This window comes from Azospirillum isscasi, from assembly GCF_030849505.1.
GTDB classification, from domain to species: Bacteria; Pseudomonadota; Alphaproteobacteria; order Azospirillales; family Azospirillaceae; genus Azospirillum; species Azospirillum isscasi.
In genome coordinates, this window is the sequence record NZ_JAUJFI010000025.1 from 1 (window position 1) to 45,110 (window position 45,110).

Consider the following 45,110-nt stretch of genomic DNA (forward strand, 5'->3'; position numbering starts at 1 on the left):
GCTCCGCCGTCGCGCCGGCCAGAAGCGCCGGACCGTCCACCCCCGCCACCAGCAGCAGGACCAGGGCGAGCAGCCCCGCAGCGGCGATCCAGCTCCGCGTCACGGCGGTGCGGCTGGTCCCGGCGAAGCGCTCGGCCAGCGCATCGGCGGCTTCCATGACGAAGGCGGGGCTGACGCAGCCCTCGTGATCCGTCGCGATGGCCGCGGCGTCGGGCTCCCGCCCGTCCAGCACCGCCTCGGCGACGGAGCGGGTCAGGCGGTAGGCCCCGGCCAGGGCGAAGGCGTCGGTGGGCGGCAGCGCCCGGATGCGCGCCAGAACCGGGGCCAGCACCGTGTCCAGAAAGGGCGGCAAGGGGGCGGCCTCGGCGTCCGGTCCCACGGTCTCGATCTCGAACGGCACGCCGTCGCATTCGCAGGACAGCGCCACCACCGTCAGCGTGCCGCTGCGCTGGTGGAAAAGCTGCGTGCCGGAATGGCGCACCGTGGCGGGCGTCGGGTCGGCGAGCGCCGCGAAACGGGCGAAGCCGGCCTTTTCCAGAGCCATCCGCACCGCCGCCGGGGCGTCCGGCGGAGCGGTCAGCCCATAGGACGGGTGGGCCGTCAGGCGGGGATGGTGGATGTGGGTGAACTGCCCGACCCCGCCGCAGGTCTCGCAGGCGACCACCCCGGCGCCCGCACAGGCCGGGCAGCGGTGCTGGCCGCGCCCGCCGCAGTCCTCGCACTCCGGCGCGTCGGCGGTGGCGGTGTGGGTGCATCGGACCTTGCCGCCGCGGCAGCCGTCGCCGCCGCAGGCGCGCACCCCGCCGCCGTCGCAGCCGGTGCAGACCTCGTGCAGGTAGTAGGGGCCGCGCAGTGACGGCAGGAGCGGCAAGGGCTCCTCCGCCGCGGAGATCGCCTCCGCCCGCTCGTCCAGCGGGCCGAGCAGCGTGGCGAAACGGTGGGCCGTCTCCAGCGAGGCCGCCTCGGCGTCGAGGTCGCGGGCCAGCGTCGCGTTCAATTCGGCGGCGTTGCGGCAGTAGATGGCGAAACGCACCATCTCCGCGCCCAGCCGGACCTCGACCTCCGTCGCCCAGTCGATGGTCAGGGTCAGATGGGCGCCGACCATCACGTCGCGCTGCCGGGCCTGGAGAAGCGTCACCCCCTCCGGCGCCGGGACGTTGCCGGACGCGGCGCGGCGCAGCCGCCGGAGCAGAGCGCTCTGGGGAGCGGACGGAGCGGAACCGGACCGGTCCGGACCCGGCTGGTCGGCGTTGGGCTGGTCGAGGTTGGGCCGTTCGACGTTGGGCCGTTCGACGTTGGGCCGTTCGACGTTGGGCCAGCCAACGTCGGTCCGGTCGAAATCGAGGCTTTCGAAATCGAGGCTGTCGGGCATGGGGCGTGCGTGTCCGCGAACAGGGGCGCCGGCACAGGAGAAAAGGCCGCGGACGCCGGAACGGAGGGTCAGGCGGCGACGTCCGGCGTGGGGCCGCTGGCAGGGGAGGCGCCGGCAGGGGGCGTGTCGGCGGAGGACGCCCCGTTGCCGGGCTCCCGCTCGCCGGGGTCCTCGCTTTCGGGCGTGTCGCCGGACTCCGGAGCCTCCGCAAGGCTGTCCGGGGCGGGCGCGTGGCGGACCCAGCGGCGGCCCTCCATGACGAAGCCATGGTCACGGAACCACAGCCGCTCCGCCTCGTCGGCGGCACGGAACAGGACCAGCGTCCAGGCTTCGGACTCCTGCGCGCCGTCGCCGCCCCCGTCGGGGGTCGCGTAGGGCTGGAGCGAATAGGGGAAGTCGTCGCGGGTCACTGCATACCCCCCGGATTGGAGCCGCCGGAGCCGGGTGGACGCGCCGAGGTGGCGGAAGGTTCGGCCCCGCCCCCCTCGATCGGCTCCAGATCGCTTTCGGCGGCGTATTTGATGAGGCGGCCATCGGCCAGACGGATGTCGTAAGTCGGCTCACCGGCAAGAGTCCGGGCGACGACGAGCGCGTCCTGGCCTGCATATCTCACCCGTGTTCCCAACCGCAGCATTCCGCCTCCGACCGTGCCTTGACCTCCGTCGCAGGCTAAGGATTCGACCGGTGGCGTGCTGTGTCAAAATCCGGACGCCAAAGGAGCAGGGCTGTGCTTGCGGGGTTCTCCCCTTGCGGGGCTTGGTGCGCGGAGCCTTTTGCGCTGTTGATGGTGCAAAAGGACAGGTGTGGTGCAGCGATGGAGGTGTTCATGCCCGCACAGCGCGACGACGGCAGCCGGAAACCGTCCGTCATCGATCTGGTGACGGATCCCGAGAAGTTCGACCAGTGGCAGCGCCAGAGGGAACGCGACGAAGCGTCGTTGGATCGGGGGCGGGATCGGGACACTGGCCGTGGGCGGAATGACGGCGGCGAACCGGAACGGGGCCGCCCGGATGACCCCGGCAGATGAGATTGAGAGGCCGGGATTGACGGGCCGGGATTGACAGGCTGGCTACTCGGCGGCCTCACGGTGCGGCGGCGCCTCAACCGGGATGCCCAGCGGAGCGCTGCAATGGAACTGCATCAGCCGGCGTTCGACCCGGATCAGATAGGCGCGCGCGTCCAACCCCACGGGGCCGCGGCTGTGTTCGCGGACGAGTCTGATCGCACGACAGGCGTAGCCGCAGTCCGGTGTGGCAAACTGGCACAAGGGAATCATCCGCCTAACGGTGTCGGTCCCAAAGTCTTACTCCTTTCGATAGAGCAAGTCGAGCTTCGGTTGCGACTCGAACTCAATGTCACAACGTGCCGTTCGGCTGGGACGACGGTCTGACGCGGAACGGTGGACATACGAGAGCACGCTCAACTGAACCCGGGGACCCTGCCGCCACCGTCGATGCAGGGGTCGGCGGAGTCAGTTCGATCCCGGATTGCCTTCGGTCCGCGCGCCGGGCTGGGCATTTTCCAGAACCGCCAGATACTCCAGAAGCCGTTCCAGCGTCGCGGTGGGCATCCCGACGGACGGAACGTCGTTGCGCTTGGCGGCCTTCAGCGCGGTGCGGAGCAGGGTGCGGTCGATGTCGGTCAAGCCGGCCATGATCTGTGCGTCGGTGTGGAGCAAAGGTGCACCACCTGTACCACCACGCCGTGCGTTCCCGCCATGCCCAATCATGGGCGGGCGCATCACTCCCTGTCGCATCCTGGTGACACGGCGCGCCATACTTTTGCCGCGCCGCCGAAGAGTATAGGTATCCCTTTTCCCGGTTCGCCGGGGCCGCCGCCATTCGCCAACAAGAGATTTCGAACGGTGATGCAGACTCCTTCCGCTTTCCGCCGCCGGATCGGCCAGCTGCTGATGGCCTGGATGCTTTGTGGCGCGCTCGCCTCGGGCGCCGCCGTTCCGTCCGCCCTGGCCCAGCCCGCCGCCCCGGCGACGGAAGCGGCGGCGGATTTCAAGACCCGTCTGCCGCAATGGCAGAACGCCCTGGAACGGGCCGCCAACCGCATCGCCGGGGGCGATCTGGCGAACACCGAATACGAGACGCTGCGCGCCGATCTGGCGAAGATCCAGCAGGAGGTTCGGGAGGCCGGCGCCGCCGCGGTCGCCGCCCGCGACACCGCGCAGCGCATGCTGGACGCGCTGGGTCCCCCGCCGGCCCAGGGCGCCCCGCCGGAGGAGGCGGGCATCGCGGCGGAGCGCAAGCGCCTGTCCCAGACCATCGCGGAGGTGGAGGGGCGGACCAAGCAGACCGAACTGATCGTCACCCGCGCCGACATCCTGCTGCGCACCGCCGCCGATCAGCGCATGACGCAGCTTACCGAGCAGATCGTCCGGCGCGGCCCGGTGCCGCTTCTGCCCGCCACCTGGGCCGCCCTGCCGGAGCAGATGTCCTATGTGCAGGAGCGCATCGGGCGGGCCTTCGGCATCGTGATGGGCGACGGGGAGTGGCGCGAGCGGCTGTACGGGCTGGGCGCGCTCGCCGCTCTCCTGTTCCTGGTCGCCTGGCCGGTGCGCCGGGTGCTGCTGCGCCGCTACGGCCACCGGGCGCTGGAGGAGCGGCCCAGCTACCGCCAGCGCGTGGTGGCGATGGCGGTGGAGGCGCTGGCCCGCTGCCTGGTGCCGGTGGTGCCGACGCTGGTGCTGTCGGGCGCCCTGGTGGGGCTGCTGCGCGACGCGGCGGACGCCGGGCCGCTGACCGCGCTGGTGGTCGGGGTGTCCGGCGGCCTGACGGCCTTCTTCCTGGTCACCGGAATCGCCCGCGCGACCCTGGCGCCCGACCATCCGTCCTGGCAGCTCGCCAACCTCGACCCGGACAGCGCGCGCCGTCTGGTCCGCCGCGTCCCGCTCGCCATGGTCGGGCTGGCGCTGGCCGGCACGGGCATCGTCCTGTCGGAGGGCATGTTCACCCCGCCGGAACTGCGCTCGATCACCGGCTTCGGCACGATGGCGCTGATCGCCGTGTCGCTGCTGTTCCTGTACCCCGACCATCTCTGGCTCGCCGCCCCGCCGCCCGAGGCCGAGGGGACCGACGGGTGCGGATGCCCGGACGGGGAGGCTGCCGGGCCCGACGTGACGCTGCCGCCGGCGGCTTCCGCCGTTCCAGAGGCGGAGGCAAAGGCGGAGGCGGAGGAGGCGCCGCCCGCCCGTCCGCGGGTCGTCGGGCTGCGGCTGCGCCTGCTGATCGGGGCGGTCGCGCTCGCCTCGCTGGCGGCGTCGGGGGCGGGCTATCTGGTGGGGGCGATCTACGCCTCGAAGCTGATGCTGACCACCCTGGTCATCGGCGGGGTCCTGCTGGTGGCGCGCGGCGTCCTGCGCGAGCTGCTGTGCGTCCTGCTGGAGCGCGGCAGCGGGCAGGTGGCGGAGGTGCGCGACATCGTGATCGCCACCGACCGGGGCCGGCGGATGCTGGGGCAGGCCGGGCGGACGCTGATCGACGGCCTGCTGCTGACCGTCGCGGCCTTCTTCCTGCTGCCGCTGACCGGCATGACCCTGTCGGAGATGAAGGGGCTGGCCGACGGCTTCCTCAGCGGCATCACGGTGGGCGGCGTGCGCATCGCGCCGGGCGACATCATGTCGGCGCTGATGGTGCTGGGCGTCGTGATCGCGGTGACCCGCTTCGTCCAGCGCCAGCTCGACGAGCGCATCCTTGGCCGCGTCAACATGGACGACGGCGTGCGCAACTCCATCCGCATGGGGGTGGGCTATCTCGGCACCACCATGGCGGTGCTGATGTCGGTCGGCACGCTGGGGCTCGACCTGTCCAGCCTCGCCATGATCGCGTCGGCCCTGTCGGTCGGTATCGGTTTCGGCCTGCAAAACGTCGTCAGCAACTTCATCTCCGGCCTGATCATGCTGGTGGAACGCCCGGTGAAGGTGGGCGACTGGGTGGTGGTGAACGGGCTGGAGGGCACGGTGCGCCGCATCAGCGTGCGCGCGACGGAGATCCAGACCTTCCAGCGCGCCTCCGTCATCATCCCGAACTCCGAGTTCATCTCCAAGGCGGTGGTGAACTGGACGCTGAAGGACAAGACCACCCGCATCGAGATCAAGGTCCGCATCGCCTACGACACCGACGCGCGGCAGGTCTACGCGCTGCTGCTGAAGATCGGCTACGGCCACGCCCAGGTGCTGCGCAACCCGGAGCCGATCGTGATGTTCCGCGACTTCGGGCCGAGCGGGCCGGAGTTCGAGCTGCGCTGCTTCGTCGCCAACACCGAGCACATCATCCCGGTGCGCAACGAGCTGCGCATGCGCATCCTGGAGCAGTTCCGCGAGCACGGCATCCGGATGCCGTTCGACCAGCAGACGGTCCACATGCCGAAGGTCGAAGCGATGCTGGAGGCGCTTCTGACCGAGCGGCGCGCCCAGGCCGGCGTGCCGGAGCTTCAGGTGGTGGCCGACGCCGGGAAGGTGGTGCCGCTGGCCGACACGCTGACCGACCGCGGGCCGCGCACCGCGACCTGAGGCGGCTCAAGGCTGCTGCGGTTCCGCCGGTTTGCGGCGCCGCAGCGGGGTGACCTTCGGCGCAGCCGCGGCGGGGTCGGGCAGGGGCTGCCAGCCGGCGATGGCGCGCACGCAGCGGAGCGCCTCCGGGTTGTTGGCGAAGACCGGGAACAGCCGGCGCAACTCCACCACGGCGGACCATTCCCCGCGCTCGTGGAACGCTTGGCGGATCGTTTCGGCTTCGCTCTCGCTGACGGTGAACATGGCGCCAGAGTGCCCCGCGGACCGGTGGCGCGCAAGACGGATCGGCGCCGGAAGGTCCCCTCTGCCGTGGCCCGTATGCCCTGTCAAGGAAAGTTGTTCACAGGCCGGCACATCCTTCGCTTGACTCCCGTTCCGGGCCGGGGCAGCCGCCTCGGCGGAATCGGAAAGGCGGGCGAAGGGTACAAAACCCTTGATTGGTACCGTTTTCCACCCTGCCTAAAAATCGGGCATTTCTGCCGGACCCCTTGAAGGGCCGCCTGTCCCATCGGTTACCCCTCGATTCGCCAACAGAGTTATCCACAGAATCTGGGGATATCCGAAATATCGGAACATCGGTCAGGCCGGGCGGCGGATCAGGCGCACGGCCCCGACGCCGAGCAGCGCGGTCAGCACGCCGCCGAACAGGAACAGGGCGGGCAGGCCGACCTGATCGGCGACCGCCCCGTAGACCACCGGCCCCAGCCCCTGCCCCAGGAAGAAGGAGGAGGCGAAGAGGGCGAGCGCCGACCCGCGGGCCGTCGCCGACAGCTCGGTCGCCTGGGTCTGCATGGTGTTGTGCAGCATGTAGAAGCCGAATCCGGCGACGAGGAACAGCGCCGCGACCACCGGCCAGGGCACCGGGGCGAGCATCGCCATATAGGCGCCCCCGGCCAGCAGGCCGCCGGCCCCCATCATCCCCCATTGGCCGAGCGTCCCCAGCAGGCGCCGCACGACGACGCTGTAGACAACCCCGCCAACCGCGAAGGCGGCCAGCGTCACGCCGGCCTCGAAGGCGCCCTCGGCCCCGTGGCGGGACAGCATGGGGGCGACGAAGGGGAAGACGCCGAAGATCAGCAGCCCTTCCGCCGCCACCGTCGCGAAGACCCAGACCGACACCGGGTTCGCCAGCACGGAGGTATAGCGCCGCCGCGCGTCGGCCAGCGACAGGGGGTGCCGCTCCTCCCGCTCGCCCTTCAGGAGCAGCGCGGCGGTCAGCGCGATCAGGCCGGTCACCAGCGCCGCCAGGGCGAAGACGGTGCGCCAGCCCGCCACCTCCGACAGGGCGCCGGCCACGGCGGAGCCGGACATCTGGCCCAGGATGACCGCCAGCAGGAAGCGGCTGATGGCGAACTGGCGCTCCGTGTAGACCACGCGGTCGCCGATCAGCGCCATGGCGGCCGGGATGATTCCCCCGGCGAAGGCTCCGGCCAGCATGCGGGCCGCCAGCACGCCGGTGTAGCCGGGCGCCACCGCCGACAGCGCCACCCCGATGGTCAGGATCACCAGCGACAGCCGGACCAGCCGCGTCTTGCCGATGGCGTCGCCGACCGGTCCCAGGACGAGCTGCATCGCCGCGTAGGGCAGCGTGTAGGCGGAGGAGAGCAGGGCCGCCTCGGCCACGCCGATGCCCAGGTCCGACGCGATGACGGTCAGCATCGGGTCGGTCGTCCGCAGCGAAAAGGCGCTGGCGAATCCGGCGAGGCCGAGCATCAGGATGAGACGGCGCATGGGTGGGCAGGGCGTTCCGGCGGGATCGTTCGTACGCCACCGTAAGGCAGGACGGCCCGCATGCCGCACGGCAACCTCGCCATGGCACCCATGCAGCGGCGTGGCCGGTCAGTCTCCGGCGGGCGCAAGGGCGCGGCGCGGCACCAGCGCGGCGGCCTTCAGCAGGATCTCCGGCCCGGCGCCGGGAAGATGCGCGTTCTCGCTGAGGTGGCGGCGCCAGGCGCGGGCGCCCGGAAGGCCCTGGAACAGCCCCAGCATGTGCCGGGTGATGGAGGACAGCGGCGCCCCCCGGCGCATCCGCTCCTCGGCGTAGGCCGCCATGGCCTCCACCACCGCGTGGCGGTCGGGGCCGGGCTCCCCGCCGAACAGCCGGCGGTCGGCGTCGGCCAGGATGTAGGGCGTCTCGTAAGCGGCGCGCCCGATCATCACGCTGTCCAGCGCGGGCAGATGCTCCTCCGCCTCGTCCAGCGTCCGGATGCCGCCGTTGATGGCGATGGTGAGGTGCGGGTTCTCCCGCTTCAGCCGGTGCACGAGGTCGTAGCGCAGCGGCGGGATGTCCCGGTTCTCCTTGGGGCTCAGGCCCTTCAGCCACGCCTTGCGGGCGTGCACGATGAAATGGGTGCAGCCGGCGGCGGACACGGTGCGGACAAAATGGTCCAGGGTCGGCCATTCCTCCATCTCGTCGATGGCGATGCGCGACTTCACGGTGACGGGGATGGACACCGCCTCGCGCATGGCGCCGACCAGCCGGGCGACCAGATCGGGCTCCGCCATCAGGCAGGCGCCGAAGCGGCCCGACTGCACGCGGTCGCTGGGGCAGCCGACGTTCAGGTTGACCTCGTCATAGCCCCATTCCTCGGCGATGCGGGCGCAGGCCGCCAGCTCCGCCGGGTCCGACCCGCCGAGCTGGAGCGCCACCGGATGCTCCGCCGCGTCGTAGCCCAGCAGCCGGTCGCGGTCGCCGTGCAGCACGGCGCCGGTGGTCACCATCTCGGTGTAGAGCAGCGTGCTCCTCGACAGCAGGCGATGGAAGGTCCGGCAATGGCGGTCGGTCCAGTCCATCATCGGGGCGACGCTGAGGGCTATGGCGGGCATGGGCGAAGACATTCGTGAGCTGGGCGTGAAGCGGGCGTGAATCGCGCGTGAACCGAAAAGGCGGCGCATCAATTGGACGAAGCCGGCCCGGATGGCAAGGGGTAGGGCGTGCGGCATTGCCGGCGCAGGGCCTCCGGGCGCAACATCGCCTCGCCATTCCGATATTTTTGCAGCGCATTGAAAAAAAAGTGTGCGCGCAGGCTTGCGCAGGGATTAATGCGATATTACTGACTGTCCCCGGCGTCGCACACCGGTGGCGGAACGGCTTTGCAACCGTCCGGCACCGCCTCGCCAGACCCGTGCACGTCGAACCGCGCATGCCAGAGCCGCGTATGCCAGAGCCGCATATGATCGAACCAGACTTCGAACCGCCAGACGTCGATCCGCCAGACTTCGATCCGGCGGTGACCGATGGGATTGCGCCGGATGAGCTGGCGGATTTCCATGAATGGCGGCAGCGCGTGGTCGGCACCAACATTTCCGACAAGACCCTTCTGGCGACCGACTATCTCAATCACTTCAACGAAATCGTGATGCTGATCGAGATGATCCCGGACATGCCGGACATGCTGGAGGAATGCCTGATCTGGCAGCCCAAGAGCTATCCGGAGCATTTCCGCGACAGCGGCTTTTCCGACAAGGAACTGGCCATCGAGGCGTACGGCCATGTTCCCGCCAAGTTCAAGCGGCCCTTCGAGGACACCATCGCCCAGGCGCATCAGGTGGTCCGGCACACGCTGGAGCGCGTCTCCACCGACATCCACGACGGGGCGTCCGACAAGCTGCGGATGGATTGCCAGACCTCCGTCGCCATGATCCACCGCATCATCCAGGTCGCCAACGGCATCATCCACGGCACCGCCCACGTCATGGAACAGGCGGAAATCGACCTGTATCTGAGCGACGAATAACCGTCGCGGCGTTCAAGGCGATGGCGCCCGATCCTTGCGCGGATGATTATTGCTTGTGCACCAAGCATTCCTTCCTTGCATGGCTCAAAGGCCGAGCGTCAAACTACAGTAAGCCTTCGAACAAAGAGGAGGCGGCGTTTCGGCGGATGCCTCCCACCGGGAGTGGAGACAGACCGTGAAGGGACCCGCCATCGCAGCGGCCGACGCATCGGCCGAGGCGCAGGGGGACGTGTCGGTCGATGTGGAGGCTGCGGCTGATCTCGCCGCCTCCCCGGAGATGCGCCTCTGGCTGCGCCTTTCCGCGTGCGCCGTTCTGATCGGCGCCCGGCTGCGCAGCCGTTTGCGCGACGAGTTCAGCACCACCCAGCCACGCTTCGACCTGCTGTGCCTGCTCGACCGCCAGCCGGAGGGGCTGACCATGGGCGAGCTGTCGAAGCGCATGATGGTCACCAACGGAAACATCACCGGTATTGTAGAACGGCTGGCGAAGGACGGTCTGGTCACGCGCGCCGCCGCGTCGAACGACCGGCGCATGCAGTTCGTCCGGATCACCCCCGAAGGCAGCGCCCTGGCGCAGGCCATCACGGCGGCGCAACGCCGTTGGCTGGCCGAACTGACGGGGGGAATGCCCCACGGCGACGTGGTCCAGTTGATGGGGCTGTTGGGAAAGCTCAAGAAAACGGTGCGTGGCGGAGGCGTCCAGGGATGATTCGGTCCGGTCACATCGACAGCTTCACCCGCGACCGGCTGCCGCCGCCGGAGCAGATGCCCGATTTTTCCTATGACCGGCCCGAGCTGACCTATCCCGAGCGCCTGAACGCCGCCGCGGCCCTGCTGGACGGCTGGCGGGAGCGCGGTTGGGACGAGCGGCCCTGTGTCATCGGAAACGGCGACGTGTGGAGCTATGGCCGCTTCCGCGACACGGTGGACCGCATCGCCCGGCTCCTGGCCGAAGGGTTCGGGATCGTGCCGGGCAACCGGGTTCTGGTGCGCGGGACCAACACGCCGATGCTGGCCGCCTGCTGGCTGGCGGTGCTGAAGGCCGGCGCGGTCGTGGTGCCGACCATGCCGTTGCTGCGCGCGGCGGAGCTGGAGAGCATCGTCGAGCGCGCCGCCGTCTCGCTGGCGCTGTGCGACGCGCGCTACGTGAAGGATCTGACCGCGGTTGCGGAGGCGATGGGCGGGCGGATGCCCGTGGTGGCCTTCAACGGCGGGGATCTGGAAGCGCGGCTGGAGGGAACCGAAACCGGCTTCGCCGCGGCGGACACCGCCGCCGACGACGTGGCGCTGATCGCCTTCACCTCCGGCACCACGGGCAAGCCGAAGGCGACCGCGCATTTCCACCGCGACCTTCTGGCGGTGGCCGACCTGTCGCCGCAATCGCTGCTGAAGACCGGCGGCGACGACGTGTTCTGCGGCACGCCGTCGCTCGCCTTCGCCTATGGGCAGGGGGGGATGCTGCTGTTCCCGCTGCGGGTCGGGGCGGCGGTGGTGCTTCTCGACCGGGCCACGCCGGAACGGCTGCTGGAGGTGACGGCCACGCACAAGGCGACGGTGATGTTCACCGTGCCGACCGTCTACCGCGCCATGACCGCGCGGATCGAGGAGGAGCCGGCGCTGGCCGAGGGGCTGCGCACGCTGCGCGCCTGCGTCTCGGCGGGGGAGCCGCTGCCCGCCAACACGCTGGAAGGCTGGCAGGCGGTGACGGGGATGGAGATCCTGGACAGCTTCGGCACCACGGAGATGCTGAACGCCGTCCTGCATTCCCCGCCCGGCGCTGTCCGGCCCGGCGCCACCGGCAAGGTGGTTCCCGGCTACGAGGCCCGCGTGGTGGACGACAGCCTGACCCCGCTGCCGCCGGGCCAGATCGGGCGGCTGGCCGTGCGTGGCCCGACCGGCTGCATCTATCTGGACGACCCGCGCCAGGAGAACTACGTGCAGGGCGGGTGGAACCTGACCGGCGACGCCTTCCGCATGGATGAGGACGGTTATTTCTGGTATCACGCCCGCACCGACGACCTCATCGTCTCCGCCGGCTACAAGATTTCCGGCCTGGAGGTGGAGGACGTCCTGCTCCGCCACGAGGCGGTCGAGGAGTGCGCGGTCATCGCGGCGCCCGATCCGCTGCGCGGCTCCATCCCCAAGGCCTTCATCGTCACCCGCGACGGTGTGCGGCCCAGCGACGATCTGGCGGAACGGCTGCAATGCTACGTCAAGGACCGGATCGCCCCCTACAAGTATCCCCGCGCGGTGGAGTTCCTGGACCGCCTGCCGCGGACGGAAACGGGCAAGATCCAGCGCTACAAGCTGCGGCAGAGGGAATGGGTGGACGGCGAGGATTGATGCACGGCCCGCTGGTTCAGTTCGTTCTGTTCGTCGTGGTCGGCTGCGCCGCGGCGGTCGGCCATTACGGGGTCCTGATCGCCCTGTCGGAACTGGCGGCGGCCCCGCCGGTCCTCGCCTCGGCGGCGGGGTTCCTGGTCGGCGGCGTCATCAGCTATCTGCTGAACTACGGCCATGTCTTCCGCAGCGAGCAGGAGCACCTGCCCACCGCCGCGAAGTTCGTCGCCGTCGCGGCGGTGGGGCTGTGCCTGAACAGCGCCATCATGTGGGGTCTGGCGCAGCGGCTGGGCCTGCATTACCTGCCGGCCCAGCTCGCCGCCACGGCGCTGGTGATGCTGTGGAGCTTCGGCGCCAACCGCTATTGGACCTTCAACGCCGGATCGCCCGCCGGCTGAGCGCCCATCGGTTGAGTATGGGGGCGGGCGACGAAGGAATGGCGGTGCGGGGTCGGGCCGATGTTCTTCGGCAACCGGTCGGCCCGCAGCCCGGCGGCGGACAGCCGCGTCTGCAACTCCGTGGGCGTGTAGGTGGAAAAGCCGGCTTCCCGCCGGATGCGGCGGTAGTCGGACAGGGCCATGCGCCCCAGCCCCATCAGGGCGGCCATCAGGAATCCGTGCTGGCGCGCCATGCTGAGCTGGCTGGCGATGTCGCGCAGCATCGGCGTGTCGGGGTCCACCACATCGGCGATCAGGATGCGCCCCCGCGCACTGACCAGACCGCGCCAGAGGTGGAGAACGCCGTCCAGCTCCTCGCGCGGGATGTATTGGAGGACGGAGACGGCCAGCACCAGATCGACGCTGCCCGGCGGCAGGGCCGCGAGGTCGTCGTCGTCCAGGATCCGGATTCCCGGATGGCCGCCCAGACGGTCGCGCAGCCGTTGCCGCACGGCGGGGGCGGCGTCGTACAGCCAGACGTTCCGGCAGCGCTTCGCCATGGCCTCCGCCGCCAGCGCGTCGCCGCACCCGAAATCCAGGACGGTCCCCCCCTCCGGAAGATGGGTGTCGAGGTCGCTTTGCAGGCAGGCGAAATGGGCTTCCAGATTCCGCTGGTTCGCGTAGATGGCGTTGGGCCGGTTCCAGAAATCCACCCAGCCGCCCGACCCCTGTCCGTCCGGTGGCCCGGACGACATCCCGTTGTTGTGCATTCCCGCATCCCCTTTTGTGGGCCATTTCTTGTCGAGGGGATGTTGTTATTCGCCTTGCCGAATTGAAGAGCCCCCCGGTCCGATTGTGTCGTAACCATGGAGGAAACCAACCGTCGGGCGGTCGAAAATGACCGGCGGCGCCTATGCCGCATCAGGCCGCGGGAAGCCCGGCGAAGCGGGCGAGGCGGATGTTCCGCTCGGCGAGCAGGGCGGCGAAGGCCGGGCTTTTCAGATGGTCGTGCTCCACCTTGCGCTGGTCCACCAGGGGGTCGGCGCGGCGCAGGGCCTCGTCCGGGATGCCGGGATGGACCATCACCAGCAGCCGCCCGGCGGGGCGGTCGAGGAAGCGCGCCATCAGATCGGGGAAGGGCCGGCGTCCGGAAAAATCGTAGACCCCGGCGAAGCGGTCGTTGGCGGGAATGCCGCGCGCCCGCGCCAGCCGCGCCAGCCCGCCGCCCAGCCCGCCGATCAGCAGCGTCTTCGGCACCGCCACGCCACGCCGCAGGACGGCGCTCACCGGCTCTGCGCACAGGCGGACATAGGCGCCGGGCAGGGCGGCCAGGGCGTCGGCCACCGCCTCCCGCACGGTGGGAAGCTGGTGCACATGCTGGTGCCCGTCGATGTAGTCCGGCGGCCCGCCCCAGGCGGCGGCGAAGGCGTCGATCTGCCGGGCCAGCTCCTCCCGGATCTCCCCGGGGTCGAGGCCGCCGGTGTAGGCGAGCTTCATCAGCGTGCCCAGCGGCGGCAACCGCCCGCCGGGGGCCAGTGTCGGCAGGGAACCCAGCGGCGTCTGGTCGGTCAGGGTGAAATGCAGCCCGACGTCGGCCCTGCCGGCCAGTTCCTTCAGCGCCGCCGCCCCCTCCGCCCAATAGGGGCAGAGCGACATGACCGAGGTCGCCGTCAGGCGTCCGGCGGCGATGAGATCCCGGATGGCCTCGTTGACGCCCGGCGACAGGCCGTAGTCATCGGCGCAGAGCAGGACCGGATGCGCGGAACGCGGGGCTGGGGTGGTGTCGGTGATTGGCATGGCGATGTAAGGTGGGGCGGACAGCGGCGCGAAGCCGGGGAGGGGGATGATGGAGTGGGACAGCCTGTGGTTCAACGGTCATGCGGCCACCATGGGGCCGATGGGCAATGTTCGGAACGCGGCGATCGCCGTGAAGGACGGGCGGATCGCCTGGGTCGGCGCCGCCGGGGACCTCCCTGCGGGCCGCGCCGCCGAGGAACATGACCTGGGCGGACGCTGGGTCTCGCCGGGGCTGATCGACTGCCACACCCATCTGGTTTTCGGCGGCAACCGCGCCCGCGAATTCGAAATGCGGCTGGAGGGCGCCACCTATGAGGAGATCGCCCGCGCCGGGGGCGGCATCGCCTCCACCGTCGCCGCGACCCGCGCCGCCGACGAGGAGAGCCTGATCGCCGCCGCCGCCGTCCGCCTGCAACATCTGCTGGCCGAGGGCGTGACGGTGGTGGAGGTGAAGTCCGGCTACGGCCTCGATCTCGCCACGGAGCGGCGGATGCTGCGCGCCGCGCGGGCGCTGGGGGAGCGCTTCCCGGTGACGGTGCGGACGACCGGTCTGGCCGCCCACGCCCTGCCGCCGGAATTTGCCGGGCGGGCGGACGACTACATCGCGCTGGTCTGCGGGGAGATCCTGCCCTCCCTGGCGGCGGACGGGCTGCTGGACGCGGTGGACGCCTTCTGCGAGCGGATCGCCTTCTCGCCGGAGCAGACGGCCCGCGTGTTCGACACCGCGGAACGGCTGGGCCTGCCGGTGAAGCTGCACGCCGACCAACTGTCGGACGGCGGCGGGGCCGCGCTGGCCGCCCGCTACACGGCGCTGTCCGCCGACCATGTGGAGCACACCGGCGAGGACGGCGCGCGGGCGATGGCGGCGGCGGGGACGGTGGCGGTTCTGCTGCCCGGCGCCTTCTACATGCTGCGCGAGACGAAACTGCCGCCCATCGAGCTGTTCCGGCGGCATGGCGTGCCGATGGCGGTGTCCACCGACTGCAACCCCGGCACCTCGCCCGCCGTGTCGCTCCTGCTGATGCTGAACATGGCCTGCACCCTGTTCCGCCTGACCCCGCAGGAGGCGCTGGCCGGCGTTACCCGCAACGCCGCGCGGGCGCTGGGCATGGCCGGCACGCACGGCACGCTGGAGCCCGGCAAGGCCGCCGATCTGGCCGTCTGGGACGTCGGCGACCCGGCGGAGCTGTGCTACTGGCTGGGCGCCAACCCTTGCGCCGCGGTGGTGCGGGGCGGGCGGCTGGTGCGGGGCGGCGTGTGATGAAATCGTCCGGAGCGTGGGCTATCATCGGGGCGACGTGGACAGAGAGCGGCCATCCCAGCCCTCTCCCCAGGAGGGAGAGGGGACTTCAAATGCACAGGCACCGTATCCGTCTGAAAACAACAAACGCACCAAGCAAAATCCGAGAGGGACGAGTCACATGACCGACACCAACCCGCCGGCCGGGCAGCCGGCCAACCGCCGTGTCATCCGCGCGCCGCATGGCACCGAGCTGTCCGCCAAGTCCTGGCTGACCGAGGCGCCGCTGCGCATGCTGATGAACAACCTCGACCCCGACGTGGCGGAGAATCCGGACGAGCTGGTGGTCTATGGCGGCATCGGGAGGGCGGCGCGGAACTGGGACTGCTTCGACGCCATCGTCGCGTCGCTGAAGACGCTGGGCGAGGACGAGACGCTGCTGGTCCAGTCGGGCAAGCCGGTCGGCGTCTTCCGCACCCATGCCGACGCGCCGCGGGTGCTGATCGCCAACTCCAACCTCGTGCCGCACTGGGCGACCTGGGACCATTTCCGGGAGCTGGATGCCAAGGGCCTGATGATGTACGGCCAGATGACCGCCGGGTCCTGGATCTACATCGGCAGCCAGGGCATCGTGCAGGGCACCTACGAGACCTTCGCGGAAGTCGGGCGGCGGCATTACGGCGGCGATCTGAAGGGCCGCTGGATTCTGACCGGCGGGCTGGGCGGCATGGGCGGCGCGCAGCCGCTGGCCGCGACCATGGCCGGGGCGTCCATGCTGGCCGTGGAATGCTCCGCCCGCAGCATCGAGCGGCGGCTGGAGACCAAATACCTCGACCGCTCCGCCACCAGCCTGGACGAGGCCATGGCGATCCTCTGGGAGGCCCAGGCCGCCGGCAAGGCCGTGTCCGTCGGTCTGCTCGGCAACGCGGCGGAGGTGTTCCCGGAGCTGGTCCGCCGCGCCAAGGCCGACCCGCGCTTCCGCCCCGACGCGGTGACCGACCAGACCAGCGCGCACGACCCGTTGAACGGCTATCTGCCCGCCGGATGGACGATGGAGGAGGCGGAGACGAAGCGCCGCACCGACCCGGCGGCGGTGGTCGCGGCGGCCAAGGCGTCGATGGCGACCCACGTCCGCGCCATGCTGGATTTCCACGCCATGGGCGTGCCGACGCTGGATTACGGCAACAACATCCGGCAGGTCGCCAAGGACGAGGGGGTGGCCGACGCCTTCGCCTTCCCCGGCTTCGTGCCGGCCTACATCCGCCCGCTGTTCTGCCGCGGCATCGGCCCCTTCCGCTGGGCCGCCCTGTCCGGCGATCCGGAGGACATCTTCCGCACCGACGCCAAGGTGAAGGAACTGATCCCCGACAACCCGCACCTGCACAACTGGCTGGACATGGCGCGGGAGCGCATCCGCTTCCAGGGCCTGCCGGCGCGCATCTGCTGGGTGGGGCTGGGCGACCGGGCGCGGCTCGGCCTCGCCTTCAACGAGATGGTGGCGAAGGGCGAATTGAAGGCTCCCATCGTCATCGGGCGCGACCATCTGGACAGCGGCTCCGTCGCCAGCCCGAACCGCGAGACGGAGGGCATGATCGACGGGTCGGACGCGGTGTCGGACTGGCCGCTGCTGAACGCCCTGCTGAATTGCGCGTCGGGGGCGACCTGGGTGTCGCTGCACCATGGCGGCGGCGTCGGCATGGGCTTCAGCCAGCACGCCGGCATGGTCATCGTCGCCGATGGGACGGACGCCGCGGCGAAGCGGCTGGAGCGGGTGCTGACCAACGATCCGGGCACCGGCGTGATGCGCCACGCCGACGCCGGCTACGGCATCGCGAAGGACTGCGCCAAGGAGCAGGGGCTCAGGCTTCCGATGATCGGCTGACGGGTTTGGCGGGGGTGGCGCGCGGCGGCAGGGTCGCCAGCGCCACCCCCGGCAGCACCAGAAGCACGCCCAGCAGATGGAACATCTGCAACTGCTCCCCCAGGAGCGCCCAGGCCGCCACCGCCGCCCACAGCGGCATGACGTAGAGCGAGGTCCCGGCCCGCGCCGGACCCATCAGGTTGATCGTCTTCTGATAGGTCAGGAAGGCCAGGACCGAGGCGAACAGCGCCACCCCGGCGATGCGGATGGCGGCGTCCATGCTCAGCGGAACGGGACGCAGGGCCAGCGTTTCCCACGCATAGAAGGGCGCCAGAACGACGGCGCCGGCCAGCGCGTTCGCCGCGAACATGGTCACCACCGGCAGCGAGCTGCGCGTCTGGCGCAGCAGAACCGTGTAGACCGCCCAGGCCGCCGACCCCACCAGGATCAGCAGGTCACCCGCGTTGAAGGCGAAGTGCAGGAGCGCCTGCGGGTCGCCGCGGGTCAGGATCACCAGCACCCCGGCCATCGCGACGGCGATCCCCGCCGTCTGCCGGGGCGTCACCGTCTCGCGCAGCCACAGGGCGGCGATCATCAGGATGAAGACCGGGCTGGTGGCGTAGATCAGGCCGGCGTTGGTCGCGCTGGTGCGCTCCAGCCCCATGTAGACAACGGCGCCGCAGATGCCCTGAGCCAGCGCGCCCAGCAGGAGGAAGCGCTTCCACGACGCGCGCAGGGCGTGGCGGTGCTGGATCAGGCCGGGCAGGGCCAGCGGCAGGATCATCAGGAAGGCCAGCACCCAGCGCCAGAAGGCCAGCCCGACCGGCGGCACGATGGAGGCCGCGGCCCGCCCGATCACCACGTTGGACGCGAAGAAGGCCGAGGAGAGCAGATACAGGCCGTAGGCGGTGAGGACGGCGTTGCGCGGCTGGCGGTCCATGGGGCGTCCGGAGCAAGTCATTGGGCGTCTTACGGAGCCTGCGGCCCCAGCAGCATCACCAGCTTGTAGTCGGATCGTCCGGAGGGGCACAACGTCACTTGTTCGTAGACCAGCGTCCCGTCCTGGGGATGGGTGAAACGGTGGGTGCCCGTGCCATACTGCGGGCCCGAAGGAGAGGTGTCCTCATGACCAACAGCCACCACGGCGTTGTCGCCGAACAGTACGGCCAGCGCGCCGACGCCTATGTGACCAGCGCGGTCCACGCCTCCGGCGCCGACCTGGACCAGATCGAGGCCGCCCTGCGCGGATGGAACGCTGCGCGGGTGCTGGATCTGGGCTGCGGCGGCGGCCATGTCGCCTACCGCGCCGCTCCCCACGCCGCCGAGGTGGTCGCCGTGGACGTCACCGCGCAAATGCTGGAGGCGGTGGCCCGCAACGCGGCGGAGCGCGGCCTGGCCAACATCGCCACGCGGCAGGCCCCCGCCGAGCGTCTGCCCTTCCCGGACGGCCATTTCGATGTGGTGCTGAGCCGCTTCAGCGCGCACCACTGGCTGGACGCCGAGGCCGGGCTGCGGGAAGCGCGGCGGGTGCTGACCCCCGGCGGGCGGGCGGTCTTCGTGGACATCGTGGCGCCGGGGCACCCGCTGCTGGACACACACCTCCAGGCGGTGGAACTGCTGCGCGACACCTCGCACGTCCGCGACTACAGCGCCGCGGAGTGGATGGCCGCCCTGTCCCGCGCCGGATTCGCGGTGACCGGCCTGACGCCGCGCCGCCTGCGCATGGATTTCGCCGTCTGGACCGCCCGCACCGACACCCCGGACCTGCGCGCCCAGGCCATCCGCGCCTTGCAGGATCTGGCGTCGGACGAGGTGCGCCGGCATTTCGCCATCGAGGCGGACGGCAGCTTTCTTCTGGACAGCCTGACCATCGAAGCGGAGGCTTGCTGACCATAAGATGGGGAATGGGGAGGGCCGGTCATGACCAACCTTCGTGTGCGCAGGGCCGGTCTTTCCGACGCGGGCACGGTCACCGGCCTCGTGGCGGCGTTGCTGTCCGAACTCTCCGCCGGGCAGAGCGACACGCCGCGGGCCGTCATGCTGGCCGTCGCTGAATCCCTGCTGAGCGGCGAGGCTTCCCACACGGTTTTCCTGGCCGAGGATCCGGCGGGACGCCCGCTCGGCGTCGCGACTTTGTCGGAGGGGGCCTGCATCTCCGCCCTGGGCCGGTTCGGGACGATCCGGGAGTTGTACGTAACGCCGGAGTCGCGCTCCGCCGGGGTGGGGCGGGCGCTGATCCGGGCCGTTCTGGACCATGGCCGCCGCCACGGCTGGACGCGGGTGGAGGTGGGGGCGCCGTCCGCCGGGGAATGGCCGGATTCCCTGCGATTCTATAAGCGCGAGGGCTTCACGGAGATCGGGCCGCGCCTGAAATTCCGGTTGGGCTGACGCTTGCCGCCGGGCTTGCGCGGTGGCGCTTGGTTGCGTGTTGACAGACGATTCGACCACGCGCCAAATGAACGCGCATATGGGCCGCCGCAGAAAACAGGCGGTCCTTCGACCGAACACGGGAGGTTGTTAGGAATGAAGCGCATCCTGCTGGGTGCCGGGCTCGGCGTCGCCGCCGCCTTGGCGCTTGCCGCGCCGGCCCAGGCCGCCAAGACCCTCGTCTATTGCTCCGAGGGCAGCCCTGAAAACTTCAACCCGATGGTCAACACGACCGGAACGAGCTTCGACGTCTCGCTGCCCGTGTACAACAATCTCGTGCAGTTCGAGCGCGGCGGCACCAAGGTGGTCCCCGGCCTCGCCGAGAAGTGGGACGTGTCGGAAGACGGGCTGACCTACACGTTCCACCTGCGCAAGGGCGCGAAGTGGCACAGCAACAACGACTTCAAGCCGACCCGCGACGCCAACGCGGACGACGTGCTGTGGTCGTTCAATCGCCAGTGGAAGAAGGATCATCCCTTCCACAAGGTGTCCGGCGGCGCCTATGACTACTTCAACGACATGGCGATGCCGGACCTGCTGAAGTCGATCGAGAAGATCGACGACTACACGGTCAAGTTCACGCTGAACAAGGTCGAGGCGCCGTTCATCGCCAATCTGGCGATGCCCTTCGCGGCCATCCAGTCCGCCGAATACGCCGACGCCCTTCAGAAGAAGAACCAGATCGACAAGATCGACCAGGCCCCGATCGGCACCGGTCCCTTCCAGTTCGTCGCCTACCAGAAGGACGCGGTGATCCGCTACAAGGCGTTCGACCAGTACTGGGGCGGCAAGGCGCCGCTGGACAACCTCGTCTTCGCCATCACGCCCGACGCCGCGGTCCGCTACGCCAAGCTGAAGGCCGGCGAGTGCCACATCGTGCCGTACCCGAACCCGGCCGATCTGGAGGCGATGAAGAAGGACAGCGCCATCACCCTGATGGAGCAGGAGGGCCTGAACGTCGGCTATCTGGCCTTCAACGTCACCAAGAAGCCGTTCGACGACGTGCGCGTCCGCCGCGCGCTGAACATGGCCATCGACAAGAAGGCCGTGGTCGACGCGGTGTATCAGGGCGCCGGCGTGCCGGCGAAGAACCCGATCCCGCCGACCATGTGGTCGTACAACAAGGAGATCGAGGACTACCCCTACGATCCGGAGCGCGCGAAGAAGCTGCTGGCCGACGCCGGCTTCCCGAACGGCTTCGAGACCGACCTGTGGGCCATGCCGGTGCAGCGCCCCTACAACCCCAACGCCAAGCGCATGGCCGAAATGATGCAGGCGGACCTCGCCAAGGTCGGCATCAAGGCCAAGGTCGTGCAGTACGAGTGGGGCGAGTACCGCAAGCGTCTTCAGGCCGGCGAGCACCAGATGGGCATGCTGGGCTGGACCGGCGACAACGGCGACCCGGACAACTTCCTGCACGTCCTGCTGGGCTGCGAGGCCGCGCGTCCGGGCGGGTCGAACATCGCCAAGTGGTGCTACAAGGAGTTCGACGACCTCGTCCTCCAGGCCAAGCGCACCACCGACACCGCCGCCCGCACCAAGCTGTACGAGCAGGCGCAGGTCATCTTCAAGGAAGAGGCCCCGTGGCTGACCGTCGCGCACTCGGTCGTGCACATGGCGGTGAGCAAGAATGTGGTCGATTACAAGATGGACCCGTTCGGCATCCATCGCTTCTACGGCGTCGATTTGAAACAATAAATTCAGTGTAGCAAACGGCTTTACAAAGCGGTGGCCGGGGCATTAAACCCCCGGCTTCCCTTTGCGGAAGCAGAGGAACAAAGGGGGCCGACGCCCCCTTGCTTTCGTTTCGAGCCCCCGGTGACGATCCGATGCTACGCTTCATCCTGACGCGGGTGAGCCTGGTGATTCCGACCTTTCTCGGCGTCACCTTCCTGACCTTCCTGCTGATCCGGCTCGTGCCCGGCGACCCCATCGAGGTGCGCGTGGGCGAGCGCGGCATCCCCCCCGAACGGCTTCTCGAACTGCGGCACGAACTGGGGTTGGACCGGCCCCTGTGGCAGCAGTTCCTGGACTACATCGCCGGGGTTCTTCAGGGCGACCTGGGCGTGTCCCTGGTGACGCGCAACTCCGTCCTCAGCGAATTCCTGACGCTGTTCCCGGCGACGCTGGAACTGGCCGCGCTGGCCATGCTGTTCGCCACGGTCGTCGGCCTGCCCGCGGGCATCGTCGCGGCGGTCCGGCGCGGTTCGGTCTTCGACCATGGCGTGATGGGCGTCAGCCTGACCGGCTATTCGATGCCGATCTTCTGGTGGGGCCTGCTGCTGATCCTGTTCTTCTCGGTCGGGCTCGGCTGGACTCCGGTCTCCGGGCGGCTGGACCTGCTCTACTACGTGGAGCCGGTGACCGGCTTCATGCTGGTGGACACTCTGATGGCCGGGGAGTACGGGGCCTTCTGGTCGGCGTTGCACCACCTCGTCCTGCCGATGATCGTGCTGGGCACCGTTCCGCTGGCCGTCGTGGCGCGCATGACGCGCTCCGCCATGCTGGAGGTGCTGGGCGAGGACTACATCCGCACCGCGAAGGCCAAGGGGCTGGCGGGCAAGCGGGTGATCGGCCTGCACGCGCTGCGCAACGCACTGATCCCCGTGGTGACGGTGATCGGCCTTCAGGTGGGCACGCTGCTGGGCGGCGCCATCCTGACCGAAACCATCTTCTCCTGGCCCGGCGTGGGCAAGTGGCTGATCGAGAGCATCAACCGCCGCGACTACCCGGCCCTTCAGGGCGGGGTGCTGCTGATCGCGACGACGGTGATGGCCGTGAATCTGCTGGTGGACGTTCTCTACGGCGTCCTGAACCCCCGCATCCGCCATTCGCGGTGAGGTGAGCCATGACGATCGACGTTCAAGACACGCTGCCCGCCGCCTCCCCGCCGGTTTCCCAGCCGCCGCACCCGCTGGTCGAGTTCTGGTACCATTTCCGGCAGAACAAGGGGGCCATGGCCGGCCTCGCCGTGATCCTGCTGATCGCCGTGGTGGCGCTGTTCGCCGACGTGGTGGCGCCGCACGACCCCAACATCCAGTACCGCGACGCCATCCTGGTGCCGCCGGTCTGGCAGGAGGGCGGGCGCTGGGCCTTCCTTCTGGGCACCGACGACATCGGGCGCGACATGCTGTCCCGCCTGATCTTCGGGGCGCGGCTGTCGATGATGATCGGCCTGATCGTCGTCACGCTGTCTCTGGCGGTCGGGCTGGCGCTGGGCATGATCGCCGGCTTCTTCGGCGGGGTCACCGATGCGCTGGTGATGCGCTTCATGGACATCCTGCTGTCGCTGCCCAGCCTGCTGCTGGCCGTGGTGGTGGCGGCGATCCTCGGCCCGGGGCTGGTGAACGCCATGCTGGCGGTGTCCATCGTGGTCATCCCGCACTACGCCCGCCTGACCCGCGCCGCCGTGATGGCGGAAGCGAACAAGGACTACGTCGTCGCCTCCCGCGTGGCGGGGGCGGGGCCGTTGCGGCTGATGCTGGTGGTGATCCTGCCGAACTGCGTGGCGCCGCTGATCGTCCAGGCGACGCTCGGCTTCTCCACGGCGATTCTGGACGCCGCGGCCCTCGGCTTCCTCGGCCTGGGTGCGCAGCCGCCGACGCCGGAGTGGGGCACCATGCTGGCCTCCTCCCTCCAGTTCCTCCAGCGCGCCCCCTGGGTCGTCACCTGGCCCGGTGTCGCCATCCTGGTGACGGTGCTGGCCTTCAACCTGCTGGGCGACGGGCTGCGCGACGCGCTCGACCCCAAGCTGAAACGCTGATGCCCGCCATGCCTCTTCTCGACATCAAGAACCTGTCCGTCGAGTTCACCACCCGCGCCGGCACCTTCCGCGCCGTGGACGGGATCGACCTCACCGTGGACGAGGGCGAGGTGGTCGGCATCGTCGGCGAGTCCGGCTCCGGCAAGTCGGTGACCTCGCTTGCCGTCATGGGCCTGCTCGGCTCCAACGGCACGGTGCTCGCCGACCGCATGCAGTTCGGCGGCAAGGACCTGCTGGCCATGAGCCCGTCGCAGCGCCGGAAGATCACCGGCAAGGACGTGGCCATGGTCTTCCAGGAGCCGATGACCAGCCTGAACCCCTGCTTCACCGTCGGTTTCCAGATCATGGAGACGCTGAAGGTGCATGAGGGGCTGTCCGGCAAGGCCCTGCGCAACCGCGCCATCGAGCTGCTGGAGCAGGTCGGCATCCCGGCCCCGGAAAGCCGCCTGTCGGCCTTCCCGCACCAGCTCTCGGGCGGCATGAACCAGCGCGTGATGATCGCCATCGCCATCGCCTGCAACCCGCGCCTGCTGGTCGCGGACGAGCCGACGACGGCGCTGGACGTGACCATCCAGAAGCAGATCCTCGACCTGCTGGTCCGCCTCCAGAAGGAGCGGGGGATGGCGCTGATCCTCATCACCCACGACATGGGCGTGGTGGCGGAAACGGCGCAGCGGGTGGTCGTCATGTACGCCGGACAGGTGGCCGAGACGCGCCCGGTGGACGCCCTGTTCAAGGCGCCGCGCCACCCCTACACCGGGGCTCTGCTCGACGCGCTTCCGGAACGGGCGCTGGGCAAGCGTCGGCTGCCGACGATCCCCGGCGTGGTGCCGGGCATCGGCGACCGGCCCCAGGGCTGCCTGTTCAACCCGCGCTGCCGCTTCGCCACCGACCGCTGCCGCATCGAGCGGCCCGCCCTGTTCGACGTGGACGCCGGCAAGGCGCGCTGCTTCTATCCGCTCGCCGATGCTCCGGTCGGCGCCGGGGAGGTTCTGTGATGACCGACATCCTCACCGACGTCATGCCGGCCAGCGGGCCGGTGGTTCTGGAAGCCATCCACCTGCGCAAGCATTACGCGGTGAAGCGCGGCGCCTTCAAGCCGCCGGCCACCGTGAAGGCGTTGGACGGCGTGTCCTTCCAGCTCGAAGCGGGGAAGACCCTGGCGGTGGTCGGCGAGTCCGGCTGCGGCAAGTCCACGCTGGCGCGTTCCGTCACCATGATCGAGCCGCCGTCGTCCGGCCAGCTCCTCTACGACGGGCGCGACGTGGTCGGGCGCACCGCGGCGGAAATGAAGGAACTGCGGCGCACCGTCCAGATGGTGTTCCAGAATCCCTACGGATCGCTGAACCCGCGCAAGACCGTGGGCTCCATCCTGTCGGAACCGCTGGTCATCAACACCCCGATGGGCAAGCCGGAGCGGCGGGAGCGGGCCGTCGCCATGATGGCGAAGGTTGGTCTGCGCCCCGATCAGGTGGACCGCTATCCCCATATGTTCTCGGGCGGGCAGCGCCAGCGCATCGCCATCGCCCGCGCGCTGATGCTGAACCCGCGGGTCGTCGTGGCGGATGAGCCGGTGTCGGCGCTCGACGTGTCGATCCAGGCGCAGGTGCTGAACCTGATGATGGATTTGCAGGAGGAGCTGAACCTCGCCTACCTGTTCATCTCCCACGATCTCAGCGTGGTGCGGCACATCGCCGACGCGGTCATGGTGATGTATCTGGGCCGACCGGTGGAGCATGGTCCGAAGGACACGGTGTTCACCCGTCCGCGCCACCCCTACACCCGCATCCTGATGGCCGCCACCCCGCGGGTGAATCCGGCGCTGCGCGCGGAGCGGGTGATTCCGAAGGGCGAACTGCCCTCGCCGCTGAATCCGCCGCCGGGCTGCCCCTTCCACAAGCGCTGCCCCTACGCGACCGAGCGTTGCGCGGCGGAGGTGCCCGCCCTGCGCCCGGTGGACGGGCGGCTGGTCGCCTGCCATTTCGCGGAGGATATGGCGTAACGCGGCCATTCGGCCGCGGACTGCCGGACGTTGAACCGTTCCAAGGAAAGGGATACCCTCGCGCCGGCCGTGGTTATTGCCCGTGCCGCTGGGGGGAACCGAAGTCCGGCAGAAGGGGGAAATGGCGTTATGCCGCTGATGGTGTGGAACGACAAGCTGAGCGTCGGGATCGCGCAGTTCGACGAGGAGCACAAGCAACTGGTCGCCCTGGTGAACGACCTGTTCGACGCCGTTCAGGCGGGGCGCAGCAAGGAGGCGCTGGGCGGCATCCTCGACAGCCTCGTCGCCTACACCAAGTCGCATTTCACCAACGAGGAGGAGCATTTCGCCCGCCTCGGCTATCCGGACCGCGAGGCCCACAAGGCGGAGCATGACGCCCTGGCGAATCAGGTGCTTGAGGTGCAGCGCAAGTACCACGCCGGGGCCACCGCCACGCTCAGCATGGAAGTGATGAATTTCTTGAAGAACTGGCTCATCAAGCACATCCAGGGTACCGACAAGAAGTATGGCCCCTTCCTGAAGGAAAAGGGCTTGGCCTGAAAAGCCATTTCCGGAAGGGCGGCCTTCGGCGCCGCCCTTCTTCGATGATGCGGCCGGCTTCGACGATACGGCCAGCCCGTCCATTTTTCTCTTCCATATCGGGCGCCCCCGGCGGCACCGCGGGCCGAGCCGGCACCGTCCGTCGCCGGGCGTCGGGAACTCTTGGCCTGGGCCGGGGTTCATGGTGTGACGGATGAGTCCTGAATGGCTCCGTCATCGCGCAATTCGGGCGAAGGTGCGCCGATGAACCGATGGCCGATACGGAGCCGTCCTGCCGCCGTGACTTGGGCCGCCGTGGCTTGGGCCGCCGTGGCTTGGACCGCCGTCGCTCGGGCCCCGCACCCGCCCGCCGCCTCCCCGATTTCACCATCGCCGTCCGGCTTCCCGGAGGCACTCCCGTTGCGCGAATTCACCGTGTGAGGACGACGATCCGGAGACATACTCAACCGTCATAGGGTCAAGACCATGGAAGAACAGTGGCTCCTCAAGGCGAAATTCGTCGCCTTCAATCTGACCATTTCGGCCTTCGTCTTCATCCTCTACGCTCAGGGCTGGCTGGACCGGGTCCTGACCGGGCACATCGCCGTGGCGACCGCGATCATCGGGATCGTGTTCCTGATCGGCCTGGTCATGTCCGCCTATCGGGTTTGGAAAATCGGCGGCGAGTTGGACCGGGCCAAGCTCGGCGGCGGACGCCTGATGAGGGTCGAGAGCGAGCGAGCGCTGGAAATCCGCCTGTTCTCCCGGATCTCGCATCTCCAGCACATCGCCAACGCGCTGGGCATGCTCGGCCTGATCGGCACGGCCTGGGGCTTCAGCCTGTTCGCCGCGAACATCACGCCCGACATGGTGGGCAACGCATCGTCGGCGGGCGCCATGGTGACCACGCTGGCGAGCGGGCTGGGCGTGGCGATCTACGCGACGATGCTGGGCGGCGCCCTGTGCCTGTGGACGACCTGCAACCTGCAGCTTCTGCGCGGGGCCACGGCGTCCCTGTGCGCGCTGATCATGGACGAGGCCCATGTCCGCTCGCGGACCGCCCCCAGGGCCGAAAATACGGCCTTCACCGCGCCCCACCCGGCCTCCTACGGCGCCCTGAGCGGCGAGGCGACGCCATGAACGATTTCCTGGGCGAGGACCAGACCGGCGTGCTCGTCGCGCGGGACCTGCTGACCCTTCTGCTGTGCGGTTTCGTGGCCTGCGCGGTCCTGGCGGTCCCCTTCATCAACGAGTCGAAGAAGGCCGAGGCCAATCAGCAGAACGAGTCCTCCTCCGCCGCGGCGGGAACGGAGCCGCCGGGAAACGTCATCATCGAGGCGCGCTGGGACGACAAGCTGCGCAGCGACGTCGATCTGTGGGTCCAGGCGCCGGGGGACGTGCCGGTCGGCTATTCGAACAAGTCGGGGCTGATCTTCAACCTGCTGCGCGACGATCTGGGCGCCTACGCCGACCCGACCGAGGTGAATTTCGAGACCTCCTATTCCCGCGGCATCCCGCCTGGGGAGTACACGGTCAACGTGCATATGTTCCGCAACCTTGAGAATGTGTTCCCCATCTGGGTCAGGGTGGTCGCCCGCGTCAAGGCGGAGCATGAATCGGGAGCCGCCACCGTCGCCGCCACGCGCGTCCGGCTGGACCACGAAGGGCAGGAGATCACCGCCTTCCGCTTCACCCTGACGGAACGGGGCGAGCTGGTGCCGGGGTCCCTGAACGCCGTGTACAAGCCGCTGCGCTCCGCCAAGAACTGACCCGCCGGATCGAGAGTGCGCCATGGAAAGCCTGACCGTCCTTTTCGGCTTCGTCGCAGTGGTCACCCTGCTGCTCGTCCTGTCGGCCCTGCGCTGGGCGCGCAACCGGATGGCTCGGGTGGTGATCCTGCTGCTGTTCGCGCTGATGCTGCCGGCGGCCTACGCCGCGCCGGCGGCGCTGCTGGGCCGGGCGAAGCCGGTCACGCTGGAATGGATGGGAGCCAACGTCCGCGAGGCGAAGGTGCTGAGCGCCACCCTGGTCGAGAACGAGGCGATCTACCTGACCCTGCTGTGGGAACAGGCCCCGAACCTCTACCGCCTGCCCTGGGACCGCCGCATGGCGGAGCAGTTGCAGGAAGCCCAGCGGGAGGCGCAGCGCAACGGCACCAACCCGATGATGCGGCTTCCCTTCGAACGGTCCTGGGACGACCGGGAGCCGCGGTTCTACGCGCAGCCGCAGCCGAAGATGCCGGACAAGCCCTATGAGAACGCGCCCGGCAACGGCGGGCCGGGCGGCAATCCGGGGATCGAGTTCCAGCACCCCGGACAACCGACCTGAATTCTGCCGACCTGAATTCTGCCGACCTGAGGCGAAAGCGCCGCTTGGGGAACGGATTCCGTCACCGCGCCCTTGAAGGCGGGGGGCGGCCTCGTCTACGGTTCCGGCACTTCCGTCCGCCTGAGCAAAGAGAGCGCCATGCCGTCCTTCGACATTGTGTCCAAGACCGACATCCATGAAATCGACAACGCGCTGAACGGCATGCGCCGCGAGATCGAGACCCGGTTCGACTTCAAGGGCTCGCGCTGCACCGTGGAGCGCACCGAGAACGACATCACGCTGCTGGCCGACGATGCCCCCAAGCTTGAGCAGATGCAGGAGCTTCTGAAGGTCTATGTGACGCGCCGGAAGCTCGACGCGGGGGCCCTGGACTATTCCAACAAGCCGGAGCGGGCGGCGGGCGACGCGCTGCGTCAGGTCGTCACCGTCAAGCAGGGCATCGCCCAGGATCTCGGCAAGTCCATCGTCAAGGCGATCAAGGACAGCAAGATGAAGGTCCAGGTCTCCATCCAGGGCGACGAACTGCGTGTCACCGGCAAGAAGCGCGACGATCTCCAGGACGCCATCGCCCTGGTGCGCGGGCTGAAGATCGAACAGCCCCTGCAGTATGTGAACTTCCGGGATTAACTGTCCGGATTGCGATCCGCTTTGGACCGCGACGGCGGCCCCGGCCGCCCATGCGGCCGAAGCCCGCCTTTCGCGGGAACACAGTTCCCGCTGGCGGCAGGCGGATGCCATTGGCATCCGCTGAGAGCCGGCGAATGAGGCGATATGAGTCTAAAGCGAACGGACGTTCGCTTTAAGGACTGTGCTCAGCAGCAGCAGGGGCCTCGGCTGGTCAGTTCTTGCCGGACGATGGGTCATTCTTGCCGGGTGGGCCGGAAAATTTTGCCGGGTGGCCGGGGGCGGACATACCCCGCCCCTCGCGTCTCCGGTCCTTCCGCCGATGGCCCGGCCCTTGCTTGCCTTGATGCGGTAGCCGAACGCCGCAGGGTCCACGCGCCATGTCGATACCGGCCAACGCCGATGCTTCCCAGTTGATGCGCATCCGGGCTGAAGAGCTTCTGGAGCGCAAAGGCACGGGTGCGTCCCGTCAGGCGGGGGAACTCGCCGGCCAGTTCGCCGCGATGCTGGAGCAGTTGAACGGCGTCGGCGCGGAGGACGGCGGCGCCGGTCTTGCCGGGATGATGGCCTCCTCCGCGGCGGGGCCGGTCACGGGAAGCTCCGCCATCGCCCATCGGCTGGGCATCGGCGCCGTCAGCGTCTTCGCGCAGAGCGGGGCGGAGGATGCCTCGGGCGGCCAGACCGCCGACGGGCAGACCCCCGACATGCCGGCGCCGAACGCGCAAGAGGCCATGCAGGTGGTGCAGAGCGCCCTTCAGGCGGAAAGCGCGCCGAACTTCCGCTGGCTGACCACGCTGCTGACCCAGGGTGTTCCGGACGGCATGAAGACGGGTTCGGCGCCGTAAAGAACGTCAGCGGACCTCCAGCCGGCGTTCCAGCGTGAGCACCGCCGTGCCGCCGCGGGTCAACGTCACGATGCCCCGGTAGGGACCCTTGGGCCATCCCGCCGCCGGACGTTTCAATCCCTGATAGGCGAACCAGACGGCCTTGTCCCCCGCGATGCCCTTGCTGTTGTCGAACAGGGTCCGGCCTTCGCCGTCCAGGATGCGGATTCGCTGGGTGTCCCCGTCGCGCACGCCCATGATGTCCGACCACAGCACCAGCAGGGGCGAGTCCGGCGTCAGCGCCTCCCCGGCGAAGTCGCCCCGGCGGGCCGGTTCGGGTTCCGGAACGCGGGTGGCGAAGCCGGCGCTCAGCCCGGCGGTCGGGCGGTAGGCGAGCGCCTTGGCCGTTCCGGCGTTCCACAAGGGCGTCATGGGCTGGCCGCAGGCGGTGAAGGGCCGCTGGCCGACGAAGGGGTCCACCACGGCGCCGTTGTGGCGGACGCCGAAATGCAGGTGGGGGAACTCGGTCAGTCCCGACAGGCCGACCTCGCCCAGCCGCTGCCCGGCCTCCACCCGCTGGCCGGGGGTGACCGCGACGCTGCCGCGCTTCATGTGCAGATAGGCCGTCTGCCAGCCGTCGCCATGGTCGATGACGACGGCGTTGCCGCCCCCGACCTTCATCACCGTGTCGCGCCCGACGACGTTGACGTTCACGTCCTCCATGCCGTCGCGCACCCGGAGGACGGTGCCGGCGGCGGCGGCCAGCACGGCGACGCCCCGGTCCATGGCCGTGTAGTCGGGCAGGCGGATGTCCGTGCCGTCGTGGCCGTCGTAGCTCAGCCGCCCGCAGGCGTGGTCGCGCCAGCCGGGGCCGGGGTCCTCGTCCACGTAATTCTGCACGAAGCAGGTCTCCCCGACCCGGCAATCGACCGGCAGGCCGAAGGCCGGCGCCTCCGCCGCCGCGGAGCGGGAAACCGCCGGCAGGCCGGCGAGGACGCTTGCGGACAGAAGGGCGGCGAGCGTGGCGCGGATCATGCGGGCTTCCGTCTGGCGTGGGGTCGGGGTCGCCAGGGCAGGGTGCGGCAAGCTCCGCCCCGATGCAACCGCGAGGAAGCCGTGGACGGCCGGTCAGCCGGCGACCAGCACCGCGAGCACTTCGGACGCCAGAACGGTCGGCTTGATCGGCTTGCGGATCATCCGGGCGACGCCCAGCTTGGTCAGGGCCTGCATGGTCAGTTCCGGCGGCACCCGCTCGTCGATGCCGGACAGGACGATGATCCGCAGATCCGGGCGAAGGTTCCTGGCGGCCTGGATGACTTCGAACCCGTCATGCTGCGGCATGATGAGATCGGTCACCAGCAGGTCGAAGTCATGGAAGGTGAGGGATTCGATGGCCTGCCGCGCGTCGGTGCAGCCCGTCACGCGGTTTCCTTCCTTCTCCAGAATTTTGGTGACGATGCTGAGGGATACCGGATCGTCATCGACGACAAGAATGTCGGCCATCGGAGTCTGCCCGTCCATGGGTTGGCATTTTTCCGCCCTGAATAAGGCCCAGGTGGTTTACGCCCGGTTTATGAGCAGGGTCCGCCATGCGCCCAATTCAAGGCTGCCGACTCTCCTGGGCGCACAGCGTTGACTTGCGGCGCCGTCCGCGTAAACTGTGGTCGCCTTCGCATCGAAGGTGCCGGCTGCCCAGGGCGGGGGCCGGTGGATAGGGTCATATCGCTTTCATGAGGATGTGACATGAGCACCGCACTTGCGCTGACCGCACCCTTTTCCGGCGAGTCGCTGTCCCGCTACGTCGAGCAAATTCACCGCTTCCCCGTTCTGGGTGCGGAGGAGGAGTATGTGCTGGCCACCGCGTGGCGCCAGCATGGCGACATGGACGCGGCCCGCAAGCTGGTGACCAGCCATCTGCGTCTGGTCGTCAAGATCGCCAGCGGATTCCGCGGCTATGGCCTGCCGATGACCGATCTGGTCGGCGAGGGCAACATCGGCCTGATGACCGCCGTCCGCAAGTTCGAGCCGGACCGCGGCTTCCGCCTGTCCACCTACGCGATGTGGTGGATCAAGGCGTCCATCCAGGAATACATCCTGCGCTCCTGGAGCCTCGTGAAGCTGGGCACCACCGGCGCGCAGAAGAAGCTGTTCTTCGGCCTGTCCCGCCTGAAGCGCAAGCTGGGCGAGTTCGGCAACGGCGACCTGAAGCCGGAAAGCGTCACCCGGATCGCCCAGGAACTGGACGTGCCGGAAAGCGACGTCGTGGCGGTCAACCGCCGCTTCGTCCAGCCGGTCGCCTCGCTGAACGCGCCGCTCTCCGCCGGGGAGGGGACCGCGGAGATGCAGGACTTCCTGCCCGACGAGCGCCCGAACGCCGAGGACGGCCTGCTGGAACGCGACGAGGCGGCGCACCGCAGCGCCATGCTGCGCGAGGCGATGGAGGTGCTGAAGGACCGCGAGCGCGACATCCTGACCGCCCGCCGCCTGAGCCCGTCGCCCAGGACGCTGGAGGAACTGGCCGCCGTCCATGGCGTCAGCCGCGAACGCATCCGCCAGATCGAAGAGCGTGCCTTCCAGAAGCTGTCCCAGCGCGTGCGGGAATTGGCTGCGGCAGCCTGACCCAGGGGGCTTCGTTGCCCTCCGCTCCGGCGTGGTGTATATCGAAAGGTGTATCTCCCGTTCGGTGGTGCCGTTCGTCGGCGCCAGCCCGTCCGGGAGAGGCGAGGCGGTGTTTCCATGCCCTGGGTTGTGGTGTGGGGATGGTCGGTACGCGACAAATGTTGTGATTTCGCCGCAATTTGTTGGAAAACGGGCCGCATACCGTCATAATGACAACTCGATTTCGGTGCTCCCCGGAGCCGTGCTTCGGGGGGCCATGGTGGGCGGGTGCGGTTTTGTCCAACAAGTCTTCGGCAGAGCATCAGGGTTCCGGCAGCCTGTCCGCGCCGGCAATGCCGCACACGCCGGCGTTCCTCGCGTCGCTCGCCGAAAGCGTCCTTAACCACGCCTCCTTCGCGCTGGTCTATGCCGACGCCGGGGGACGCTGCCTGTTCGCCAACCCCGCCTTCGCCGCGGCTCTGAAGTCGGCGCCCGAGTCCCTGGCGGGACGGGCGCTCGGCGATCTGGAGCATCCGCTGGCGCGCGCCGTGGCGCAGGCCCTGGACCGCGCCGCCCAGGCCGGCGAGGCCGCTCCCGTCGATTGCGAGGTGGAGCGGGCGGATGGCGGGCGCGGCGTGCTGACCGGCTGCGTCCTGCCCCACCGCACCGGCGATGGCGCCGAGGGCTTTTTCGGCCTGTTCCAAGACGTGACCGATCCGACCCGCGTCGCCGATTTCGTCCTGCGCCGCGACCCCTTCGTGACGACCCTGCTCGACGCGGCGGTGGACGGCGTGGTGGTGGCGGACCGCAACGGCATCATCCGCACGGTCAACCGCTCCTGCCGCGACCTGTTCGGCTATGACGAGGAGGAGTTGATCGGGCGGAACGTCTCGGTCTTGATGCCGCCTCCCTTCTCCCGCGACCACGACAAGTACATCAGCTCCTATCTGGAGACGGAACGCCCCAGGATCATCGGCATCGGGCGCGACGCCCTGGGCCGGCGCAAGGACGGCACGGTGTTCCCGATCCATCTGAGCGTGGGCGAGGCCCGGCTGGCGCGCGAGATCGTCTTTGTCGGCATCATCCGCGACATCTCCGAACGCTTGGCGGCGGAGCAGCGGGCGACCTATCTTGCCCGGCACGATCCGCTGACCGGCGTGCTGACCCGCACCGCCTTCCTGGAGGAATGCGAGGCCGTGCTCGCGGCACCCTTCCCCGGCCAGGAGGGGGGGCTGTTCGCGCTCTACGCGCTCGACGTGGACCAGTTCAGCGACATCAACGAGGCGTTCGGCTTCCATGTCGGCGACGCGGCGCTGAAGGCGATGGTCAGCCGGGTGACGGAGGTGCTTCCGCAGCAGACCTATGTCTGCCGCATCGCCGCCGACGAGTTCGCCGCCCTGTCCCGCGTGGAAAGCGCGGAGCAGGCGCAGACGCTGGCCGACCTTCTGCACGACCGGCTGACCGCCTCGATCTACGCCGACCGCCATTGGGTACGGCTTCGGCTGTCCATCGGCGCCGCGGTGCAGGACACCGACATCCGCACGCTGGAGGAACTGAACGCCAAGGCGAAGCTGGCGCTTCAGGCCGCGCAGCACAACGGCGGCAACGCCGTCTGCCTCTACACCCCGGAAATGGCCGCGGCGGCGACCCGGCGCATGTTCCTGACCATGCATCTCGCCCACGCCATCGAGCGGAACGAGCTGCACATGGCCTATCAGCCCATCGTCGAGGCCCGGTCCGGGCGGATCGTCGGGGCGGAGGCGCTGTTGCGCTGGACCCAGCACACGCTGGGGCCGGTCTCTCCCGGCGAGTTCATCCCGGTGGCCGAGGAAAGCGGCCTGATCGTTCCCATCACCGACTGGGTGCTGAGCGCCGTCGTGGAGCAGATGGCCGCGTGGGAGCCGGCGGGCACCCTGCCCGAACAGGTCTTCATCAACATTTCCGGCCCGCAGTTCCTGCGCGGCAACCTCAGCGCCCGTCTGGAGGAGCTTCTGGGCCGTCACCCGGCGCTGCGCGGGCGGCTGGGTCTGGAGATCACCGAACAGGCGGCGGTGCGCGACCTGACGACCGCCGTGCAGACCCTGACGGAGCTGGAAGCCATCAGCGTGCAGGTGGCCATCGACGATTTCGGGTCGGGCTATTCCTCGCTCAGCTACGTGCAGCAGCTTCCGGTGTCGAAACTGAAGATCGACCGCGCCTTCATGGCGGACATCCCGGACAACCTGAAGAACGGGGCGCTGGTCCGCGCCGCGGTCGGCATGGCGCACGGCCTCGGCCTCGTCACCGTGGCCGAAGGGGTGGAGACGGAGGAACAGCGGGACTTCCTGGTCTCCATCGGCTGCGATCTGCTTCAGGGCTACCTGTTCGGCCGGCCCTCCGCTCCCGATGTGTTCGCGGCGATGGTCCGCGCCCAGCAACCGGCGATGGCCTGACGGGGAAACCCTCCTCCCGGGACGGGAGAGGGGTTATCCCTCCAGCCGCTCCGGCTCCTTCCCGGCGACGGCGGGCGTTTCGATGGCGTGCGCGGGCAGGCGTTCGCGGCGGGTTTCCCGGCGCTGCCAGCGGCGGAAGGACCGCTTCGACCACCAGGACACGATCTTCTGCCACAGCCGCGTCGGGCGCTGGAACAGCGGCACGCGCGCCTTGTCCATCGCCGACGGTTCCAGCGCGAGGCCGACGGAGGTGATCTGGCCGTCCTGCATGTCGCGGACGATCAGTTCCACGCCGCCCATGCGCATCCGGTCGCCGAGCTCGCAATTGCCGCCGAACTCGTTGCGCAGCAGGTCGCGCAGCGACCGCTTGGCGTTGGCCAGCGACAGGGGCAGGCCGTACATCTCGGCGATCTGCTCCACCGTCGCGTCGGGGTTCAGCACCAGATCGCCATAGAACTCCCGGTCGTCCTGGTCCAGCGGGCGGCTTTCGGCGAACAGCTTGTCGATCAGCGGCAACTGGCTGGGCGGTGTGAACAGATAGACCATGTCGCCGGCCTGGAGCGTCCGGGCCTTGTGCAGCGGCACCACGCGCCCCTCGCGGATCACCAGGGAGGGCCGGGCGAAGCGCGGCATGCGCTGCCCGCGGGCTGCGGGGCTCTTCGGGTGGACGGTGTAGGCGACCATCTCCTGGTCGGCTTCGCCGGGCAGTTCCAACTCGAACCGTTCGACCGGGCCGCGCCGCGGCGGGACGATCAGCTTCAGCCAGCGCGCCATCGGGCCGATGGTCCAGCCCTGCACCGCCAGCGACACGATGACCACCAGAAAGGCCGTGTTGAAGATCACCTGCCCGCCCGGCAGGCCGCCCAGGATCGGCACAAGGGCAAGCAGCATGGACACCGCCCCGCGCAGCCCGACCCAGGCCATGAAGGTCGTCTCGTTGGCCGAGAAGCGGAAGGGCAGCAGGCACAGCCACACCGCGAGCGGGCGGGCCAGCAGGATCAGCAGGGCGGCCAGGGCCAGCGCGGGCAGGGCGATGGCGCCGAAGTCGTGCGGGGTGGCGAACAGGCCCAGCATCACGAACATGACGATCTGGCTGAGCCAGGTCAGGCCCGAATGGAACTGCCGCAGGCCCAGCGCCCCGCGCAGCTTCACGTTGCCCGCCACCAGGCCGGCGGCGTAGACGGCGAGGAAGCCGCTGCCCCCCAGCTCGTTGGTGCCGGCGAACAGGAACAGGGCGAAGGCCAGGGTCACCACCGGGTTCAGGCCAGGGTCGAGGCGCGCCTTGTTGATGAAGGCGGCCAGCCCCGCGCCGCCCGCGATGCCCAGGACGGCGCCGCCCACGATCTGCATCAGCAGGAAGCGGACCAGCTCCAGCGGCGTTCCCCAGCCGTGCAGCGCCGCCTCCACCAGCATGGCGGTGAGCAGGATCGCGGTCGGGTCGTTGCTGCCGGATTCGATCTCCAGCGTCGAGCGCACGCGGTCGCGGATGGTGATGCCGCCGACCCGCAGCAGGAAGAAGACCGCCGCCGCGTCGGTGGAGCTGACCACCGCGCCGACCAGCATGGATTCGATCCAGGGCAGCCCCAGCAGAAAATGGGCGGCGACGCCGATGACGCCGGTGGTGATGGCGACGCCGACGGTCGCGAGGCTGAGCGCCGGCCACGCCGCCGCGCGGTAGCTGGACAGCTTGGTGTCCAGGCCGCTTTCGAAGAGGATCACGGCGAGCGCGATGGAGCCGATCAGGAACGCGCTGTCCGCGTCGTTGAAGCTGATGCCCCCGACGCCGTCCACGCCGGCCAGCAGCCCGACGCCCAGGAAGATCAGCAGCAGCGGCGTGCCGAACCTCAACGCCAGATAGCTGGTCAGGATGCTGACGATCAGCAGCGACGACCCGATCAGGATGATGGTGCTCGCTGTCTCCATAGTCCTCGCGCCGGGGTAGGGGAATGCCACGTCCGTGGTTCATCCGATTTTGGCAATTCTTGGGCGCCAGTGCAATGCAGCAGCCAAAATTTCCCAATGTTCCTAAAATAATACAGAAATGTCTCCCGCAATGCAGCATTGCAGCGGGCTAAAATCCTTCCGGGTTAACGCAACGGGCGAGGGGCATTTCATGGTTCGTATACGGCGTATTCCGGCGCTTCCCCTCGCGGCCCTGACGCTTGTCCTGTCGTCCGCGGCGGCAGCGGGGTCCCTGCCCGATCTGGACCGGACGGCGGGCGGCGGTGCGGCGGCGGTCCGCTTCGACAAGAAGGCGATCGACCTCGGCGGCTGGGGCGCGCTGGAGGTCGGGCAGACGGAAAGCGCGTCGCGCCGATTGGTGGCGACCTCGCCGGTGCGGGACCAGTGGTTCTCCGACCCCGTCTTCATGAACGACGGCGCCTTTGGCGGTCCGGACGCGCGGGCGACCTATTATTCGCCGGGCCTGCACGGGTTCAACATCGGCCTGGGCTACACCCCCGTCCGCACGGAGCTGGGGGCCGCCGACCCGCTCGCCCGCCATGTCGTCGAAGGGGTGGTCCGGCACGAGGGCCGGATGGGCAAGGCCCGGCTGCGCATCACCGCCGGGGCCGGCAAGGCCGCCGTCGCCAAGGACCGCGGCACGCCCCGCAAATCCTGGGTGGTCGGCGGGCAGGTGGCGCTTCCCGGCGTGACGGTCGGCGCCGGCTATCGCGAACAGTTGCCCGACGACGGTGCAGCCCGCCGGACGCTCAACGCCGGCCTCTATCTGGAGCAGGGCACCCCGCTGCGGGGATGGAGCGTCATGGGCCGGCTGGCCCACACCCAGGTCGGCGACCAAGCCCCGCAGGAGGTTTGGTCCACGGGCCTGCGCTTCCGCATGTCGCCGAAGGTCAGCGTCACCGCCGATCTGGGCACCATGACCTACGGCGGCGATCCGTCCGACAGCACCATGCTGCGCGTCGGCACCCGCGTGCTGTTCTAGCCAGGCGTTCCAGGCGTTTGACGGACTTCTCCCGCACCGTTCCGGGCTGATGTCCCGGCGGAATCGCGGTGCCGTGGAAGCAAATCGCATCCTCGCGTGTTTACAGGAGCAAGAAGCACCACAAGGAGGGTTTGGACATGTCTCGTTTGCGCCTGATCGGGACCGCCATTGCGCTGTTGACGCTCGCGGCCTGTTCGACCGGCGGCGTGGTGGGCGGCACGGCTGGCGCCGCGGGCGGCTACGCCTTGGACGGCAAGCGTGGCGCCATCATCGGCGGCCTGGGCGGCGCAGCGCTGGGCACGGCGCTGGACCGCTGACCGGATGCAGCGGGTCCGCGCGATCCGCCGCTGACGATGGCAAGCGCGCCGTGCCTTGTCGGCACGGCGCGCTTCCATGCCGGCTTCCACCGACGATCAATTCGCCATGGACGGCAAACCGGCAGGGAACGGCCCGGCCGATTTTGCCGCCCGGCAAGAGCACCCCACCGGGAAGTTCCAATAGGCGATTGATTTCAAATAATATTTAAGGTTGCACAAAACTTGCTTGGCGGGCTCCCAGCCCATCGGTCACGGGAAACCGTCATGCAGATTTCCAGCTATATGAGCGGCATCCTCCGCTCCGACACCAAATCCACCGTGCCGGGCGGCAGCGGCAGCGCGGACAAGGAGGCGACCGGTGTCAGCGCCGCGGACGCCTTTCTCAAGGAGGCGCGGAAGACGCCCGCCCAGCGCATCCGGGACCAAATGCTCACCCGCCTCAAGCTGGACGAGGAATCGCTCGCCGCCATGCCGCCGGAAAAGCGGGAGGCGATCGAGAAGCAGATCGCCGAGGAATTGAAGCGCCAACTGACCGGCGTGAACGACCGGCGCGGTGCGGCGGTCGACCTGACCGCCTGACTCCGCTCAGACAGGGGGCGAATAGCCGAAAACCCTCAGCGCGTCTTGAAGGTCGGGGAGGACGCGCTCGACCGCCGCTTCCCCCTCGCGGATGCAATCGTCCGCCCGGTCGAACTCCGACAGGCCGATGTGGCCCAGCCGCGGCGTGATGTGCACGTCCGGTGGCTCGCCCGCCAGACGGGACCGCGCGATGCGGTCGGTGACGATGCCCAGGGAGGAGACCATGACGCCGAACAGGCTCGGTCCCTCGTAATCGCGCCGGAAGATGCGGCGGCTCAAGGCGCCGATCGGCACGCGGAATCCCAGGCGGGGCTTGTCCCCATCCTCCGAAGCCGGATCGTCGATCAGCTTCAGGAGGTCGAACCCCGCCGCGGTCGGCACCGCGGCGCCGGGGCGCCGCGCCTTGCCGATAATGTCGGCGGACAGGTTCACGGCGATCACCATCTGGGCGCCCAGGGCCCGGCAGGCCGACACCGGCACCGGGTTGACCAGCGCGCCATCCACCATCCAGCGCCCCTCGAACTGCACCGGCGGGAACACCCCCGGCAGGGAGAAGGAGGTGCGCAGGGCGTCCACCAGGGGGCCGCTGCGCATCCATACCTCGTGCCCGGTGACCAGATCGGTGGCGATGGCGGCGAAAGGGTTGGGAAGCTCCTCGATCCGGACGTCGCCCAGATGGTGGCGCATCTCCGCCACCAGACGGTCCCCGCCGATCAGCCCGCCGCCCTGGCGCAGCCGCAAATCCAGATAGCCGACGATTTTCATCCGGGTAAGGCTGCGCGTCCATTCCTCCAGCGCGTCGAGCTTTCCGGCGAGATGGACGCCACCGACCAGCGCCCCGACGGAGCTTCCGCAGACGATGTCCGCCTCGATCCCATAGCGCTTCAGCGCCCGCAGGACCCCGATGTGCGCCCAGCCGCGGGCCACTCCGGCGCCCAGCGCCAGACCGATGCGGGGCCGGTGATGCCGGCCGTTTCCGTGCCCGTTTCCGTGCCCGTTGCCGAATCCGCTTCCGCCGTCCGCCGCCATGGCGCCTCCTTTTGCAACAGGGTGGAGCGCGTTCCTGCGGATAGTGTGAAGCTCCGCCGGTTAAGGAAACCTGATCGGTTCCGGTCTGGTGGACAAGCACCGGCGCCATCGGCTAAGCCATCGCGATTGCGCTACAGGAAGACGGGCACGTGAGCAAGAAGAGCGGAGAGCGGCTGCGCCTGGACGCGGCGACGGAGCGGCTGGTGGGCCGCATGCTGCGGGAATGGGTCCGCCCCTACACCGGCAAGCTGATGCTGTCCTTCGTCCTGATGGCCGTGGTGGCGGCGGCGACCGGCGCCTACCCGCTGCTGATCGACCGGGCCTATTCGATGTTCTCCGAGCAGGACCGGACCATGCTGCTGGTCATCCCGGTGCTGATCATCGCGGTCACGGCGGTCAAGGCGCTGTCGATGTACGCGCAGACGGTGGTGACCACCGACATCGTGCAGCGCATCATCAGCGATGTGCGCCTGTCGATGTTCGACCATCTGCTGAAGGCCGACACGGCGCAGCTTCACGCGGCCCCCACCGGGACGATGACTTCCCGCTTCATCAGCGACGTGGACCTGATCCGCAACGCGCTGTCGCGGACCCTGACCGGGCTGGTGCGCGACATCCTGACGGTGATCGCGCTGGTCGGGTCGATGTTCTACCTGGACTGGGTTCTGTCACTGATCGTCTTCCTGATCTACCCGATCGCCGCCATTCCCATCGTCAACATCGGCAAGCGGCTGCGCCGCGTGTCGCGCGACACCCAGGCGCAGATGGGCGACATGACCGCCCTGCTGACCGAAAGCCTGGCCGGCGCCCGCATGGTCAAGACCTATTGCCTGGAGGATTACGAGCGCGCCCGCGCCGCCCGCGCCTTCGAGGACAATTTCGTCCTGACCATGAAGGCGACCCGTGCCCGCTCCCGCATCGACCCGATGATGGAGGTGCTGGGCGGCGCCGCGGTGGCCGGGGTGATCGCTTTCGCCGGTTACCGCATGGCGATGGGCGAGGGCTCGGTCGGCGCCTTCTCCGGCTTCGTCGGCGCGCTTCTCATGGCGGCGCAGCCGGTGCGCGCCATCGGCACGCTGAACGCCGTGCTCCAGGAAGGTCTGGCCGCCGCCCAGCGCATCTTCGAACTGGTGGACGAAAAGCCGACCATCACCGAGCGGCCCGGCGCCAAGCCCCTGGCGGTGGAGCGTGCCGCCGTGTCCTTGCGCGGCGTCCGCTTCGCCTACGAGGAGGGGACGGAGACGCTGAAGGGCATCGACCTGGAGGTTCCCGCGGGCGCCACGGTGGCCCTGGTCGGGCGCAGCGGGGCCGGCAAGTCCACAGTCTTCAACCTCATCCCGCGCCTCTACGACGCGACCGGCGGGGATGTGCTGATCGACGGGCAGGATGTGCGGGCGGTGACCCTGGGCAGCCTGCGCGGGGTGATCTCGCTGGTCAGCCAGGACACGGTGCTGTTCAACGACACGGTGCGTGCCAACATCGCCTTCGGGCGGCTGGACGCGCCCTTCGACGACGTCGTGGCCGCCGCCAAGGCCGCCGCCGCGCACGATTTCGTCGCGCGGCTGCCGGACGGCTACGACACGGTCATCGGCGACCGCGGCGTGAAGCTGTCGGGCGGCGAGCGGCAGCGCCTCGCGCTCGCCCGCGCCTTCCTCAAGGACGCTCCCATCCTGCTTCTTGACGAGGCGACGAGCGCGCTGGACAGCGAATCCGAACGGCTGGTCCAGGGCGCCCTGGAACGGCTGACCCGGGGCCGCACGACGCTGGTCATCGCCCACCGGCTGGCCACCGTGCGCAACGCCGACCGGATCGTGGTGATGGAGGGCGGACGCATCGTGGAGCAGGGCACCCACGACACCCTGATCGCGCAGAACGGCACCTACGCCCGCCTGTGCAAGCTCCAGTTCGGCGAGGACGGGGAGGCCGCGCTGCTGGCCCCCTGATACAGCACCCCGATCGGGCTCCCCCACATCCGGCGCTTCCGGTCCGAAGCCCGGCCCGCGGTCATTCCGCCGCAGGCAGCATCTCCACCACGGCGTTGCGCAGCTCCTGCGCGGCGATGGGCTTGTGCAGCAGGGTGTGGCCGCCCGCGCGGGCTTCGGCCAGACGCTCCGGCGCGGTGTCGCCGGTGATGATGGTCGCCGGCACCGGCGTCTTGAGGCGGTCGCACACCGCCCGGATGGCGTCCAGCCCCGTCTTCCCGTCGCGCAGGCGGTAGTCGGCCAGGATGGCGCTCGGCCATTCCCCGCTCTCGACGTGCTGAACCGCATCCTCGATGGAGCCAGCCGTCAGCACGCGGTATCCCCAGCCTTCCAGCATGGTCTGCAGGCCGATGCGGATCAGGGGCTCGTCGTCGATCACCAGAATCAGGCCGCACCGGTCGTCCTTCGCCAGCCGGGCTTCGGCCTGTTCCGGAGGGAAGGCGTAACGGGCGACCAACGGCACATCGACGCAGAAGGCGGACCCGCCTCCCGGCCTGGACCGCAGGTGGATCCTGTGGCCCAGCAGGCGGGCAAGGCGCCGCACCACCGCCAGACCGAGCCCCAGCCCCTTGCCGCGGTCCCGCTCCTGGTTGCTGACCTGAACGAACTCTTCGAAGATGTCCTCGTGCTTGTCGGAGGGAATGCCGATCCCGCTGTCCACCACTTCGATGCGCACCCGGTCGCCGCGGCGCCGGCAGCCGATCAGCAGCCCGCCATGCTCGGTGTAGCGCAGCGCGTTCTCCACGAGGTTGCGCAGGATGCGCATCAGCAGGGCCGGGTCGCTGCGGATCGTCAGGGTGCAGGGCGCCACGCGCAGCCGCAGCCCCTTGGCCTCCGCCTGGGGATGATACTCGGTGCCCAGCCGCTCGATGATCTGGCCGATCGGAAGGTCCTGAAACTGGGGAACGATCAGCCCCGCATCCAGCTTGGAGACGTCCAGAAGGCTGTCGAGCAGCATGCGCAGCCCATCCATGGCCTGCCCCAAGGAGTCCAGCAGGGGGGCCGCCGGATGACCGCTCAGCCGCTGCTCCAGCGCGGATCGGAACAGCATCATGGCCTGCACCGGCTGGCGCAGATCGTGGCTGGCCGCGGCGAGGAACTTGGACTTCGCGACGTTCGCCCGGTCGGCCTCGGCCTTGGAGGCGCGCAGGGCGTCCTCGGCACGGCGGCGTTCGGTGATGTTGCGGACGATCCCCGTGAAGTAGCGGCGCCCGCCGGCGGTCCATTCGTTGACCGCCAGTTCGATCGGGAAGTTCGATCCGTCCTTGTGCCGCCCTTCCGTCTCGCGCCCGATGCCGGTGAAGTTCTTCTCGCCGGTGCTTCGGTCGGCCTTCGGGTAACCGTCGTGCGCAGAGTGGAACAATTCGGGCAACAGGATGTGGACGTTCTGGCCGATCACTTCCTTGGCCTCGTACCCGAAAATGCTTTCGACCGCCGGGTTGATGCTCTGGATCGTGCCGGTCTTGTCGATGACCATCATGGCGTCCACCGCGGTCTGCACGATGGCCCGGTAGCGTGCCTCGCTCTCCGCCAGCGCCGCCTCGCGCCGCCGGATGAGGTCCGCCGCCGTCCGGATGGCCCGTCCCACCGCGTCGATCTCGGCCACGCCCCCGCCCCCGGTGGGCGGCGGCACCGGGTATCCGGCGCCCAGCGCGTCCGCCGCTTCGGATAACCGCGCGACGGAGCGCGTCAGGCGCCGCCCGAGCAGGATGGCGGCCCCGATCCCGACCACGAGAAGAACGACGCCGCCGCCGGCGAAGAGAAGCAGGGCCTGACGGGCCGGAGCGGCCAGCAACGACAGCGGAACGCTCGCAGCGACCACCCAGCCGAAGGTCCTGGAGCGGCTGTAGGCTTGGATCGCCTCCACCCCCTCCAGATTGACGGCGTGGTGGATCCCGTCCGGCAGTTCCTGCATCCCGGTCCACAGCGAGGCGGGAAGCTGCTTGCCGACGAATTGTTCGGTCAGATGCGAGCGGGCGATGACGACGCCGTCCTGGTCGATCACCCCGGCCCGCCACCCCGCCGGGATTCGCTCCGGCGACACGATGGCCTGAAGCCGTTCCTGGGGAATGGTCAGGCTCAGCAGATAGCGGATGCCGCCGTCGCCGATCACCGGGGCGATCACCGCCAGAAGCGGTGCCCGGGACACGCCGCCGACGAACAGGCCGGTGACCTGCGGGCGCGCCGTGTCGAGCACGCGCTGGTCGGCCTCGACGGACGTGTTGTCCGGCAGATCCGCTCCCCACGGCATGCGGCTGTTGATGAGTTGCCGGCCCGACCGATCACGGAGAACCACGTTGGTGCCGAGCCGGTCCCGCACGTCGGCGGCCTGCCGGTAAAAGCCGGCCAGATCGTCGTCGGCAAGGCTTTCCGACGTCGCCAGAACCTCGGCGGCGGCGATCAGGCGGGCGACCTCCCGGTCCACGTCTTCGGCCAGCAGGCGCGTCCGGTCACGGACGAACCGTTCCGTCTGCTGAGCCTGTGCATCGATGTTCCGGATGAGGAGAATCACCGAGAACAGGACGAGCGGGACGGCGACGGCGGTCACCAGCAGGATGAGCCAGGTCCGGACCCGCTGCGGTCGCGTCCACCATTGGCTCCGGCGGCCCTTGTCCGGGGCGTGCATCATCGGTGCCCCGGCCATGCGCGGGCGACTCGGTGTTCCGGGGCCGGGCGGCCCCCGTTCGGGAAGGTCCCGTCCATCCGGGCGGCTCCGGTGCGCGCAGACCGTCCGCGTTCGCCTTGCGGCAGGGTTGGAATGGCTTGGCTAAGGTTGCCGACCGGGGGAAAGCGTCCGGCAGGAACGTTCCAAGGCATCTTCGCGGACCATTCCTGGGAAGGTGGATGTTGGTGTTTCCAAACCGCATCGTAGCACAGAGCGCAAAAAGCGGTTGAAAGGTTTCCTCCATGCTCATGGCATGGTTTTGCGGAACGGTTGTGGGCACGATCTGGGCACGGCGGGATTCCGCTGCCGGCGATTGGCACCGGCGCCCGAACCGGTCTATGGTCGCGCATCATGGAACCTGCCCTCGACGACGCCATCCGCCTGCACAAAACCGGCAACCACGGGGGGGCCGAGCCGCTCTACCGCGCCATACTGGAGCGCGAGCCGGAAAATCGCGGTGCTCACCAGATGCTGGCGATGCTCCTGGTGCAGACCGGGCGCGCGGCGGAGGCCGCCGGCCATTTCCGGACCTTTCTGCGCCTCGACCCCGGCGGCGTCGCCGGCTACAGCAACCTCGCCGCCGCCCTGCGCATGGCCGGACAGGGGGCGGAGGCCGTGGCCTGCCTGCATCGCGCGCTGGCCCTCGACCCGGCGCACGCCGCATCCTGGTTCAATCTCGGCAACGGTCTGAAGCAGCAGGAGAAGGCGGCGGCGGCCCAGCGCAGCTACCGGCGGACCCTGGCGCTGGAGCCCGGCCACGGCGGGGCGGCGGGCAACCTGGACGGCCTGCGGGACCAGTGGGGGACGCGGCTGGGCGAGGCGGAGCGGCTG

The 45,110-nt window shown here is 69.3% G+C and carries 44 protein-coding genes; 28 read left to right on the plus strand and 16 right to left on the minus strand.

The features are described from left to right. The 3 genes from QSG27_RS07550 to QSG27_RS07560 form a co-directional block, all read right to left on the minus strand. On the minus strand, positions 1–1,372 hold a 1,372-nt coding region (locus QSG27_RS07550; RefSeq protein WP_306704761.1), incomplete at its 3' end, for a hypothetical protein. A 68-nt stretch (positions 1,373–1,440) separates the two neighbouring features. Then, entirely contained in the window at positions 1,441–1,782 is a 342-nt protein-coding gene (locus tag QSG27_RS07555) for a hypothetical protein (RefSeq protein WP_306704763.1), read from the minus strand. Next, complete coding sequence (locus tag QSG27_RS07560) at positions 1,779–1,985, minus strand: hypothetical protein (protein ID WP_306704765.1); 207 nt, start codon at positions 1,983–1,985, stop codon at positions 1,779–1,781. The genes QSG27_RS07555 and QSG27_RS07560 overlap by 4 nt, the downstream gene beginning before the upstream one ends. Before the next feature lie 213 nt (positions 1,986–2,198). Between QSG27_RS07560 and QSG27_RS07565 the strand changes: the two genes are divergently transcribed. After that, positions 2,199–2,399: a hypothetical protein gene (locus QSG27_RS07565; protein WP_306704767.1), complete on the plus strand. Its 201-nt coding sequence runs from the start codon at positions 2,199–2,201 to the stop codon at positions 2,397–2,399. A 42-nt stretch (positions 2,400–2,441) separates the two neighbouring features. Here the strand turns inward: QSG27_RS07565 and QSG27_RS07570 are convergent, their stop codons facing one another. Together QSG27_RS07570 and QSG27_RS07575 are read right to left on the minus strand one after the other, a co-directional pair. Further along, the gene (locus QSG27_RS07570; protein ID WP_306704769.1) at positions 2,442–2,639 is read right to left on the minus strand and encodes a hypothetical protein; all 198 of its coding nucleotides are present in this window, start codon (positions 2,637–2,639) and stop codon (positions 2,442–2,444) included. A gap of 204 nt (positions 2,640–2,843) precedes the next feature. Then, positions 2,844–3,026, minus strand: coding sequence for a hypothetical protein (locus QSG27_RS07575; protein ID WP_306704772.1), 183 nt, complete (start codon positions 3,024–3,026; stop codon positions 2,844–2,846). A gap of 213 nt (positions 3,027–3,239) precedes the next feature. On the opposite strand from QSG27_RS07575, the gene QSG27_RS07580 reads away from it, so the two are divergent. Further along, the gene (locus tag QSG27_RS07580) at positions 3,240–5,894 is read left to right on the plus strand and encodes a DUF3772 domain-containing protein (protein ID WP_306704774.1); all 2,655 of its coding nucleotides are present in this window, start codon (positions 3,240–3,242) and stop codon (positions 5,892–5,894) included. Between the two features lie 6 nt (positions 5,895–5,900). Here QSG27_RS07580 and QSG27_RS07585 read toward each other — a convergent pair whose 3' ends face one another. The 3 genes from QSG27_RS07585 to dusA form a co-directional block, all read right to left on the minus strand. Next, positions 5,901–6,137: a hypothetical protein gene (locus tag QSG27_RS07585; protein ID WP_306704776.1), complete on the minus strand. Its 237-nt coding sequence runs from the start codon at positions 6,135–6,137 to the stop codon at positions 5,901–5,903. A 336-nt stretch (positions 6,138–6,473) separates the two neighbouring features. Continuing rightward, entirely contained in the window at positions 6,474–7,625 is a 1,152-nt protein-coding gene (locus QSG27_RS07590; protein WP_306704778.1) for an MFS transporter, read from the minus strand. Between the two features lie 108 nt (positions 7,626–7,733). Continuing rightward, positions 7,734–8,720, minus strand: a complete 987-nt coding sequence (gene dusA, locus QSG27_RS07595) for a tRNA dihydrouridine(20/20a) synthase DusA (protein WP_306704780.1) — start codon at positions 8,718–8,720, stop codon at positions 7,734–7,736. A 347-nt stretch (positions 8,721–9,067) separates the two neighbouring features. Between dusA and QSG27_RS07600 the strand changes: the two genes are divergently transcribed. The 4 genes from QSG27_RS07600 (at position 9,068) to QSG27_RS07615 (ending at position 12,369) form a co-directional block, all read left to right on the plus strand. Then, the gene (locus QSG27_RS07600) at positions 9,068–9,631 is read left to right on the plus strand and encodes a hypothetical protein (RefSeq protein ID WP_306704782.1); all 564 of its coding nucleotides are present in this window, start codon (positions 9,068–9,070) and stop codon (positions 9,629–9,631) included. Positions 9,632–9,806: 175 nt separating this feature from the next. Next, positions 9,807–10,340 (plus strand): MarR family winged helix-turn-helix transcriptional regulator, encoded by a 534-nt coding sequence (locus QSG27_RS07605; protein ID WP_306704784.1) that lies wholly within the window; start codon positions 9,807–9,809, stop codon positions 10,338–10,340. Beyond that, a complete protein-coding gene (locus QSG27_RS07610; protein WP_306704786.1) occupies positions 10,337–11,974 on the plus strand; it encodes an AMP-binding protein in 1,638 nt (545 codons plus the stop codon). The genes QSG27_RS07605 and QSG27_RS07610 overlap by 4 nt, the downstream gene beginning before the upstream one ends. Then, complete coding sequence (locus QSG27_RS07615; RefSeq protein ID WP_306704788.1) at positions 11,974–12,369, plus strand: GtrA family protein; 396 nt, start codon at positions 11,974–11,976, stop codon at positions 12,367–12,369. Before QSG27_RS07610 ends, QSG27_RS07615 begins: the two co-directional genes overlap by 1 nt. Here QSG27_RS07615 and QSG27_RS07620 read toward each other — a convergent pair. Both QSG27_RS07620 and QSG27_RS07625 read right to left on the minus strand, forming a co-directional pair. Further along, complete coding sequence (locus tag QSG27_RS07620) at positions 12,333–13,118, minus strand: class I SAM-dependent methyltransferase (RefSeq protein WP_306704791.1); 786 nt, start codon at positions 13,116–13,118, stop codon at positions 12,333–12,335. The two genes, QSG27_RS07615 and QSG27_RS07620, sit on opposite strands and share 37 nt — an antisense overlap. A gap of 151 nt (positions 13,119–13,269) precedes the next feature. Next, on the minus strand, positions 13,270–14,220 hold the full coding sequence (locus QSG27_RS07625) for a ChbG/HpnK family deacetylase (RefSeq protein WP_306704793.1): 951 nt from the start codon (positions 14,218–14,220) through the stop codon (positions 13,270–13,272). On the opposite strand from QSG27_RS07625, the gene hutI reads away from it, so the two are divergent. Together hutI and hutU are read left to right on the plus strand one after the other, a co-directional pair. Next, entirely contained in the window at positions 14,195–15,406 is a 1,212-nt protein-coding gene (hutI, locus tag QSG27_RS07630; RefSeq protein ID WP_306704795.1) for an imidazolonepropionase, read from the plus strand. The two genes, QSG27_RS07625 and hutI, sit on opposite strands and share 26 nt — an antisense overlap. A 160-nt stretch (positions 15,407–15,566) precedes the next feature. After that, a complete protein-coding gene (gene hutU, locus QSG27_RS07635; RefSeq protein WP_306704797.1) occupies positions 15,567–17,267 on the plus strand; it encodes a urocanate hydratase in 1,701 nt (566 codons plus the stop codon). Here the strand turns inward: hutU and QSG27_RS07640 are convergent. After that, complete coding sequence (locus QSG27_RS07640; protein WP_306704799.1) at positions 17,245–18,186, minus strand: DMT family transporter; 942 nt, start codon at positions 18,184–18,186, stop codon at positions 17,245–17,247. The genes hutU and QSG27_RS07640 overlap by 23 nt on opposite strands. Before the next feature lie 185 nt (positions 18,187–18,371). Between QSG27_RS07640 and QSG27_RS07645 the strand changes: the two genes are divergently transcribed. The 13 genes from QSG27_RS07645 to QSG27_RS07705 all read left to right on the plus strand — a co-directional run bounded on the left by QSG27_RS07645 (position 18,372) and on the right by QSG27_RS07705 (position 29,754). After that, positions 18,372–19,136 (plus strand): class I SAM-dependent methyltransferase, encoded by a 765-nt coding sequence (locus tag QSG27_RS07645; RefSeq protein ID WP_306704801.1) that lies wholly within the window; start codon positions 18,372–18,374, stop codon positions 19,134–19,136. 30 nt (positions 19,137–19,166) lie between these two features. Then, complete coding sequence (locus tag QSG27_RS07650) at positions 19,167–19,634, plus strand: GNAT family N-acetyltransferase (RefSeq protein ID WP_306704803.1); 468 nt, start codon at positions 19,167–19,169, stop codon at positions 19,632–19,634. Between the two features lie 135 nt (positions 19,635–19,769). After that, a complete protein-coding gene (locus QSG27_RS07655) occupies positions 19,770–21,371 on the plus strand; it encodes an ABC transporter substrate-binding protein (RefSeq protein ID WP_306704805.1) in 1,602 nt (533 codons plus the stop codon). A gap of 131 nt (positions 21,372–21,502) precedes the next feature. Further along, the gene (locus tag QSG27_RS07660) at positions 21,503–22,513 is read left to right on the plus strand and encodes an ABC transporter permease subunit (protein WP_306704806.1); all 1,011 of its coding nucleotides are present in this window, start codon (positions 21,503–21,505) and stop codon (positions 22,511–22,513) included. Between the two features lie 8 nt (positions 22,514–22,521). Beyond that, entirely contained in the window at positions 22,522–23,436 is a 915-nt protein-coding gene (locus QSG27_RS07665; RefSeq protein ID WP_306704808.1) for an ABC transporter permease subunit, read from the plus strand. A gap of 8 nt (positions 23,437–23,444) precedes the next feature. Next, complete coding sequence (locus QSG27_RS07670; RefSeq protein WP_306704843.1) at positions 23,445–24,434, plus strand: ABC transporter ATP-binding protein; 990 nt, start codon at positions 23,445–23,447, stop codon at positions 24,432–24,434. Beyond that, positions 24,434–25,438, plus strand: coding sequence for a peptide ABC transporter ATP-binding protein (locus QSG27_RS07675; protein ID WP_306704810.1), 1,005 nt, complete (start codon positions 24,434–24,436; stop codon positions 25,436–25,438). Before QSG27_RS07670 ends, QSG27_RS07675 begins: the two co-directional genes overlap by 1 nt. 129 nt (positions 25,439–25,567) lie before the next feature. Then, entirely contained in the window at positions 25,568–25,978 is a 411-nt protein-coding gene (locus QSG27_RS07680) for a bacteriohemerythrin (RefSeq protein ID WP_306704812.1), read from the plus strand. A gap of 465 nt (positions 25,979–26,443) precedes the next feature. Next, on the plus strand, positions 26,444–27,097 hold the full coding sequence (locus QSG27_RS07685) for a MotA/TolQ/ExbB proton channel family protein (RefSeq protein WP_306704814.1): 654 nt from the start codon (positions 26,444–26,446) through the stop codon (positions 27,095–27,097). Next, positions 27,094–27,726, plus strand: a complete 633-nt coding sequence (locus tag QSG27_RS07690; RefSeq protein WP_306704815.1) for a hypothetical protein — start codon at positions 27,094–27,096, stop codon at positions 27,724–27,726. Before QSG27_RS07685 ends, QSG27_RS07690 begins: the two co-directional genes overlap by 4 nt. A gap of 22 nt (positions 27,727–27,748) precedes the next feature. After that, positions 27,749–28,285 (plus strand): hypothetical protein, encoded by a 537-nt coding sequence (locus tag QSG27_RS07695; protein WP_306704816.1) that lies wholly within the window; start codon positions 27,749–27,751, stop codon positions 28,283–28,285. 138 nt (positions 28,286–28,423) lie between these two features. Next, entirely contained in the window at positions 28,424–28,912 is a 489-nt protein-coding gene (locus QSG27_RS07700; RefSeq protein WP_306704817.1) for a YajQ family cyclic di-GMP-binding protein, read from the plus strand. Between the two features lie 377 nt (positions 28,913–29,289). Continuing rightward, positions 29,290–29,754 carry a hypothetical protein gene (locus QSG27_RS07705; RefSeq protein WP_306704818.1) on the plus strand — a complete coding sequence of 155 codons (465 nt, stop codon included), beginning with the start codon at positions 29,290–29,292 and terminating at the stop codon, positions 29,752–29,754. A gap of 6 nt (positions 29,755–29,760) precedes the next feature. Here QSG27_RS07705 and QSG27_RS07710 read toward each other — a convergent pair whose 3' ends face one another. Next, positions 29,761–30,768: a M23 family metallopeptidase gene (locus QSG27_RS07710; RefSeq protein ID WP_306704819.1), complete on the minus strand. Its 1,008-nt coding sequence runs from the start codon at positions 30,766–30,768 to the stop codon at positions 29,761–29,763. 93 nt (positions 30,769–30,861) lie between these two features. Beyond that, on the minus strand, positions 30,862–31,236 hold the full coding sequence (locus tag QSG27_RS07715) for a response regulator (RefSeq protein ID WP_306704821.1): 375 nt from the start codon (positions 31,234–31,236) through the stop codon (positions 30,862–30,864). A gap of 240 nt (positions 31,237–31,476) precedes the next feature. Between QSG27_RS07715 and rpoH the strand changes: the two genes are divergently transcribed. Together rpoH and QSG27_RS07725 are read left to right on the plus strand one after the other, a co-directional pair. After that, positions 31,477–32,352, plus strand: coding sequence for an RNA polymerase sigma factor RpoH (rpoH, locus tag QSG27_RS07720; RefSeq protein WP_306704823.1), 876 nt, complete (start codon positions 31,477–31,479; stop codon positions 32,350–32,352). A gap of 332 nt (positions 32,353–32,684) precedes the next feature. Continuing rightward, entirely contained in the window at positions 32,685–34,763 is a 2,079-nt protein-coding gene (locus tag QSG27_RS07725; RefSeq protein ID WP_306704825.1) for a putative bifunctional diguanylate cyclase/phosphodiesterase, read from the plus strand. Between the two features lie 33 nt (positions 34,764–34,796). Here QSG27_RS07725 and QSG27_RS07730 read toward each other — a convergent pair whose 3' ends face one another. Further along, positions 34,797–36,686, minus strand: a complete 1,890-nt coding sequence (locus tag QSG27_RS07730; protein WP_306704827.1) for a potassium/proton antiporter — start codon at positions 36,684–36,686, stop codon at positions 34,797–34,799. 190 nt (positions 36,687–36,876) lie between these two features. Between QSG27_RS07730 and QSG27_RS07735 the strand changes: the two genes are divergently transcribed. From QSG27_RS07735 to QSG27_RS07745, 3 genes are all read left to right on the plus strand, one after another. Then, positions 36,877–37,707, plus strand: coding sequence for a porin (locus tag QSG27_RS07735; protein WP_306704829.1), 831 nt, complete (start codon positions 36,877–36,879; stop codon positions 37,705–37,707). A 137-nt stretch (positions 37,708–37,844) separates the two neighbouring features. Further along, the gene (locus QSG27_RS07740; RefSeq protein WP_306704831.1) at positions 37,845–38,024 is read left to right on the plus strand and encodes a hypothetical protein; all 180 of its coding nucleotides are present in this window, start codon (positions 37,845–37,847) and stop codon (positions 38,022–38,024) included. A gap of 264 nt (positions 38,025–38,288) precedes the next feature. Next, positions 38,289–38,603, plus strand: a complete 315-nt coding sequence (locus tag QSG27_RS07745) for a hypothetical protein (RefSeq protein WP_306704833.1) — start codon at positions 38,289–38,291, stop codon at positions 38,601–38,603. A 6-nt stretch (positions 38,604–38,609) separates the two neighbouring features. On the opposite strand, the gene QSG27_RS07750 is transcribed toward QSG27_RS07745, so the two are convergent. After that, positions 38,610–39,632: a patatin-like phospholipase family protein gene (locus QSG27_RS07750; protein ID WP_306704835.1), complete on the minus strand. Its 1,023-nt coding sequence runs from the start codon at positions 39,630–39,632 to the stop codon at positions 38,610–38,612. A 149-nt stretch (positions 39,633–39,781) separates the two neighbouring features. Here QSG27_RS07750 and QSG27_RS07755 point away from each other — a divergent pair, with 149 nt between their 5' ends. Further along, positions 39,782–41,575 (plus strand): ABC transporter ATP-binding protein, encoded by a 1,794-nt coding sequence (locus tag QSG27_RS07755; protein ID WP_306704837.1) that lies wholly within the window; start codon positions 39,782–39,784, stop codon positions 41,573–41,575. 61 nt (positions 41,576–41,636) lie between these two features. Here QSG27_RS07755 and QSG27_RS07760 read toward each other — a convergent pair whose 3' ends face one another. Beyond that, on the minus strand, positions 41,637–44,258 hold the full coding sequence (locus QSG27_RS07760; RefSeq protein ID WP_306704839.1) for a hybrid sensor histidine kinase/response regulator: 2,622 nt from the start codon (positions 44,256–44,258) through the stop codon (positions 41,637–41,639). A gap of 372 nt (positions 44,259–44,630) precedes the next feature. Between QSG27_RS07760 and QSG27_RS07765 the strand changes: the two genes are divergently transcribed. Next, the coding region (locus QSG27_RS07765; protein ID WP_306704841.1) for a tetratricopeptide repeat protein at positions 44,631–45,110 on the plus strand (480 nt) is incomplete at its 3' end.

Excerpts from the sequence above, each read along its gene's own strand:
- QSG27_RS07750 (WP_306704835.1), bottom strand. The coding sequence starts at position 39,632 with ATGGCGGCGGACGGCGGAAGCGGATTCGGCAACGGGCACGGAAACGGG.
- QSG27_RS07575 (WP_306704772.1), bottom strand. The coding sequence starts at position 3,026 with ATGGCCGGCTTGACCGACATCGACCGCACCCTGCTCCGCACCGCGCTG.
- QSG27_RS07735 (WP_306704829.1), top strand. The coding sequence starts at position 36,877 with ATGGTTCGTATACGGCGTATTCCGGCGCTTCCCCTCGCGGCCCTGACG.
- QSG27_RS07715 (WP_306704821.1), bottom strand. The coding sequence starts at position 31,236 with ATGGCCGACATTCTTGTCGTCGATGACGATCCGGTATCCCTCAGCATC.
- QSG27_RS07675 (WP_306704810.1), top strand. The coding sequence starts at position 24,434 with ATGACCGACATCCTCACCGACGTCATGCCGGCCAGCGGGCCGGTGGTT.
- QSG27_RS07725 (WP_306704825.1), top strand. The coding sequence starts at position 32,685 with ATGCCGCACACGCCGGCGTTCCTCGCGTCGCTCGCCGAAAGCGTCCTT.
- QSG27_RS07600 (WP_306704782.1), top strand. The coding sequence starts at position 9,068 with ATGATCGAACCAGACTTCGAACCGCCAGACGTCGATCCGCCAGACTTC.
- QSG27_RS07745 (WP_306704833.1), top strand. The coding sequence starts at position 38,289 with ATGCAGATTTCCAGCTATATGAGCGGCATCCTCCGCTCCGACACCAAA.
- rpoH (WP_306704823.1), top strand. The coding sequence starts at position 31,477 with ATGAGCACCGCACTTGCGCTGACCGCACCCTTTTCCGGCGAGTCGCTG.
- QSG27_RS07610 (WP_306704786.1), top strand. The coding sequence starts at position 10,337 with ATGATTCGGTCCGGTCACATCGACAGCTTCACCCGCGACCGGCTGCCG.
- QSG27_RS07680 (WP_306704812.1), top strand. The coding sequence starts at position 25,568 with ATGCCGCTGATGGTGTGGAACGACAAGCTGAGCGTCGGGATCGCGCAG.
- QSG27_RS07740 (WP_306704831.1), top strand. The coding sequence starts at position 37,845 with ATGTCTCGTTTGCGCCTGATCGGGACCGCCATTGCGCTGTTGACGCTC.
- QSG27_RS07660 (WP_306704806.1), top strand. The coding sequence starts at position 21,503 with ATGCTACGCTTCATCCTGACGCGGGTGAGCCTGGTGATTCCGACCTTT.
- QSG27_RS07670 (WP_306704843.1), top strand. The coding sequence starts at position 23,445 with ATGCCTCTTCTCGACATCAAGAACCTGTCCGTCGAGTTCACCACCCGC.
- QSG27_RS07665 (WP_306704808.1), top strand. The coding sequence starts at position 22,522 with ATGACGATCGACGTTCAAGACACGCTGCCCGCCGCCTCCCCGCCGGTT.
- QSG27_RS07640 (WP_306704799.1), bottom strand. The coding sequence starts at position 18,186 with ATGGACCGCCAGCCGCGCAACGCCGTCCTCACCGCCTACGGCCTGTAT.
- QSG27_RS07565 (WP_306704767.1), top strand. The coding sequence starts at position 2,199 with ATGCCCGCACAGCGCGACGACGGCAGCCGGAAACCGTCCGTCATCGAT.
- QSG27_RS07615 (WP_306704788.1), top strand. The coding sequence starts at position 11,974 with ATGCACGGCCCGCTGGTTCAGTTCGTTCTGTTCGTCGTGGTCGGCTGC.
- QSG27_RS07580 (WP_306704774.1), top strand. The coding sequence starts at position 3,240 with ATGCAGACTCCTTCCGCTTTCCGCCGCCGGATCGGCCAGCTGCTGATG.
- QSG27_RS07760 (WP_306704839.1), bottom strand. The coding sequence starts at position 44,258 with ATGGCCGGGGCACCGATGATGCACGCCCCGGACAAGGGCCGCCGGAGC.
- QSG27_RS07690 (WP_306704815.1), top strand. The coding sequence starts at position 27,094 with ATGAACGATTTCCTGGGCGAGGACCAGACCGGCGTGCTCGTCGCGCGG.
- QSG27_RS07730 (WP_306704827.1), bottom strand. The coding sequence starts at position 36,686 with ATGGAGACAGCGAGCACCATCATCCTGATCGGGTCGTCGCTGCTGATC.
- QSG27_RS07700 (WP_306704817.1), top strand. The coding sequence starts at position 28,424 with ATGCCGTCCTTCGACATTGTGTCCAAGACCGACATCCATGAAATCGAC.
- QSG27_RS07695 (WP_306704816.1), top strand. The coding sequence starts at position 27,749 with ATGGAAAGCCTGACCGTCCTTTTCGGCTTCGTCGCAGTGGTCACCCTG.
- hutI (WP_306704795.1), top strand. The coding sequence starts at position 14,195 with ATGGAGTGGGACAGCCTGTGGTTCAACGGTCATGCGGCCACCATGGGG.
- QSG27_RS07650 (WP_306704803.1), top strand. The coding sequence starts at position 19,167 with ATGACCAACCTTCGTGTGCGCAGGGCCGGTCTTTCCGACGCGGGCACG.
- hutU (WP_306704797.1), top strand. The coding sequence starts at position 15,567 with ATGACCGACACCAACCCGCCGGCCGGGCAGCCGGCCAACCGCCGTGTC.
- QSG27_RS07590 (WP_306704778.1), bottom strand. The coding sequence starts at position 7,625 with ATGCGCCGTCTCATCCTGATGCTCGGCCTCGCCGGATTCGCCAGCGCC.
- QSG27_RS07705 (WP_306704818.1), top strand. The coding sequence starts at position 29,290 with ATGTCGATACCGGCCAACGCCGATGCTTCCCAGTTGATGCGCATCCGG.
- QSG27_RS07710 (WP_306704819.1), bottom strand. The coding sequence starts at position 30,768 with ATGATCCGCGCCACGCTCGCCGCCCTTCTGTCCGCAAGCGTCCTCGCC.
- QSG27_RS07685 (WP_306704814.1), top strand. The coding sequence starts at position 26,444 with ATGGAAGAACAGTGGCTCCTCAAGGCGAAATTCGTCGCCTTCAATCTG.
- QSG27_RS07585 (WP_306704776.1), bottom strand. The coding sequence starts at position 6,137 with ATGTTCACCGTCAGCGAGAGCGAAGCCGAAACGATCCGCCAAGCGTTC.
- QSG27_RS07645 (WP_306704801.1), top strand. The coding sequence starts at position 18,372 with ATGACCAACAGCCACCACGGCGTTGTCGCCGAACAGTACGGCCAGCGC.
- QSG27_RS07620 (WP_306704791.1), bottom strand. The coding sequence starts at position 13,118 with ATGCACAACAACGGGATGTCGTCCGGGCCACCGGACGGACAGGGGTCG.
- dusA (WP_306704780.1), bottom strand. The coding sequence starts at position 8,720 with ATGCCCGCCATAGCCCTCAGCGTCGCCCCGATGATGGACTGGACCGAC.
- QSG27_RS07655 (WP_306704805.1), top strand. The coding sequence starts at position 19,770 with ATGAAGCGCATCCTGCTGGGTGCCGGGCTCGGCGTCGCCGCCGCCTTG.